Source organism: Nostoc sp. NOS(2021), from assembly GCF_017115025.1.
Taxonomy (GTDB): Bacteria; Cyanobacteriota; Cyanobacteriia; order Cyanobacteriales; family Nostocaceae; genus Nostoc.
Genome location: NZ_JABXKM010000329.1, coordinates 1 through 57,671, shown reverse-complemented (window position 1 = coordinate 57,671; position 57,671 = coordinate 1). Strand labels below are relative to the sequence as shown.

At 42.5% G+C, this 57,671-nt stretch carries 57 protein-coding genes and 1 pseudogene (1 of these 58 running past the window's edge); 25 read left to right on the top strand and 33 right to left on the bottom strand.

What is annotated here, in order from left to right; translation table 11 throughout:
- Together rlmB and HWQ41_RS32150 are read left to right on the top strand one after the other, a co-directional pair.
- Window positions 1–370 carry the 3' portion of a 23S rRNA (guanosine(2251)-2'-O)-methyltransferase RlmB gene (gene rlmB / locus HWQ41_RS32155; protein WP_292771982.1) on the top strand. Its footprint begins 707 nt before the window's first position, so only the last 370 of its 1,077 coding nucleotides appear in the window; the start codon falls outside the window, past its left edge; it ends in the stop codon at window positions 368–370.
- An 87-nt stretch (window positions 371–457) separates the two neighbouring features.
- Window positions 458–760 carry a DUF1816 domain-containing protein gene (locus tag HWQ41_RS32150; protein WP_292771980.1) on the top strand — a complete coding sequence of 101 codons (303 nt, stop codon included), beginning with the start codon at window positions 458–460 and terminating at the stop codon, window positions 758–760.
- Window positions 761–931: 171 nt separating this feature from the next.
- Here the strand turns inward: HWQ41_RS32150 and HWQ41_RS32145 are convergent, their stop codons facing one another.
- The 3 genes from HWQ41_RS32145 to truB all read right to left on the bottom strand — a co-directional run bounded on the left by HWQ41_RS32145 (window position 932) and on the right by truB (window position 3,261).
- Window positions 932–1,783, bottom strand: a complete 852-nt coding sequence (locus HWQ41_RS32145; protein WP_292771978.1) for an alpha/beta hydrolase — start codon at window positions 1,781–1,783, stop codon at window positions 932–934.
- On the bottom strand, window positions 1,780–2,172 hold the full coding sequence (locus tag HWQ41_RS32140; RefSeq protein ID WP_292771976.1) for a hypothetical protein: 393 nt from the start codon (window positions 2,170–2,172) through the stop codon (window positions 1,780–1,782). The genes HWQ41_RS32145 and HWQ41_RS32140 overlap by 4 nt, the downstream gene beginning before the upstream one ends.
- Window positions 2,173–2,379: 207 nt before the next feature.
- Window positions 2,380–3,261: a tRNA pseudouridine(55) synthase TruB gene (gene truB, locus HWQ41_RS32135; protein ID WP_292771974.1), complete on the bottom strand. Its 882-nt coding sequence runs from the start codon at window positions 3,259–3,261 to the stop codon at window positions 2,380–2,382.
- 826 nt (window positions 3,262–4,087) lie between these two features.
- Here truB and HWQ41_RS32130 point away from each other — a divergent pair.
- Entirely contained in the window at window positions 4,088–4,330 is a 243-nt protein-coding gene (locus tag HWQ41_RS32130; protein ID WP_292771972.1) for an AbrB/MazE/SpoVT family DNA-binding domain-containing protein, read from the top strand.
- On the top strand, window positions 4,324–4,767 hold the full coding sequence (locus tag HWQ41_RS32125; protein ID WP_292771970.1) for a type II toxin-antitoxin system PemK/MazF family toxin: 444 nt from the start codon (window positions 4,324–4,326) through the stop codon (window positions 4,765–4,767). The genes HWQ41_RS32130 and HWQ41_RS32125 overlap by 7 nt, the downstream gene beginning before the upstream one ends.
- A gap of 112 nt (window positions 4,768–4,879) precedes the next feature.
- Here HWQ41_RS32125 and HWQ41_RS32120 read toward each other — a convergent pair whose 3' ends face one another.
- A complete protein-coding gene (locus HWQ41_RS32120; RefSeq protein WP_292771968.1) occupies window positions 4,880–6,595 on the bottom strand; it encodes an alpha/beta hydrolase in 1,716 nt (571 codons plus the stop codon).
- Between the two features lie 521 nt (window positions 6,596–7,116).
- Window positions 7,117–8,040, bottom strand: coding sequence for a DMT family transporter (locus tag HWQ41_RS32115; RefSeq protein ID WP_292771966.1), 924 nt, complete (start codon window positions 8,038–8,040; stop codon window positions 7,117–7,119).
- A gap of 381 nt (window positions 8,041–8,421) precedes the next feature.
- Here HWQ41_RS32115 and HWQ41_RS32110 point away from each other — a divergent pair, with 381 nt between their 5' ends.
- Entirely contained in the window at window positions 8,422–10,689 is a 2,268-nt protein-coding gene (locus tag HWQ41_RS32110; protein WP_292771964.1) for a cytochrome c peroxidase, read from the top strand.
- A 329-nt stretch (window positions 10,690–11,018) separates the two neighbouring features.
- Here HWQ41_RS32110 and HWQ41_RS32105 read toward each other — a convergent pair whose 3' ends face one another.
- Complete coding sequence (locus tag HWQ41_RS32105) at window positions 11,019–12,197, bottom strand: GNAT family N-acetyltransferase (RefSeq protein ID WP_292771962.1); 1,179 nt, start codon at window positions 12,195–12,197, stop codon at window positions 11,019–11,021.
- Between the two features lie 262 nt (window positions 12,198–12,459).
- On the opposite strand from HWQ41_RS32105, the gene HWQ41_RS32100 reads away from it, so the two are divergent.
- Entirely contained in the window at window positions 12,460–13,656 is a 1,197-nt protein-coding gene (locus HWQ41_RS32100) for a phosphodiester glycosidase family protein (protein ID WP_292771960.1), read from the top strand.
- Between the two features lie 67 nt (window positions 13,657–13,723).
- Entirely contained in the window at window positions 13,724–16,234 is a 2,511-nt protein-coding gene (gene ptsP / locus HWQ41_RS32095) for a phosphoenolpyruvate--protein phosphotransferase (RefSeq protein WP_292772033.1), read from the top strand.
- 107 nt (window positions 16,235–16,341) lie between these two features.
- Here ptsP and HWQ41_RS32090 read toward each other — a convergent pair whose 3' ends face one another.
- From HWQ41_RS32090 to HWQ41_RS32040, 11 genes and pseudogenes are all read right to left on the bottom strand, one after another.
- A complete protein-coding gene (locus HWQ41_RS32090; protein WP_292771958.1) occupies window positions 16,342–16,731 on the bottom strand; it encodes a hypothetical protein in 390 nt (129 codons plus the stop codon).
- A 442-nt stretch (window positions 16,732–17,173) separates the two neighbouring features.
- A complete protein-coding gene (locus tag HWQ41_RS32085; RefSeq protein ID WP_292771956.1) occupies window positions 17,174–17,470 on the bottom strand; it encodes a hypothetical protein in 297 nt (98 codons plus the stop codon).
- A gap of 177 nt (window positions 17,471–17,647) precedes the next feature.
- The gene (locus HWQ41_RS32080; RefSeq protein ID WP_292771954.1) at window positions 17,648–19,729 is read right to left on the bottom strand and encodes a TonB-dependent receptor; all 2,082 of its coding nucleotides are present in this window, start codon (window positions 19,727–19,729) and stop codon (window positions 17,648–17,650) included.
- A gap of 237 nt (window positions 19,730–19,966) precedes the next feature.
- Window positions 19,967–21,037: a M28 family peptidase gene (locus HWQ41_RS32075; protein WP_292771952.1), complete on the bottom strand. Its 1,071-nt coding sequence runs from the start codon at window positions 21,035–21,037 to the stop codon at window positions 19,967–19,969.
- 134 nt (window positions 21,038–21,171) lie between these two features.
- Complete coding sequence (locus tag HWQ41_RS32070; RefSeq protein ID WP_292771950.1) at window positions 21,172–21,570, bottom strand: type II toxin-antitoxin system death-on-curing family toxin; 399 nt, start codon at window positions 21,568–21,570, stop codon at window positions 21,172–21,174.
- Window positions 21,571–21,956: 386 nt separating this feature from the next.
- Entirely contained in the window at window positions 21,957–23,684 is a 1,728-nt protein-coding gene (locus tag HWQ41_RS32065) for a hypothetical protein (protein WP_292772031.1), read from the bottom strand.
- Between the two features lie 76 nt (window positions 23,685–23,760).
- Window positions 23,761–23,907: pseudogene (locus HWQ41_RS32060) on the bottom strand (O-antigen polymerase); the annotation flags it as partial.
- Window positions 23,908–23,916: 9 nt separating this feature from the next.
- Complete coding sequence (locus HWQ41_RS32055) at window positions 23,917–24,297, bottom strand: hypothetical protein (protein ID WP_292771948.1); 381 nt, start codon at window positions 24,295–24,297, stop codon at window positions 23,917–23,919.
- Window positions 24,298–24,312: 15 nt separating this feature from the next.
- Window positions 24,313–25,674: a S8 family serine peptidase gene (locus HWQ41_RS32050; RefSeq protein ID WP_292771946.1), complete on the bottom strand. Its 1,362-nt coding sequence runs from the start codon at window positions 25,672–25,674 to the stop codon at window positions 24,313–24,315.
- Window positions 25,675–25,680: 6 nt separating this feature from the next.
- Window positions 25,681–26,514 carry a hypothetical protein gene (locus tag HWQ41_RS32045; protein ID WP_292771944.1) on the bottom strand — a complete coding sequence of 278 codons (834 nt, stop codon included), beginning with the start codon at window positions 26,512–26,514 and terminating at the stop codon, window positions 25,681–25,683.
- Window positions 26,465–27,964 (bottom strand): NACHT domain-containing protein, encoded by a 1,500-nt coding sequence (locus HWQ41_RS32040; protein ID WP_292771942.1) that lies wholly within the window; start codon window positions 27,962–27,964, stop codon window positions 26,465–26,467. The genes HWQ41_RS32045 and HWQ41_RS32040 overlap by 50 nt, the downstream gene beginning before the upstream one ends.
- A 291-nt stretch (window positions 27,965–28,255) precedes the next feature.
- Between HWQ41_RS32040 and HWQ41_RS32035 the strand changes: the two genes are divergently transcribed.
- Window positions 28,256–29,503 carry a sulfite exporter TauE/SafE family protein gene (locus tag HWQ41_RS32035; RefSeq protein ID WP_292771940.1) on the top strand — a complete coding sequence of 416 codons (1,248 nt, stop codon included), beginning with the start codon at window positions 28,256–28,258 and terminating at the stop codon, window positions 29,501–29,503.
- Between the two features lie 67 nt (window positions 29,504–29,570).
- On the top strand, window positions 29,571–30,155 hold the full coding sequence (locus tag HWQ41_RS32030; protein WP_292771938.1) for a hypothetical protein: 585 nt from the start codon (window positions 29,571–29,573) through the stop codon (window positions 30,153–30,155).
- Between the two features lie 410 nt (window positions 30,156–30,565).
- Here HWQ41_RS32030 and galE read toward each other — a convergent pair whose 3' ends face one another.
- Window positions 30,566–31,564, bottom strand: a complete 999-nt coding sequence (gene galE / locus HWQ41_RS32025; RefSeq protein ID WP_292771936.1) for a UDP-glucose 4-epimerase GalE — start codon at window positions 31,562–31,564, stop codon at window positions 30,566–30,568.
- 284 nt (window positions 31,565–31,848) lie between these two features.
- Here galE and HWQ41_RS32020 point away from each other — a divergent pair, with 284 nt between their 5' ends.
- The 4 genes from HWQ41_RS32020 to HWQ41_RS32005 all read left to right on the top strand — a co-directional run bounded on the left by HWQ41_RS32020 (window position 31,849) and on the right by HWQ41_RS32005 (window position 36,181).
- Window positions 31,849–32,031, top strand: a complete 183-nt coding sequence (locus tag HWQ41_RS32020; RefSeq protein WP_292771934.1) for a hypothetical protein — start codon at window positions 31,849–31,851, stop codon at window positions 32,029–32,031.
- Between the two features lie 3 nt (window positions 32,032–32,034).
- Window positions 32,035–32,688 carry a hypothetical protein gene (locus HWQ41_RS32015; RefSeq protein ID WP_292771932.1) on the top strand — a complete coding sequence of 218 codons (654 nt, stop codon included), beginning with the start codon at window positions 32,035–32,037 and terminating at the stop codon, window positions 32,686–32,688.
- A gap of 349 nt (window positions 32,689–33,037) precedes the next feature.
- Window positions 33,038–34,789 carry an ABC transporter ATP-binding protein gene (locus HWQ41_RS32010; protein ID WP_292771930.1) on the top strand — a complete coding sequence of 584 codons (1,752 nt, stop codon included), beginning with the start codon at window positions 33,038–33,040 and terminating at the stop codon, window positions 34,787–34,789.
- An 87-nt stretch (window positions 34,790–34,876) separates the two neighbouring features.
- Complete coding sequence (locus tag HWQ41_RS32005; protein ID WP_292771928.1) at window positions 34,877–36,181, top strand: ATP-binding protein; 1,305 nt, start codon at window positions 34,877–34,879, stop codon at window positions 36,179–36,181.
- Between the two features lie 56 nt (window positions 36,182–36,237).
- On the opposite strand, the gene HWQ41_RS32000 is transcribed toward HWQ41_RS32005, so the two are convergent.
- Both HWQ41_RS32000 and HWQ41_RS31995 read right to left on the bottom strand, forming a co-directional pair.
- Complete coding sequence (locus HWQ41_RS32000) at window positions 36,238–36,363, bottom strand: endonuclease (RefSeq protein ID WP_292771926.1); 126 nt, start codon at window positions 36,361–36,363, stop codon at window positions 36,238–36,240.
- 91 nt (window positions 36,364–36,454) lie between these two features.
- A complete protein-coding gene (locus tag HWQ41_RS31995; RefSeq protein ID WP_292771924.1) occupies window positions 36,455–37,693 on the bottom strand; it encodes an endonuclease/exonuclease/phosphatase family protein in 1,239 nt (412 codons plus the stop codon).
- 415 nt (window positions 37,694–38,108) lie between these two features.
- On the opposite strand from HWQ41_RS31995, the gene HWQ41_RS31990 reads away from it, so the two are divergent.
- Window positions 38,109–38,807, top strand: a complete 699-nt coding sequence (locus HWQ41_RS31990; protein WP_292771922.1) for a HupE/UreJ family protein — start codon at window positions 38,109–38,111, stop codon at window positions 38,805–38,807.
- A gap of 145 nt (window positions 38,808–38,952) precedes the next feature.
- Window positions 38,953–39,339 carry a DUF2358 domain-containing protein gene (locus HWQ41_RS31985; protein ID WP_292771920.1) on the top strand — a complete coding sequence of 129 codons (387 nt, stop codon included), beginning with the start codon at window positions 38,953–38,955 and terminating at the stop codon, window positions 39,337–39,339.
- 166 nt (window positions 39,340–39,505) lie between these two features.
- Here the strand turns inward: HWQ41_RS31985 and HWQ41_RS31980 are convergent, their stop codons facing one another.
- On the bottom strand, window positions 39,506–39,913 hold the full coding sequence (locus HWQ41_RS31980; RefSeq protein ID WP_292771918.1) for a hypothetical protein: 408 nt from the start codon (window positions 39,911–39,913) through the stop codon (window positions 39,506–39,508).
- A gap of 420 nt (window positions 39,914–40,333) precedes the next feature.
- Here HWQ41_RS31980 and HWQ41_RS31975 point away from each other — a divergent pair, with 420 nt between their 5' ends.
- The gene (locus HWQ41_RS31975) at window positions 40,334–40,729 is read left to right on the top strand and encodes a hypothetical protein (protein WP_292771916.1); all 396 of its coding nucleotides are present in this window, start codon (window positions 40,334–40,336) and stop codon (window positions 40,727–40,729) included.
- Window positions 40,730–41,057: 328 nt separating this feature from the next.
- On the top strand, window positions 41,058–41,810 hold the full coding sequence (locus HWQ41_RS31970) for a hypothetical protein (protein WP_292771914.1): 753 nt from the start codon (window positions 41,058–41,060) through the stop codon (window positions 41,808–41,810).
- A 123-nt stretch (window positions 41,811–41,933) separates the two neighbouring features.
- On the opposite strand, the gene HWQ41_RS31965 is transcribed toward HWQ41_RS31970, so the two are convergent.
- The 7 genes from HWQ41_RS31965 to HWQ41_RS31935 form a co-directional block, all read right to left on the bottom strand.
- Window positions 41,934–43,208 (bottom strand): ribulose bisphosphate carboxylase small subunit, encoded by a 1,275-nt coding sequence (locus tag HWQ41_RS31965; protein WP_292771912.1) that lies wholly within the window; start codon window positions 43,206–43,208, stop codon window positions 41,934–41,936.
- Window positions 43,209–43,303: 95 nt separating this feature from the next.
- Window positions 43,304–43,684 (bottom strand): type II toxin-antitoxin system VapC family toxin, encoded by a 381-nt coding sequence (locus tag HWQ41_RS31960; RefSeq protein ID WP_292771910.1) that lies wholly within the window; start codon window positions 43,682–43,684, stop codon window positions 43,304–43,306.
- Window positions 43,681–43,908 carry a type II toxin-antitoxin system Phd/YefM family antitoxin gene (locus HWQ41_RS31955; RefSeq protein ID WP_292771908.1) on the bottom strand — a complete coding sequence of 76 codons (228 nt, stop codon included), beginning with the start codon at window positions 43,906–43,908 and terminating at the stop codon, window positions 43,681–43,683. The genes HWQ41_RS31960 and HWQ41_RS31955 overlap by 4 nt, the downstream gene beginning before the upstream one ends.
- 61 nt (window positions 43,909–43,969) lie before the next feature.
- Window positions 43,970–44,596 (bottom strand): GDSL-type esterase/lipase family protein, encoded by a 627-nt coding sequence (locus HWQ41_RS31950; protein WP_292771906.1) that lies wholly within the window; start codon window positions 44,594–44,596, stop codon window positions 43,970–43,972.
- 179 nt (window positions 44,597–44,775) lie between these two features.
- Window positions 44,776–45,105: a ribulose bisphosphate carboxylase small subunit gene (locus HWQ41_RS31945; RefSeq protein ID WP_292771904.1), complete on the bottom strand. Its 330-nt coding sequence runs from the start codon at window positions 45,103–45,105 to the stop codon at window positions 44,776–44,778.
- Between the two features lie 46 nt (window positions 45,106–45,151).
- Window positions 45,152–45,559 carry a chaperonin family protein RbcX gene (locus HWQ41_RS31940; RefSeq protein ID WP_292771902.1) on the bottom strand — a complete coding sequence of 136 codons (408 nt, stop codon included), beginning with the start codon at window positions 45,557–45,559 and terminating at the stop codon, window positions 45,152–45,154.
- A gap of 102 nt (window positions 45,560–45,661) precedes the next feature.
- Window positions 45,662–47,092, bottom strand: coding sequence for a form I ribulose bisphosphate carboxylase large subunit (locus HWQ41_RS31935; protein WP_292771899.1), 1,431 nt, complete (start codon window positions 47,090–47,092; stop codon window positions 45,662–45,664).
- Window positions 47,093–47,820: 728 nt separating this feature from the next.
- On the opposite strand from HWQ41_RS31935, the gene HWQ41_RS31930 reads away from it, so the two are divergent.
- The 3 genes from HWQ41_RS31930 (at window position 47,821) to HWQ41_RS31920 (ending at window position 50,751) form a co-directional block, all read left to right on the top strand.
- Window positions 47,821–48,927: a two-component regulator propeller domain-containing protein gene (locus HWQ41_RS31930; protein WP_292771897.1), complete on the top strand. Its 1,107-nt coding sequence runs from the start codon at window positions 47,821–47,823 to the stop codon at window positions 48,925–48,927.
- Window positions 48,928–49,056: 129 nt separating this feature from the next.
- Window positions 49,057–49,827, top strand: coding sequence for a 3-methyl-2-oxobutanoate hydroxymethyltransferase (gene panB / locus HWQ41_RS31925; protein WP_292771895.1), 771 nt, complete (start codon window positions 49,057–49,059; stop codon window positions 49,825–49,827).
- A 123-nt stretch (window positions 49,828–49,950) separates the two neighbouring features.
- Window positions 49,951–50,751, top strand: a complete 801-nt coding sequence (locus HWQ41_RS31920; protein WP_292771893.1) for a Uma2 family endonuclease — start codon at window positions 49,951–49,953, stop codon at window positions 50,749–50,751.
- A 3-nt stretch (window positions 50,752–50,754) separates the two neighbouring features.
- On the opposite strand, the gene HWQ41_RS31915 is transcribed toward HWQ41_RS31920, so the two are convergent.
- Window positions 50,755–51,000, bottom strand: a complete 246-nt coding sequence (locus HWQ41_RS31915) for a hypothetical protein (RefSeq protein ID WP_292771891.1) — start codon at window positions 50,998–51,000, stop codon at window positions 50,755–50,757.
- A 304-nt stretch (window positions 51,001–51,304) separates the two neighbouring features.
- Between HWQ41_RS31915 and HWQ41_RS31910 the strand changes: the two genes are divergently transcribed.
- The 4 genes from HWQ41_RS31910 (at window position 51,305) to HWQ41_RS31895 (ending at window position 54,535) form a co-directional block, all read left to right on the top strand.
- Window positions 51,305–52,063 carry a Uma2 family endonuclease gene (locus tag HWQ41_RS31910; RefSeq protein WP_292771889.1) on the top strand — a complete coding sequence of 253 codons (759 nt, stop codon included), beginning with the start codon at window positions 51,305–51,307 and terminating at the stop codon, window positions 52,061–52,063.
- A 105-nt stretch (window positions 52,064–52,168) separates the two neighbouring features.
- Entirely contained in the window at window positions 52,169–53,485 is a 1,317-nt protein-coding gene (gene trmFO / locus HWQ41_RS31905) for an FADH(2)-oxidizing methylenetetrahydrofolate--tRNA-(uracil(54)-C(5))-methyltransferase TrmFO (protein WP_292771887.1), read from the top strand.
- Between the two features lie 118 nt (window positions 53,486–53,603).
- Complete coding sequence (locus HWQ41_RS31900; protein WP_292771885.1) at window positions 53,604–54,005, top strand: fasciclin domain-containing protein; 402 nt, start codon at window positions 53,604–53,606, stop codon at window positions 54,003–54,005.
- A gap of 200 nt (window positions 54,006–54,205) precedes the next feature.
- Window positions 54,206–54,535, top strand: a complete 330-nt coding sequence (locus HWQ41_RS31895; RefSeq protein ID WP_292771883.1) for a hypothetical protein — start codon at window positions 54,206–54,208, stop codon at window positions 54,533–54,535.
- A 40-nt stretch (window positions 54,536–54,575) separates the two neighbouring features.
- Here the strand turns inward: HWQ41_RS31895 and HWQ41_RS31890 are convergent, their stop codons facing one another.
- Complete coding sequence (locus tag HWQ41_RS31890; RefSeq protein WP_292771881.1) at window positions 54,576–55,124, bottom strand: GNAT family protein; 549 nt, start codon at window positions 55,122–55,124, stop codon at window positions 54,576–54,578.
- Window positions 55,121–56,476, bottom strand: coding sequence for a UDP-N-acetylmuramoyl-tripeptide--D-alanyl-D-alanine ligase (gene murF, locus HWQ41_RS31885; RefSeq protein WP_292771879.1), 1,356 nt, complete (start codon window positions 56,474–56,476; stop codon window positions 55,121–55,123). Before murF ends, HWQ41_RS31890 begins: the two co-directional genes overlap by 4 nt.
- Window positions 56,477–56,518: 42 nt before the next feature.
- On the opposite strand from murF, the gene HWQ41_RS31880 reads away from it, so the two are divergent.
- Entirely contained in the window at window positions 56,519–56,647 is a 129-nt protein-coding gene (locus HWQ41_RS31880; protein WP_292771877.1) for a hypothetical protein, read from the top strand.
- A gap of 39 nt (window positions 56,648–56,686) precedes the next feature.
- Here HWQ41_RS31880 and HWQ41_RS31875 read toward each other — a convergent pair whose 3' ends face one another.
- Together HWQ41_RS31875 and HWQ41_RS31870 are read right to left on the bottom strand one after the other, a co-directional pair.
- Window positions 56,687–57,133, bottom strand: coding sequence for a tellurite resistance TerB family protein (locus HWQ41_RS31875; RefSeq protein ID WP_292771875.1), 447 nt, complete (start codon window positions 57,131–57,133; stop codon window positions 56,687–56,689).
- A gap of 178 nt (window positions 57,134–57,311) precedes the next feature.
- Window positions 57,312–57,449 (bottom strand): hypothetical protein, encoded by a 138-nt coding sequence (locus tag HWQ41_RS31870; RefSeq protein WP_292771873.1) that lies wholly within the window; start codon window positions 57,447–57,449, stop codon window positions 57,312–57,314.
- Between the last annotated feature and the right edge of the window lie 222 nt (window positions 57,450–57,671).

Genomic DNA, 57,671 nt, shown 5'->3' with positions numbered 1-57,671 from the left:
TGTGATGAAAGTGGCAGCAGGCGCTTTAGAAAATTTTGCTGTAGCTAGAGTTGTCAACCTTGGCCGCGCTTTAGAAGAATTGAAAGAAGCTGGCTTTTGGATTTACGGCGCTGCTGCAAGTGGGAGCGAACCCGTGCATACAATCAATTTCACTGGCCCAATCGTTTTGGTAATCGGCTCAGAAGGTGAAGGTCTGGGTATGTTAACTCAACGCTCCTGTGATTTTTTAGTATCGATTCCTCTACAAGGTAAGACTCCCAGCCTGAATGCCTCGGTAGCAGCGGGTATGGCGCTTTATGAAATTTATCGCCAGCGATCGCTAAATACGCTGCACTTGGATAAATTACAAAAATTTTCTTTGAAAAAATAACAGTAACAGAGTATAAAGAAATGTAAAAGATAATAAAGCACAATATCGTTTAACACCCTGTAGCACGTTTATAAATCGGCGAAAACCATGAAAACCATTTGGCATAACCTCAAGGAAGTGTTGATTAACACATTCGACTACATCGGCTTGGCTTGGTGGGTAGAGATTGTGACGCAGAATCCCCGATGCACGTACTACTTCGGGCCATTTCTGAGTTCTTCTGATGCCAGATTGTCAAGCATTGGATATATAGAAGATTTGGAAGTTGAAGGAGCTACGGGAATTGCTGTGCATATCAAGCGCTGCAAACCTAATACCTTAACAATCGCTGAAGACTTGGGGGAAAGATTTGACCGCAAAGTACAGCCTATCTTTGGCGGTCAAATTTAAGTTAGGCCAGAGTCAAGATAATTCGTAATTCGTAATTCGTCATGACGCTCTCTACCAGACGCTCTTGCTAGCTTGCTTCTGGGCAGGAGTACGCGGACTAGCTACCGCTACGCTAACGTAATTTCGAGTTCTAATTACGAATTATTTGTTCAAGAGTCAAAATTCCTTGGACTATTGACTACCAATTACCTGCGGATGTTCTTCCAGCCAATGGTCAATATCATTCAGCACCAACTGGGGAACTTCCCACGGGAAAAGATGGGCGGTGTTGGGATAACACTGCCACTGAGAATTTTGGAGGTGTCGAGCAGTTTCTAAGCTAGAATCAGATGTGATGTGGCGGTCTTGTTCACCAGCAAGTACTAAACTAGGACATTGTATTTGTTGCAAATCTACAAGTCTGTTGTATCCCGATTGAATTGCACTATAGAGGGCGCGAGTAGCAGCAGGAGAGGTTTGCAAATAAGCTGGTACTGCTTCGGTGGCGATATAGTTGTAAGTGGTAGATGTATGTTGTTGGATTAGGTAGCGGAAAAGCGATCGCTTGCCAAAAGTTTCAATATTCCATTGCCAACTCGGTTTTATATAGTTTAGTAGGCCAGCAACGCCAGTATATAAATTATCCTGCCAAGTGATAGGAGGATGACTGCCACGGGGTTTTGCGGCTGTCGCCACCAAAATCAGCCCTGTAATGCGCTCTGGCAAACGTAATGCCAATTCCATTGCCAGAATGCCCCCAAGTGACCATCCCAATACTAGGCACTTTTCAATCTGAAAGCGGTCTAGCAGCGCTTCTAAATCAGTCAAATGGTCATTCATAGCAAAATTATTATTGCAGCGACTTTTGCCGTATCCACGTAAATCAGGGGCAAAAGTTTTGTAGCGTTTTGATAAATGATTGGTAAAGACAGAAAGACTACGACCAGTACCAGGATGACCATGTAAGCCCAGAATGGGAAATCCTTGACCTTGGATGTAGACATTTAGAGGTGTAGCAGTAGTATGACTATGGCGATCGCTCATGACTCGCCGTTCTCCTGTCTGCCGAACAAATGTTCTAAAATGCGTTGGCTTTCAGTTCTCAATCCTCTAATTTCAGTTCTAATTTCTCTGAGTTCGGTTACAATCCCTTCAAAGTTACGCTGAGTTGCTTCATGGTTTAGCTGATGTATCTCAACTACCTGCACCAAGGAATTTACGGTTGAGCGTAGTTCAGCCATCGCGACTCTATCAGCTTCTCTAGCTGCTGCGTTCGCTTCTATGGTGGCTGCGTTAGCGACTCTATCAGCTTCTCTAGCTGCTGCGTTCGCTTCTATAGCTACCGCGTTCGCTTCTATAGCTACCGTATTCGCTTCAGCCCTTTGTGCTGTCCGCTCTAAGATTGCTTCAATCCGGTCTAACCTTTCTGTCATAGTAGTTCGATCATCTTATTCCTGTAATTGTCTCATACAGCTAACGGCGAAAGATTCTTTGTTAGGACTTACGCAAAACTACACGCGGTAGGGGCAATTCATGAATTGTCCCTACTGGAAAATCGGGGTTTTGGCTATTGTTTGCGTAAGTCCTATTTGTGAGTAAAGCCAATATAACTACTAGCTAATTCTGCTTTGAGGGTTAAACTAAATTGGTTCATAAACCATTTGGGGAATCAACACTTCGTCTTGTAATTGCCCAATACCTAAAAAGCGAGTCTCTTGATCATAAACTCGCACTATTTCAGAAACATCGAAAGTTAGAGAAATTCGCTGACCTTGACACCATTTTTGAGCAGATGTTGCTGGTAAAGTAACAGACGACAAATGTTGTAAAGCGGCATCAGATACAAAAGGTTGAAATGTCTCGGCTTGGAGTTTAGTTTCTAAGTCTGTCAAAGTGAGACTATCTGTTAAATCGAAACCACTGCTTTGGGTGCGAATCAAAGCCGCAAGAGTGCCACCAGTTTCTAAGATTGCACCTAAGTCACGAGCGATCGCTCTAATATATGTACCAGAACCACAGGCGATCGCAACATCCAATTCGGGAAAATCTCCTTCTCTCCAGTCCAAAATATCTATCTGAAAAACTTCCACTGTTCGCACTGGAACTTCCACCGTTTTCCCTTGGCGTGCTAAGTCATAGAGACGCTTACCATTCACTTGGATTGCACTGTAACTAGGTGGTATTTGCTCAATCTTGCCTTCAAATTGTGCTAATGCAGTTTTCACTTCTGCCAAATTCAATCCAGCACAAGGTTGAGAAGTGATGATTTCACCTTGTAAATCATCGGTTGTAGTACGCACACCCAGCCGAATGGTGGCTTTGTAAGCTTTGTTTTCTGGTAGATACTGCAATAATCTTGTGGCTTTACCAAGTGCGATCGGTAACACCCCTGTAGCTGCTGGATCTAAGGTTCCTGCGTGTCCCACACGTTTGAGGCGCAACAATTTTCGCACCCGTGCTACGCAGTCGTGGGAAGTCCAGTCAAATGGTTTGTTTAAGTTGAGAAAACCTTGAAATAACACAAAATCAATCGTTACAGCTTCTAAATTCTCTAAAAGTGATTATATCGTTAGGCTGGGAATTACGCTCGTAAGTGTGATAATTTAGCAATTTTTGGGAATTATATAAATAATTTCTCCCGTAATTCTATTACAGGAAAAATCAGTTAATTCAAAATCTACTAATTCTCATCGTAGTTATGATATACCCTATCCTGGTTATTCGCTGATATTGAAGACAATTATTAAATGTACGCGGTTTAAATTAAAAACCGACCAGCGAATCTGTAACTGGTTATTCATAACTTTTTTATTATAAATTTAAAATAAATCTCACCTAATCTGTTTGCAAAGTAATCTTTTCCAAGCAGAATATATTTACAACTACAACTAGAATATTAGATGAATAAAATAATAAAAGAAAATTGTAACCTAAGTTTATACCAGTCATTATCACGCTATCTTGGGAATATACAGCGTATTTCAGGTAAATGAAGTACACGGGTAGGGGCACAACATGTTGTGCCCCTACGATTATCTGTACCTCACTAAGTTGCAATCTGCTGTATTTATGGATGTTTACTAGGTCTTCAACGACAACTGAGAGAAAAACTAAACGCATAGGGCAAGTTCTTCATCCGACATTTACCAAGAGTCCACCCTGTATACTAAGTGTTACTACTTCCCTGCACTCTACTCTCCAGTGGTTGTTTGTAGCTTTTTTGTAAATCACTTACAAATTATGGTATCTTCAAAGTAGATACGCAAAATAGTGCTAAGTAGGCGCGTTAAGCTCCGAAAGTTTTATGTTTGGGCGTGTAATTCTCTAAGAAAGCATTTTGAGGTAGCTATGACCACAGTTGTTGCTAAGTGGGGAAACAGTTTAGCTATTCGACTTCCGAAAGCTTTAGCTGAACAAGTTAATATCAAAGAAGGAACAAACATAACTTTCAGTGTTTCAGGCAATAGTATTGTAATCACGCCGCCGCAGCGAAAAAAATATACGCTTGATGAATTATTGGAAGGTATGACTCCAGATAATTTTCATTCTGAAATAGATACTGGATCTGCTATGGGGAATGAAGTTTGGTAGTTAAACCATACGTTCCAGATAGGGGTGATATTGTCAAGTTAGACTGCGGAACAGCAAAGCAAATTACGGCTGATTCTATCCGACGTGTATTAGCCTTGAGAACATCAGGAATGTCATTTGAAGATATTTCTGAAACACTTAATGCTGAACTAAAACCTCAAGGGCGTGAGCAGATGGGCTATCGTCCTTTTTTAGTTATGTCGCCATTGCAATACAATCGAATGGCTTCCATAGTTCTAATTTGTCCAATTACTAATCAAAAAAAAGGTCTTAACTTTGAAGTTTCGCTTCCTGACGGAATGATAACCAGTGGCGTGGTGCTAGCTGATCAGATCAAATCACTGGATTGGAAAGCTAGGAAAGTTTTGTTTGTAGAGAAAGTTGAACAGGAGCTAATTGAAGAAGTCCAAGCAAAAATTGAGACTCTAATTTTATAAAGACGCAAATAAATTTGTACAGACGTAATTAATCAAGCCTGTTCAAGTCAAATAAAAATCATCACATGCAGCAATGCAACACCAATATCCAACATCCAAAATCCGAAGCTGACTATGGTGTTGGGGACTTTTTTTTTGCGGGTTTGGCTCCTTTTATATCCAGCAATTGAGCTAATTCGGTTGTATTCAATGACTTGACAAGACTCAAACCAAGCGACTTACTAGAAATGCTTTGTGTGTAGTCGGCGTTGAGGTAAGAAATGTATTGCGGCCTTCCTGCAACATAGGTTTGGAAGAAAGGTAAACTCAAAACATTCATGTAACGACGCGCTTGGGAAGCATCGCCAATCATATCGGCAGGTAATGCTACTTGCTGATTTGCAGGGTTGCCATTGCCAATGGTGGAAAAGTGGGTGCCACCTACAAGCATGACGAGATACTTTTGTGAATTTGACAACCAGGAAAAAGGTAGAATTTGCTCGGATAAAGCTGGTGCAACTGTATCATCACTACTACTGACGATCATCACTGGAGTTTTAATTTGACTTAAGCCAGCTTTGCCGAAAATAGAACTAGTAATGGGATTAACTGCGATCGCAGCTTTCACTCTCTCATCCCGCAAGTTATAATCCTTACCAGACTTGCTGTTGCTTAATTCTAAGGCGCGACACTGGAGCAGTAAAGACATGTTCCAGGTATTTTGCAGCGCTGCTGGTTGACAGTCTTGTTTTAGCTGGTCAAAGTTGATTTTAGCACCTGCCAAAGCCAAGGCTGTGTAGCCTCCCAAAGATTGACCAAATACTCCAACTTGTTGCAGATTTAACCGACCTTTAAACGTTGAATCAGATTGATTATCTTTTTCCAATTGATTCAGTATATATGTTACATCCAAAGGTCGGTCTTTAAATTCACCTGGTTCTGCTATTTCACTGGCGTGTCCATTCAACAGAGAATGTAATTGTTTAGCATCACTACCAGGATGATTGGGAACGACGACAGCAAATCCGTAAGAAGCTAGGTGAGTGGCTAAATATTGAAAGTTGCTGCTGTCTAAACCCAAGCCGTGAGAAATCACAATTACGGGTGCAGCATTCTGGAGATTGGGAATATAAACATCAGTTAATAAAAGCCGATTGCGCGTTGAGTCAAAAAACTTTAGGGTGTATTTTTGCGACTTCAACTTTCCCGGAACCTGTAAATCGGGCAATTGTGATAAATTGGGTTGTTTGATGGTAGCAGCTTCTATCTGAGACTGTTGGGAAACTACTGCGATCGCACGATGGGTTTGGTTAACAAGTTTCTCCAATTCCGTAGCTATTTCCAAAGTCTCTGCTACATCAAGGCGAATGCTGCTGGTGGGATATTTACGCAACACATTCAAAAGTGTCAAGCCTCCCGATTCACCAGAAGCTAAAATTAGCGCCGAACGCAAAGCACCAAATCCTGATTCTGGCTGAGGAGATTTGGCTATAATCGCTTGCGCCAATCGATGCAGCAAAAATTCACCTTGCGGTGTGTAGAGAAGTTGCGAAACTACTACCGGACTAACTTTCACACGATTGAGTAAAATCCGCCGTAATTCTTGAAGCTGTTGAAAAGGCAGATATTGCTGATACGCTGCCAAATCGTCGTCAATTACACCTGTCTTGGCGTAGTTTTCTAAAGTTGTGACTGAAATGGAAAGCTCTAAAGCTGAATAAGATGCATAAATCCGCTCTGCTGCCAAGACAGAATTACTAATTCCAAATGTTGGCAGTAGTGTTGAAAGAACCAGCAACAGAAAATTTTTTCTCAGGGTGCTGGCCCAATTACCAAACAAACTATTCATCGCTCAACTGTTTCGGTGGTCTGGTTTGATCAGGTGTTGGCTTTGGTAGTTATTCGGACACCCTGCTTGGTTTACTTAAAGTTATTAGCCTCAATTTTATCAAAACAGAATTTAGGAGTCAGGAGTTATAATTCAGGATGAATTATGTATGACTGGCTGATGTAGCTTACTTAACTTTAGGGGTGTAAATGGGTTTTAAATTCCCACCAAATCATAGATTTGGTAGTCAATAAAAAAGTAGTGGTTTCCAATCCCCCAGTAATTGATTCTGACTCCTGAATTCTGATTTTTGAATTCTTCTTCAAGGATTTTCTTGGCTATCAGGTAAACAATTAAATCCTACAGAGTCACACAGATGGGTAAACTATCCATCTTACAAGAGGCTGACTCCAGTAGTTTGCCTTCACTATTAAATGATAACAAATAAAAAATACTCTGCCTCAGTATTGATGTTGTAGCTTTGAATAGGGCACGAATTTACTAAATGAAAAACCCCGTAAAAATCCTGAAAATCATTTTTATTAATCAGTTTTTCCCAAGGCGATCGCTACTGAACCTGTGACTACTAAACCCGCTCCTAATATTGCGATGAAAGTGAAGTGTTCTGGTGGTGTCCAATCAGGTGCAATAACTGATACAACTCCGACTGATATTAATGTCACAATGGGAGCTAAAGCTAATACTGCACTCACTCGTGATGCTTCCCAATGTTCTAATGATTCGGCGAAAGCACCGTAAGCGATTAAAGTATTCAAAGCACAAAAAAACAACATTCCTAAATGAAAAGTATCAAGTATAAAAAGTGATTTTATTCTGGCTATAGGAGTGAATAATAAAGCACAACCCCCGTAAATAATCAGCATAATGCTAGGGGAAGATAAAGATTGCAATAACTGCTTTTGTGCCAAAGCATAAATAGCCCATGCTGCTGCTCCTAGCATAATCAAAACACTACCTAGTATATATGTGCCATGCGCTGTAATTAAATTCGTAAGTTGTTCACGAAAAAATAAAAGATAACCACAAGTCATTACACTTACACCAATCCATTGATACAGCCGATAACGTTCTTTAAAAATCACTAACCCTCCTAAACCTAATAAAAGGGTAGCTAATTGAATGAGAACTTCGGCGTTAGCAGGCGATGTTAGTGCTAAACCTTGCATAAAGAAAAAGTAATTAATCCCTAAGAAGAGTGTAGCGATCGCTAATAACTTCCAAGCAGCAGAACGCAATTGTTCTAACTTTGGTAATTTACCGCGTATTCCTAAATACACAGCAAGCAGTAAAAAAGATACCAAAAACCGAAACCAAATGACTGTATAGACATCAAGTACTTGCAGAGTTACCGTCAGAGCAATAGGTAAAATTCCCCACAATAAAACCGTCAATAGCGATAACGCTAGCCCTAAGCGCCACCGACCAGAACTTTGATGTAGTGACATTCAAATATCCTACTCAAAGTAGGGCTGATCATAAACTAAAACATATCTAATTTGCATATCTAAATTTGGCGTTGCTGAATTATGGGATGATTTCGCCCAATTGGGAACGAATTTTCAATGGTTTCAACCACCAATTCATCCCGCATTTATGCAACGCCCTAAATTTTATCAAACTCTTGTGGAGTCAGCATCTTAACAGTCTAGTTAATGCAAGTTAAATGTAGAATAGCTTACCTACCCTACTGAATTTATTTGTAGTCCTATGGCGTTTTTTGTTCACATAAAGTTAGTAAACTGCGTAATTACTTTACATGAATAATAAATTTAAAACTTGCTCGTAAATGTATAATTTGTTCCGATGTTATTTTATCACAAAAAACTATGGGGATTATACCCATAATAAGCTTAGTAGTCTTTATTACTGGCTTATCAGTTTACTTGCTACTGACCTCAAAAGGTCGATTTTTGCTCAAATCTTTGGTGACAAAAATAAAGCGCCAAGGGTGGAGATTCAGAGATGGCCAGCTTAACTCCCAGAGATCAAGATTTTCAAAGACTATAACAATTGCTGCCATTATTCTGGTAGCAGTAATAGCTGGAAATAGTGTATCGGCGCAGGTTACGGGGTCGCCTCCAGTTTCGCTCAAGAGCGTATCGGTTCCAGAGCCTGACAATCTTGGAGACTTCGTAAAAGACAAAGTAGCTGCAATCAAGTTAGGTAAAACTCTTTTTTGGGATATACAGGTTGGGAGCGACGGACTGACCTCCTGTGCTAGTTGTCACTTCCATGCTGGAGCCGACAATAGATCCAAAAATCAGATCAATCCTGGGCTTTTGCGGGTCAACGCCGATGGTACAGCGAATCCAGATACAGTTTTTGATGTGGGTGGCGCACCAAACTACCAGCTCAAGCCGTCAGATTTTCCTTTTCACAAGCTGTCGAACTCCAATGATCCTAAGACTGTTGTGTCTGACCGTAACGATATTAGCTCATCTCAAGGAGCCTTCAATACGAAGTTTGTTGGTGTCACACCTGGTAGTGGGCAAGACCAAGTAACAAACGAGCCAGATCCAGTGTTTAATGTGGGAGGTACGAATGTGCGCCGCGTCCAGCCGCGCAACACGCCAACTGTAATTAATGCAGCATTCAACTTCCGCAACTTCTGGAACGGAAAGGCACAAAACATATTTAATGGGGTGAATCCCTTTGGTTTAAGAGATCCTAACGCCTCTGTGGTGAAAGCAAACAACCCAAATCAGCTCCAATTTGTCAAAATCAGCCTGAATAATTCGTCTTTGGCTTCTCAGGCGCTCGGCCCGCCACTCAGTTCCACAGAGTTGTCCGCTGATGGTCGCACTTTTCAACAAATTGGTGATAAGTTCGGGCAAGTTAACAACGGAAAATCTGTCAGCAATCTGATACCAGATATTTCGCTCGGACCACTACTCAGTTCCGTTGAACAAATTGGTGATAATCTCGCGCAAATTGGCAACACAAAATCTCTCAGCGGACTGCTGCAAAATATTGCGTCACTTAGCGGTACAAAGCTCCCCCGAATACTGGCGCAAAAGTTATCTAGCCTCAGACCGCTAGGCAAACAGGTTGTGGATCCACAAGACAGCGTTTTAGGTGCAAACAGTAGATGGCCTCAACCCGGACTGAAGGATAAAACCTACGAACAGCTGGTTCAAGATGCCTTCAAGCCGGTGTGGTGGAAGTCTAATCAACTCATCCAAGTTGATGCTCAAGGTAGACGGACTTTTGTCAACAACGTTGATAACTCTTCCCAAACCAATGAGTACACGCTGTTGGAGTATAACTTCTCGCTATTCTTTGGGCTGGCGATTCAGTTGTATGAAGCTACACTCATTGCCAACGATACGCCCTACGATCGCTTCTTGGAAGGAAACACCAGCGCCCTCACCGTGCAGCAGCAACAAGGGAAGAAACTATTCGAGGGCAAGGGGTGCATTGGTTGCCATAGTGGGTTGGAATTAACATCTGCTTCAGTGAGCAGCGTGGCTCAAAGCGGACGAATCAGACGTGGGCCGTTCGGTGCAAAACCCCCTGAAGACACTGGCTTCTTCAACATTGGTGTCAGACCTGCCACGGACGATCCCGGTTTGGGTGGTAATGACGGTTTATCTGCTAACGGCCAAGGTAATCCACTCTCCGAGGCCCGGTTGGCTCAACTGGGGACATTTAAGAATCTCCTGGGCCAAGACCCCCCTATCCTGACTCCACCGTTGAATTCAAGTGAGAGCGTAATTGCAGACGGAGCTTTCAAAGCACCTGGGCTTCGCAATGTGGAACTCACTGCCCCCTACTTTCACAACGGAGGTCAGGCGACCCTAGAGCAAGTGGTTGATTTTTACAGTCGGGGTGGTGACTTTGGAGGTCTTCCCGTGCTGAATCTCTCACCAGAGGAAAAACAGCAATTGGTCGCCTTTTTAAAAGGACTCACCGATGAGCGAGTTCTCCATGAGAAAGCACCTTTTGATCATCCGCAACTGTTCGTTCCCAATGGACATCCGGGTAACTCTACCTCTGTTATCAATGACGGCACTGGTAAAGCTACAGATAGCCTATTGGAAATTCCTGCTGTTGGTCGGTATGGTGGTAGTGGCACTCGAAATTTCCTGAACTAACTAGTAATTTTAGTTAGTAACTCAGGTGTGGGGAGCAGGGGGAGATAAGGGAGATAAATTGCTTCCTCATCCCCCTCATCCCCCTGATCATTAGACCTCTTGCAAAAGTCAAAAAATTAGCAATGTCATTCTGTTCCCGCAGGGTACGGAACGCAGTGGAGAGAAGAATCTCACAGATGTTTCGCTCCACTCAACATCACAATTTAAGCATTTATGCAAGAGGTCTATTGAGCAGCGCACCGTGAACAATTCAAGGTGCGTTAGCCTACGGCATAACACTACTTCTACTATTATCATCTTCAAGCTTACAGAGAGGAATGCCCCATTCCTTAAAAGAAATCAGCCATCCAAGGCGACGCACCTGCAAATATTTGCGTAGCTGCTAAGATAGCCGTTTCTGTCCCATGCAGTTTTCCGGCTTGTTGCAAATGGTAGGGAGTGAACAAACTTGTATACAATGGTGCCAATTCCCGGATATCTAGCTGCAACTCACCCTTTCCGCCTTTTATGACTTCACCGCGTCCATTGGCGACAGAAAGAATGAATTTACCATTATTTCCAGTTAGCAAATTATCTTCAATTTCTAAGTGCAGTTCAGCTTGGATTCCTGTTGGATAACCCCGCGCCTCCAGCGCCTTGACTACATCTATTACCCGTAACATCCAACGGTTCGTATGCCTGATCTTGGCAGTTTGCTCTGGTAGCAGCAATGTCAAGGAATCAATCACAGAACTCTTCCATCGCACCCGGTCAATTTGAGAGCGATGATTGGCAAGAAAAGACCAAAAACTTTGTGCAGCAGCAGATGTGAGAATTACCCAATCTTTGATCCGCAGAATTGCGCCATCCTCTGCTGGATGTTGGCTGAAGAGGATGTAGCCTTGGGGTTTCTCTTTGCTACCGATAAAATATGCGTAAAATGTTTCCTTCTGATCTGGTTGGATTAATCGTTGCCAGATTACTGGATGTCGGTCTAAATATCCATGCGTTAGTCTCGCCTGCTGCTGATATAGCTCATGAAAGACTTGATGATTGATAGTCACTATTGGTTCCAAAGGTAGGGGTTGCTCCCGCAGCTGGATAGTGTTAGCAGCAACTTCCCAACCACACCAGTTACCCCCTTGCTCATACCCGACTTTTCGGTACAAGCTTTGAACGGCTGGATAAAGAGCGGAGATTGCTACGCCCCTAGCATAAAGTTCTTTGAGGGTGTGCTGCACCAGAGCGATCGCAGCTCCCGAACCGCGATACTCTGGAGCAATGCCCACTGCCGCAATTCCTGTCATTGGTACACGCACACCACCCCACCACTGCCCCATATCCAGAGTTGCCAATCCACCAACTACTTGCTGCAATTTACGGATAATACGGAAATTTTCTACGCCAATGAGATTGATGTAAACTTCCTCGCTACCAAGCCCACTGATGAAACACTGCTCAAAGATACTCCCAAGCTGCTGAATATCCTGGGGATGGGCAAGAGTGCTGTATTCAAATTTAGGTGTCATCTCTTATACCATTAATAATACAAAAGCAAAACTATACTACAACTAAGGTTACTTGAAATTTGACCTTCCGAGGCTCAACTTTGACCTTCTGAGGTTCAACTTTGACCTTCTGAGGTTCAACTTTGACCTTCTGAGGCTCAACTTTGACCTTCCGAGGTTCAACTTTGACCTTCTGAGGTTCAAACTTGGACTTCAAAACCTGGGTAATATCAAAATCTAGATTATAATTCCTGAGAAATATTTTTTCCTCAACAAAATACCAATGAATATTGTCATCAATTTATTGCTTTTTTTGCTGCCAATTCTGAGTAGCTTTTGGATTGCTCAAAGTTTTGATCCTTTATCTTCTTATCAGTCTCTCCAAACTATAGACGGGGCAGCTTTATATAAAAAACAATTAACAAATGGTAACGAAGCCTATTTACAAGTTATTGACATTCGCAAAATGCACATAGACCAAATTATCGGAGAGGTAGATAATATGGGTCTAAATGAAGGGAAGTATTATCAAGGGGAAGGTGGACATTACAGCCCTTTTTTCAAAACCAAGTTGTTTTCGGAAGTAACGGACGAATATAAGAAACTTTACGCAAATAACGTTTTTTCGATAATTAATTGTTCTTTTTTTGAGCAATATCAATCTAGTAGTCAATTATCCTTTCCAATAAAACTAAATGGTGTAGTCATCAGTGGTGGTACTAGCCCTTATGGGCCAATCAAGCAACCAAAAGATAAATATTATAGTAATATTCACCTCAAGGCTTTAGTTTGGGATGAAAAGCAGGCATACATTACCAATTACAACCAGGTTAGCGGTGCACCTCTCAATCAAAAAGCAGTGAAGAATGCGATCGTCACTTACCGATACAGCGATCATCCAGCAAAAGTATTAGCTCAAAACCAAGTGAATAAGTATCAAGTCATCGGTACTCTAGACAAAGATGATGTTAAGGGTGATGAGTTGTTGTTGATTATGACGGTGAACCAAGGAACTCTGGATGAAGCAGCCGATTTATTACGTAAATTAGGAGTCAAAGGCGATATCATTACCGTTGATGGCGGCAGATCAACTTATTTATTCAATTCCCAGAATGGAAATATTATTGTTCCACAACTATCTAATCCGCAAGAAAATCCTGCTTTCCGACACCTACCTGATTATCTGGGATTCCGTAAGAAAAGCAAAAATCAGGTTGCGCCAAAAATCTTGATCAGTCAGCCAGTGAACAAAGTACTTGCAAAGAAGGATCAGCCTTATTTAATATTGTGGCGGGATAATTTTGATGGCGATGTCTCGATTAAGTTGTACGATGGAAACAAACTTATCCAAAACATTTCTTCCCGTACTGCTAGCGATGGGGTTTATGAGTGGACACCAGGTATTCCCGTAAAAGAAGGCTATTTTATTCGTATTTCTAGCTGGAAAGACCGGAATATTTTCGGGCAGTTGCAATTGTAGTGGAATGGGAAAATGAAATGGATAACTTGCTAAACGCAAACCTCTCAACAAGGTTGACAGTGTGGCAGTGGTCGGAATTGTCATCGTTTCTCACAGTAAACAACTAGCTTTGGGTGTGCGGGAACTCGCCGCGCAGATGGTTCAGGGCCAAGTTTCCATCGCTGTTGCAGCAGGTATTGAAGATCCAGAAAATCCATTGGGTACAGATCCCATTCAGGTTTATGAGGCGATCGCTTCTGTTTTCTCTGATGATGGTGTCTTGGTGTTGATGGATTTGGGTAGTGCTTTGCTGAGTGCAGAAATGGCAATAGAGTTTTTGCCAGAAGCACAGCAGCAGAAAGTGCATTTGTGTGAAGCACCTCTAGTAGAAGGTGCGATCGCTGCTGTGGTGGCGGCGGCGGCGGGTAGAGATATTCACCAAGTTATGGCGGAAGCACGCGGCGCACTGCTAGCAAAAGCAACTCAATTGGGTGTAGTTAGTAGTCCGTTGTCAGTTGTCACCCCAACAACAACCAATATAGAATCACCAAGGCGAGAAATCCGGCTGATTGTCAGCAATCGCTTAGGATTACACGCCCGTCCCGCAGCGCAGTTTGTGGCAACCGCAGCCCGGTTTCAATCCCAAATTCTGGTGCAGAATTTAACGAGAAATACTGAGCTAGTCAGGGGTGACAGTATTAACCAAGTCACAACTTTAGGGGTGCGTCAAGGACACGAACTGGTGATTACTGCTACCGGTTTTGATGCAGATGAAGCGATCGCGGCATTACAGGCATTATTCGCAAATAACTTTGGTGAAGATAATGCTGCCTTGAATTATCCACCAGCTTTTCACCATACAGTTACCCCAGCAACTCACGGCGAACTTTTGGGAATTGCAGCTTCTCCAGGAGTAGCGATCGCACCTGTTGTTCATTATCAACCCACCCACATTGCTATTACGCAATACCACGTAGAGGATGTAGAGGCAGAGTGGCAACGAGTACAGGCAGCAATCCACACCGCCCGACAAGAAATTCAAGCAGTTTTCTCACAAGCATCTCTTCAAATTGGTGACGCTGAAGCCGCCATCTTTGACGCCCAACTACTATTTTTAGAAGATCCAGTATTGTTGGAAGCGGCTAAAGAGCGCATCTTAAAACACCATCTAAATGCGGAAGCCGCTTGGCAAGCCGTAGTAGATGAAGTAGCGACTTCCTACCACACCCTTGAAGATTCTTACCTGCAAGAGCGAGTTGTCGATGTTGTGGATGTCGGGCAAAGAGTGCTGCGATTACTAGCTGGGAATGCCCCTGCTAATCTGCATCTTGAGAGACCGGCGATTTTAGTGGCGACTGATTTAACCCCCTCAGATACCGCTAGACTAGATCCGACAAAGGTATTGGGGATTTGTACTACTTCTGGGAGTGCCACTTCCCACAGTGCAATTATCGCCCGGACATTGGGTATTCCCGCAGTTTTGGGAGTGGATGCCCAGGTGTTGCGCTTGGCAAATGGTACACTTATGGCACTTGATGGTGAAAGTGGCAGAGCTTGGGTGGAACCAGAATCACATATCCTGGATTTGCTGGCAGCAAAGCAGTCAGCTTGGCAAACAGCCCAACACCAAGCACGAACTACGGCACACCAGCCAGCAATTACTCGTGATGGTCGGCAAGTTAGCATCTTCGCCAATATTGGAAGTATAAGTGATGTCCAAGTTGCTGTGGCTAGCGGTGCAGAAGGCGTGGGACTACTCCGCACTGAGTTTCTTTATCTCGACCGGACAAGCGCCCCCACTGAAGAAGAACAACTAGCAGTGTATCAGGCGATCGCCCAAGTTTTAGATCATCGTCCGCTGATTATTCGTACCTTAGATGTCGGTGGTGATAAGCCACTTCCCTATCTGAGAGTAGATTTTCCAGAAGCTAACCCTTTCTTAGGCTGGCGGGGAATTCGTTTCTGTTTAGATCATCCAGAACTCTTCAAAACTCAGTTGCGGGCAATTTTGAGAGCCAGTGTAGAACACCAAATTAAGATCATGTTGCCGATGATTGCCACTGTCAGCGAGGTACGTGCAGCTAAGGTAATTTTGGGTGAAGTGCAGGCGGAATTAAATCAAGCTGGTATTTCCTTTGATGCAGCGATGAAAGTCGGAATTATGGTCGAGGTACCGTCAGCAGTAGCGATCGCTGATCAGTTAGCCGCTGAAGTAGATTTCTTTAGTATAGGGACTAACGACCTCAGCCAGTATATCATGGCTAGCGATCGCACTAATCCCCGCGTGGCAAATTTAGTTGATGCGCTACATCCAGCAGTGTTACGAATGGTGCAGCAAACTATCCAAGCTGCCCATGCGGCGGGGATTTCGGTAGGATTATGTGGAGAATTGGCAGCAGATACTTTAGCAACACCAATTTTACTAGGTTTAGGGCTGGATGAATTGAGCGTGAATCCTCAAAGTATACCTGGAGTGAAGCAGGCGATCGCTCGATTAAGTATAGTTGAAAGTGAAGCGATCGTGGCATCAGCATTACAACAAGATTCCGCAGTTCATGTCAGAGAGCTAATCTCGACTTTGGTTATTCCCCCTACGTAATACTAATTCATAATTAATAATTCCTAATTTAAGACCACCAAGAAAGACCATTACGCGCGAGTGTTTCGCCAATAATTACGAATTACGAATTACGAATTACGAATTAGTTAAAATCTTATTCCCAGTTGCCCGTTAAAGCCACGAATAGAATTGTAACCAGCACCAACAAAAACGTTATTAGTAGCACTTACCTGAACGCCACCTGAAACTGCAACACCTTTATCTTCTGAATAAAGTCCAACTCCTACATAAGGTGAAATGACAGGCAAACTGATAAATTTCAAAACATCTACTCCTGTAGCACCATCAGGGCCAGTTCCTAGCTCAACCCCGAAATTCAAAGCTCTAGCTCCTACAGCATAAGTTATATCACCATTTTTTCCACCGACTGAAACCCAAGGTTGCGGTATCAATTGAGCCGATGCTTTATTTGGGGCAAATAAAGCTAACAAACCGATGGATGTAATTAATGTTTTAGTAATAATCGCTATTTTCACGTTGTCCTCCTACACTAACTGCAACTACCCTTGCTTCAACACTACTGTTAACTAGGGTTTGTCCATGATGGCTAATTGTGACGGATTGAAGCTCATTTGAGTGCCCGATGAGTGCTAGGATTATTTTGATAATGTAATATTAATTACAGCAGTATGCAGCCGCAATTTTTAATCGTCAGGTATATTTGCTGATTACTTTACGCTGTGTGCAACTTTCTCTCCAACCTAACCCCCAACCCCTTCCCTACTAGCGTTGGGGAGCAAGAATCAAAGTCTCTCGACCTTTCGGGGAGAGGTTTGGAGAGGGGTTTTAAGAATAAGTCGCACATTGCGTTACTTTATCAAAATGCCTAATTGCTTTATCAAAATACTTAAATGCTTTCACCAAATGGCATTTGACTTACTCATTTTGGTGTTTTCCGCAAGCAAAAGCTATGCATCCCTACTCAAAAGTGGACACATCTCGCAGCACATTAGGAATTTCCCCTTGAGAAAAAGGAAACTCCAGCAAGGTTTCTCTAAGACCCAAATACCCAGATTCAGCAAACGACAAAAGCATTCGTGAAAGCGCTAGCCAAACCTCCGGTTCGTATTCCCAATCACGATAACGCGAAGCTTGACCAGCAATTGAACGTAGCGCCCAGAAATAAGAGTTTCTCACCACCGAACCACCCTTCTTAAACTCTGGCAAATCTTCGTGGTGGATAAAAAGTATTTTATTTTCAATTCTGGCTCTCATAGCAATTTTGGATTAAAAGTAAATCTTAAGTAGGGTGCATTACGGCTTTAGCCTAACGCACCATATTGTATGGCGGTGCATCGTCTTTACCAAAAAACTGTTTAAATAATCTCAAACAATACTACTTATCCCAATAATGTAGAGATTTTGTCATTGCAAAATCTCTACATTAAATATCTAAAAATTGGCGCTTAAACCCACACGAAAAGTAAATCCAGGGCTATATATGCGATTAACTCGTTCATATTGATCACCCAGTAGATTTTCTAAATAAACTGTCAGTCCTAAATTGCTAGTTAAAGGTATACGACCGCTCAAATCTAAATTCACGAAAGAAGGTGCAAAATCTGTAGGCTTGTCACCAGGGTTAGCGAAGATGGATCTACGAGCGCCACTATTGTAAGTAACATACAAGTTAGCCTGCCAACCTGCATTTTGATAACCTACACCACTTTGAAGTACAGAATAGGGAATTAAACCTAACTGTAAACCTTTCTCTGAGCCTGTTTTTATTTGCGAATCTGTATAAGTATAGTTGAGGAAAGTTGACCAGCCAGCCGCAATTTTTAATTGCAATGCAGCCTCTAAACCATTGGTATCTACTAATCCAATGTTTGCCCATTTTCCGGCGATAACTCCCAAGCGATCGCCTATACTATTACCAAAGTAAGTAAACTGTCCAATCAGATTTTCCGAAAAATTGACATCTACTCCTGCACTCCAAGTAGAGCCAGTTTCCGGTCTTAAATCAGGATTAGGTTCCCAACCATGAACTGTATCATAAACATACAACTGATCTAACCCAGGATTGCGTTGTCCCCCTGCCCAACTTCCACGCACTGCTACTATTGGTGTGACCACATAACGTAACCCAACACTAGGGTTAAGATAATTTCCAAACTGGCTGTCAAAGCTTTGCCTTAGCCCTAAATCTATCAGAAAATTCTCGCCAATATTCAAAGTATTGACAGCAAATAAAGCTGTATTGAACAAACTCCGATCTTCAGTTTCGTTTTTGGCAATACTACTAGGATTTGTACTCAAAACATCACCGATTAAGTCGGTGTTTTTCAAATCTAAACCCCAGCGCAATTTGTTATTGGAAGTAACTTTCCACTCATGATCTACCCTGGCTGTGAGTTGTTGTGTATCTAATGCTCCTGTACGGTAAAATGCTCCTGTAGGGCCATAGGTGCTAAAATAATCTTGGTTATAACCAATTGAGGTTGTAATATTGGAGCTTTCCCCATTACCTAGCCGAGTTTTCCAAGATAAACCAACGTTTAAACCGTCGTGGTCTAATCTATCTCTTTGGAGAGGGAACCCGAAATAAATTAAGCCGCGACGACTGCTGAGTTTAGTAACATCTAAATTCAAAGAATTTTTCTGATCTAAATCTAGTCCAATGCTACCAAAGTAGGTACTTGTAGCTGTGTCTGCATTTGATAAAAACCCCTGAATATCACGATTTGCTGCACCTACGGGGACGCGATAACGGTTATCTGTAAAGAATCTTTCAAAGCTAAAGTTGTACTTGACATTAGCAGATGAACCACCATAGCTCACCTGTTGATTATTTAAACTTAATGAGCCAAATTCTGCACTAGCACTCAATTTAGGTTTGCCATAACCTTCCTTGGTGATGATATTCACCACTCCCCCAAAAGCTGAGGAACCATACAAAGCGGAGGCTGTGCCGCTATATAATTCCACTCGCTCAATGGCCTCTACAGGAATACTATTTAAATCGGTTCCACCATGATAAGTGTTAACATTATTGTTAATTGGTCTGCCATTAATCAAAAAAACAGACTGATTAATTGAGGCTCCCCGATAGTATGTACCTGTGTGAATATCTGCACCATGACCGACATCATTGATCGCAAAACCAGGCATTCTTTTCAAAATATCGGCTAAAGTTGCAGCGCCTTGCTTTTTAATTTCTTCTTGATCAATTACGTAAGTTGGAGTAGATTGAGGTAGGTTATCTGGTTCTGCGATCGCTTCAATGGTAATGTCTGGATCATCGCTCGGAGTTTGCTCTGTTTTTGGCTGAGTTTCTGGATTAACTTCACTCGGAGCAGATTGTTGAGTTAATAATTCGGCATCAGTGACGGGTAGCTCGATTTCACTCAAACTTGGAATATCTGATAATATATCGGTGTTTCTCCGCTTAATCTCAATATCCTCGGCAAAGGCAGGAAACGCGATCAGTAAACTCGGTAAAGCAACTGGTAGCAATAAAAAATACTTTTTCACGTTCTCTTTCACACCAACTAAAAACAGTCACCACGTAGTATTGTTGCTGTAATAGTAAAATCGTGTCAAAAGACACGCTGTCATATTTACGCAGATTCAGATCCCCGACTTGTTAAAGAAGTCGGGGATCTGAATCTGCGTCAAGGTGAGAATGCGGTTGAATAACCCAAAGCTCTTACAACTGACTTCAGGTGAAGAGATAAGTTAGGAATAGGGTCGCCAGTTGCGTAAGTCCTGTTACGAATTATTCACTCCGGTTGGTGGTTGAGTTTCCAAAACCTCGTTTTTCTCTAACAAGGCAGTAGTAGTATTGACCACAATCTGTGCTGATCCTGTGAAAAACGATCGCTCGATAGTCGCTGGAACATCGCTAGGTTTATGATAGTGCGGAGTACGTAAATTTGCGGTATCTGTCACCAGCACAGCACCCACACCCTGATACCAAAATGGCGCATGGTCGCTGCGTAGGGTGTCTGGTGTCAGTAAACCTTTAAAAGGAATCGGCAGTGTTAGGACTGGTGGCAGATTTGATTCCTGTTTATTCCCGGCGGTTGAGGGGAGCATCTGTGAGTTTTGAAAGGCATTCAGCAAAGGCAAATGTTCTGTATCACCGACTACTACCAAAAAGTCGCCCTTGTCGCTAGGTGGGGTAACAGGCAACCCCACAGGGTATTTTTGACACCCAGCAGTGTAACAAGCATAACCCACCATATCCATGACGATCGCTCCGCCCAAGTTTTGCAAGCGTGATGTCTTGCTCACGAAAGCCTGACTACCCAAAAGTCCTGCTTCCTCTTTGTCAAAAAAAGCTAGCTGTAACGTCCGTGGTGTGGGACGGTAACCAAGCAACCGGGCTACTTCCAGCACCACAGCTACACCACTACCGTTATCATCAGCACCAGGGGATAAGGCGACGGTATCGTAATGCGCTCCTACGAGAATTGCTTTAGCGGCTTTGTTAGTTCCTGGGCGTTCGGCAAAAATATTCACACCGTCAGAGAACTTTTCCAATTTGGGCTTCCAGCCTAATTTTTTCAGTTCAGTTGTGATATAAGTGCGAGTAAGCGATCGCTCTGTTGTTGTGTAGCGCTGAAAATTCAACTTTTGGATATGGGTTAACAGCTTGTCAGTAGACACTTGGGGCACACTGTCAACTTTTTTTAACTCTGGCTGTGGTTGGGGTGTTTCCACTGGAATGCGCTCAACAATTGCTGGTGAAGGACGCTGTTCAAAAAACGTGCTACCTCTGCTACCCACCACCGCAACTGCCATCAGCACCAACAGCATCAGCCAAATCCATTTTTTCATGTGATTTATCCTTGGCTTCCAGACTTAGGGTAGCGCGAATCCCCAGGCAGAACTTTCCAGAATTGCGAGGAAGGGTTTAATATTTTGGTTTCCTAAATTCTTAAATCAACCTGCAAAGTCACTTTGCAATCAGCTTAATTGTCTATTTTAATACAATTTTCTTTAATCCAATCTGCGATCGACTCTTGAGTTTCTTGATCAGTTGAAAGTCTTTTTATCATTAATACAACTTCTTCTTCTGGCACTTCTAAAGAATACCCGTTCAATATAAGAAAGGTAGCCATCGAAACGAAAGCTACCCTTTTATTACCATCTATAAATGCATGATTTTTTACAAATGCAAAAGTATAAGCAGCAGCTAACTCAAAAACAGTTGGTGTAGGTTCACCATAAGCAAATAAATTTTTAGGTCTATCTAAACTAGCTAAAAGCAGATTTCTATCTCTTATACCTGGAAGTCCGCCGTGTTCTGCTAGTTGTTCTTCGTGCATAGCTTTAATGACTGCCTCACTCAACCAAAAAATATCATTCACTTAGCTAGCTCACGAAGTGCATTTCTATACTTACTGCTTACTTTTTGATAAGCTTCCATAGCCTTTTTAAATTCAGACTTGTCAGGTGTGGTTTGAAGATTACGAGAATGTTTCACAACGAAAAGCACCCCATTCTTACTACGTCTAAATTTTAGACTTTGAAAAGATGGTATCAATTTGTTTCCGATCTTACGAAGTCTCAAGGTTTGCATGATCAAAAAAGCCAGTGATTATGGCTTTAATTTATTTGTCCTAAGCCCAATATACCTCATCTAATTAGGTCAGGCCACTTTAGTTGTACGTGAGTATATTTTTGATAACCTTAGCGATGATAGCACTATCTAAAATATATAAATGATGTTTTTTGTCAATGCGTAAGTTCTCTATTATTTGCTTTGACTCTGGAAGCGATACCCACCCGCCTCAACTCTGAGCTTACCTTCCTTCCATCCCAGATAAATTGGGATTTTATTACCATCAGCACTTTGGTAAACAGCAAAATACTTTTGCCAGTCGTGGTAGCGTCCATTGCGCCAAACTTTTGGTAAACCTAAACCCTGATATTGGAGTTTTACCTGACCAAAAACCCCTTGATACTCAACCACTTCCCTATTAACCTGCTTTAGGTTTAAGAGTGACTTCTTAAGTATAGACTGCTGAAACTGCTCCCAACTGCCGTAGGTTTCCTGTTCACCGACTTCTAGAGCAAATCCGGTTACTGTTTTTCCAGTACCCATCGCAGTCATAATTTGGTCATTGGGATATCTTGAGTGAATTTTCTGCGTTGCTGTTACGTTAATTCCTTCTATCTTCAAATTGATTGGTGTTAACGCCAACCATGTTTTTTCGTAACAGATGAAAGTTACACCATTGTGGGTTTCCAACTTAACAGATTTGGGCAAGAAAAATTGAAATGGCGCTTTGGGTTTATCGTTGAGCCAAATAACCAAATTGCGGTACTGAGCAATGTTATCACCACCGATAGAAGAAGTAGATATTTTAGTAGAGTCTGTTCCTGTTGACACAATAAAGTAATCAACGCCGCGTTTTTCATTAAATGCCATTAACTTAAAGCCATTCCAATCCCCGCCAGAACCTTGAGCTAATGTGCCAAGCTGGAAGGAATTACCAAAATAGAGGGTTTCGTAAAACTGAGGTGCGTTGTCTCCACCAGGTTTCCAGTTTTCGTAAGTTGGTTTAGAATTTAGCAGTTCCACAGGTTTTTGGAATTGCTTACGCGCTAAAGCCACAACAGCTAAAGGAGGACGGTAGCTGCTAGTAAATAGGTGTACTTCATCGGAGTCTGGCTTAGGATCTGCTAAGGGTGAATCACCAAAATACAACCCTAATTCATGGGTAGCGAGGGAACACCAAACACAATTCCCCTGATTATAATCGCGCTTACTTGGCCCACCAAATCCACCCCGCCAATACTTCAGCGCACCGGAAGTAAAAAACCAATCGAGTGCAGATTTAGCAAATGACTTTACCTCTTTATCTTGAGCAAAGTCATAAAGATTTACATAGGTAGTAACAGCGTGTCCCAAGTAGTTTTCCGAATCCCATTCTCCTTGTCCAATTTGGTAGAGAGTGCGAACATTGCGGTGGATGCGCTCTTTATATATTTTGCGTGTCTCTTCGTTCCCAGTTTCTTCAGCAAACAAATAGACAGCTACTTCCCGCATTGCTTTTAAATTATCAGTATTGCGGCAGTCTACCCAAGTATTGCAGTTATCGGTTGACTGTTCCCAGAATTTGCGAGGTTTGGGAAAGGTACGTGTGAGCGGGTCTTTTTGAGTCAAAATCGCCATCGCTTTCTTCATGCGCTGGCGATAGTTGGGGTCAAGATATTTGCCAAAGTAGAAGTATTTGCGGACTTGCTCTTTGAGAGTAAAACCAGAGTAAAAGTCAATTCCCAAGGTGTGAGCATTTCTTTGAGCATCAGCGTCTTCTGATTGCAGAAATGCGATCGCTTTTTCTCGATGACCTGCAAGAAAGTCAATCATTGCTCTGGGGTAGGATCTCTTCTCGTTCTCGAAGGCTGTATTCCCATAGTTTTTACCTGCGAGTTGAGTAATTGCTGCTTGGGAACGCTGCTGAAATTCTGCTGACATTTGTGGCGTCCATTCTGACTCTGGCTGAGACTGGGTGTTGCCTAGCAGAAACAATAAGCAGATGATTACAGCATGATTAAGGTGCAGTTTTTTCAAGACAATGGGATACTCCAAAGAAACTGAGTGACCACCAAGCCAGATGCGTAAATTGGGCACACTCGAACCAGGTGAAAGTAAAAGCGAGGTAGGCGATCGCTACTGCCTCAATGCTCTGGTAAGGTGATTATTTTGCTTATTTTCTGGATATTGGGTAAATAGATTGATCTTCTATTACAGCTTTAACTGCCTCAGATTCAGCCAAGGCATTGACACCAGCGACTGTAATTTCAAGTGAAATCGAACCGAACAAATCAGGATGTTCGGTCAGCGATCGCCCGTCAAAGTTTTGGATAATTCCAATAATGTTTCCTAAAGCCTGTTCTGCCGACTTCTGCACAGCTTGGATTACGGCTTGGCGCTCATTAGGCGATTGACGCTTATTTGCCAAGCTTTGAGCATCTTGAACCTGAAGTAAGACAATTACACGGACTTTTTGTTGAGGTTCAAGATTGGTTAACCGAGATGCAAACTCAGGGCTAACTTTGTTTGGATTGGGTGCATCAAGCCTATGCATCGTGCTTACCCCCAGTTATATTTGGGTGAGTATTTTTAATGCCTCAACAGGTTGAATTAATCCATTTCCCCAGCGGTTACAAGGTCGGAGTGGAGAACCATTTGGATGATAAGCAGTTTCTTTGAGTACTCTTATTATATCGGTTGCGGGTGCGGTTGGGTTTGCTGCCATTAATAGAGCAGCGACTCCTGCAACATGAGGAGTTGCCATCGAAGTACCATCCATAAAGTTGTACTCATAAGTACCGTCGGGGCCTTTGGTGGGAGGAATACATGAGTAAATTTGAGAACCAGGGGCAACAATATCAGGCTTAGTCACCAAATTATTTGGTTGTCCAGGAAAAACAAGACTCGCACCACTGCTAAAGAAGCTCACATCAACACCACTAGGCTCAATTTTTTCCACTGCACCCACGGAGAAAGCATTGTAAGCATTACCAGGAGAACTACTGTTACCGTGATTTTCGTTACCAATGGCTACCACAGGCACAATGCCATACTGTTTGAGCAAGATTTCCAGAATTTCGGCAAACAGAGGCTCATAGTAGTTCAAGCCCAGAGACATATTAATAATATCTGCCCCTTTTTCAATTGCCCAAGCAATTCCTTCCATTAAGGTTCGCAAGGTAGCATCGCCAATCAATACACCTGCAACAAACAGATTTGCTTGGGGAGCAACGCCAATAGAAATACCTTCTGTAGTTTGACCACCTGCGATCGTTCCACAAACATGAGTGCCATGTTGCCCACAGTCAAAGGGTGGCTCTGACTTGATACGTCGTCCCAGTGGATCGATAACAATAAAATCTTTGACACGATCTTTGAGGGCTGAATGAGCAGCATAAACCCCTGTGTCAAGGACTGCAACATTAATATCTTGTCCTTTGGTTTTTTGCCACAGTTGAGGGATTTCAAGTTGTTTTAAGCCCCAAGTCAGATTATCTTGGTTTTCCTGCTCAATCAGTGCTGAATATTCAACTTTTTGAGGTCGGATGAGGTGAATTTTTTGATTGGGGAGAACAGCGACAACACCAGGTTGTGCGGCTAAAGTTTTAAGGGTTTTGCGAGTAACTTCGATAGTGGCTACAGGCAGTGTACCAGTACCGATAGAGGAGGTTTTTAGCGGTTGCTTTGTGTAACCCAAATCACGGCTAGCTTCTTGGTAGTTAGCGATAACCTTTTGTTCAACTGCTTTTTGAAGTTGTGCCTGTTCTTTTACTTCATCTAATCGTCGTTTTAGTTCTCGTAAGCGACCACGTAAGGGTAAACCTTCAATTGGCGGTGCTTGGTAGATAACAATTGCATCTCGCTTATCATTTTCGCTAGTGTCGGCAAGAAATTGCTCAAAGGCAGGGGATATTTTTGACTCAGTACTCAAGGTAATTTACCTCTTTCTAGGTTTAGATTTGTTAGTTTGGGTTTTAATGGATGCAGACTTACGCGATGTTTTTTCTTCAGGTTTCACGCCTTCAAGTAAATTTGCCCAATTGTTTAAGGCTTTTATGGCTCTCCCACGAGTTTCTATTGGTTCTTTTTCCACCTTGACCCTCTTAAGATGGGTGGCCAATTTTCTTGCCAAGAATACCAACTCCTGCTTTGTTTTCAGATTTTGATAAGTCAGTACTTCAGTTAGTTCTCCTGATAAAAGGTCTGCAACTGAACTTAAAGTGAACGATGAAAAACTTTTTGAATTAGAAAATACATTCATAACTATGAGAAAAACTGCCTCAAACCCATCTGCAATTTGCCTGTTTGAAAAATCACAAGTTGATAACCCCAGTAAAGCAATTTCTGCCTGAAAATAGTAAACTACACTATTTTTGAAAGTGGGACCAATTGAAGTGTATAAATCCGTAATTTTTGCTATCTCAGCTAATATTTCATCAGATGCCAACCTATGCAGAAGGTAAATTATTTCTGAGATTTGGAGTGGAGTCATACTCCGCCATGCTTGTAATGTTTGCAACAAAAGATTTACATTTACTATTGTTGGATATCTATTTAAGAATGCGTAAGATTCACTTAGACCAATGTTGCTTCTAATGCAACCAACCAGTGCATTGGCAATAGGCGCAACTTCCTCCTGTGGAAATCGACTTAATGGTTCTATTACAAAGGAACCTGATGGCGCGATCGCGACTCGTTCTAATACTCGCCGACGCAAATCTTTATCTTGGGCTAGCTCTGAACCTCCTGAGAGATAGGCTTCTGTCAGCACCGCAGATAGAGACTCTGTATTGACCTTGAAAATTCTCAACAATCCGGTTGCCATCTCCTTCACCTTCACGTCGTGCCTCAGCTTCAGACTCATTCCTAGCTAAACGTATAGCAGTACACCAGTGACGGGTATACTCTTGGATTTGAGATTCATTAAAGTCCAACAAATTACACTCGATGAATTTCTGCTGGTCAAATAGACCAGGCGGATAGCCTACAGGACGAGACGAAATCAGATAGTGACATTTTGGATATCTTTTTAACAAATCAAATAACCAGGGAATCAGGCACTTATCCCACAGTTCTGGTTCTGTTTCATCCAAACCATCCAGCATAAACAAGACACGACCCGCTTGCATCTGTCGCTCAATCCAACCATCCGGCATCAAATCAGCCCGGTCTTTACTGGCAGTTGCCTTTTCAATTAAAGCTGCCCCTCTAGGTAGATTCTGCAAATCGAGTTGCCGCACCCGTAGCAGTAGTGGAATTGCTTGCTGATCCCCCAAGATAAACTTTTCTTCAACTGAAGCTAGTTTGACTTGCAACCACTCGAAAAAAGTAGATTTTCCTGCACCCGGCAAACCAACGATTACATTACGATCTGAACATTTCACCTGCTCAAGGGCAGTAGGTGGTAATTTCTCCTCTGGTTCTTCTCCTTTTGTTCTTTGCTGGAGCATTTCATCATAGTTATTGCGCTCTCCATAGAGCCGACGTGCTGCTGCTAAACTCATCAAAGATACTGAAGCATCAGCCTCCGCATCATCTGCTTCTTGAGAAAGTTTTCGCACCACTACACGAGGCATGACAAATAACTCACGCAAGTCCACATCTAAATTGGTGGTCATTCGCACTGTTCCCGCTTCAACCCGATGGAAACGTTGCAGCAGATAGTCACGGTACTGAAGTTCATAACTCTCATCTGCTCCAGCTTGCCCTGACTTACCCTGAGCATCAATTTGGTTACTGATTTCATTGAGTTTGTTGACTACTCTCCCAGGTAACTCAAAGGTGCTGGAGAACTTAAGCTTTTGCCACTCTGCCATGACAGGCCCAACTAGCATTAACACCTGCACTACGGTGTAAAGTGCTAAACGATAGACAGGCCCATATGTCTGCTGAACTGTCTGCGGACAAGGCAGACGACTTAGCACATTTTCAACAATTTCCTCAGTGGTGACGTTAGGATTGGCAATGTTCTCCAATTCTAGTAACTCACCTATTGCCGCAAAGCCTCTCAAAATGTCCTCAACAGTTGCTTCACTCAATTTTTGATTCAGAAAAAAACGAGTTAAAGACGACGATGCTGCATCTGCCGCAGCCTCGACCTGACGAATGACAGGCTTCAGCCTTCTTTGCTCAGATATTCGTCCACGGAAAGGCTTAGAGAATATGAGATCAAAAAGCGTAGCATAAAAGTCTAAAACCTGATCATCGACTGAGGATGGCATACTGAGTTTTTAGTTTATCTTGCTAAGTTGCCCAAAGAACATTGTGGCATGGAGCCAAAGTTAAGACGTTATATGAAGAGGAAATTATGCAACTACCCTTGCCACTTCCCTAGAGTGAACATCAAGTTTGACAGTTCGTCTTTTGACAGCGATCGCAACTTAACTTACACTGCCGCACTAGAGGAGTGCTGAGTACTGAGCAAAGAAAAAGAGAAAACAATTTCTTCTTAATTCTTCAAAATCTTTATTCTGACACTCAGGATTCATGACTCAGAACTCAGGACTTTTTTTATGGTAGATTTGTTGCTGATCGCAATCCTGGGGTTCCTGGGGAGTTTTGGGCATTGCTTTGGGATGTGTGGCCCCCTAACGGTGGCGTTTTCCCTGTCTCATCAGCCGAAACAGACATCACCTTTAGAAAAGCCCGACACTTGGCAACAGCAATTAAAATTTCATATCCTGCTAAACCTGGGGCGGATGTTGAGCTATGCTCTAGTCGGTGCTGGCATTGGGGCGCTGGGTTCGGTATTGCTGCAAGGTGGACAGCTAGCGGGTGTTGGCAGCGACTTACGGCGTTGGATGGCAATTCTAACTGGTGTAATGCTGATTTGGTTTGGCTTAGGACAAGTAAAACCCGATTTGCTGCCGCGCATTCCCGTGTTACATCCCCTATTACAAGGTAGTTTACACGATCGCCTCAGCACCGGAATGGTTAAGCTTTCCTTAAAAGCCAAATGGTGGACACCAATGCTTTTAGGGATGACTTGGGGTTTAATGCCCTGTGGTTTCCTGTATGCTGCCCAAATTAAAGCTGCTGAAACTGGCAATTTATGGATGGGTGGGGCAACTATGCTGGCTTTTGGCTTGGGAACTCTCCCCACGATGTTAGGTGTAGGCGTTTCCACATCATTGGTAAGTAAAGACAAGCGCAGTCAGTTATTTCGATTAGGCGGTTGGGTGACACTGATCATTGGCGCGATCACCTTGTTGCGGACTGGTGACACAATGGTAGATTACACCGGACACGCCGCGTTAATCTGCTTAATTTTGGCGTTAATTGCGCGTCCCATTAGTGGCTTGTGGGCATCACCACTGCGTTACCGCCGGGGCTTGGGAGTGGGATCTTTTGTGCTTTCTGTGGTTCACACCGCCCACATGATGGAACACTCATTGCAATGGAATTTTGCCGCCTTTGATTTTATGCCGCCAGAATTTCAGTGGGGTATGGCTGCGGGTGCTGTAGCATTGGTATTAATGTCCCCCGCCGCTTTTACTAGTTGGGAATCTTTGCAGAAATCTTTGGGCAAGCGTTGGCGACAGATTCATCTATTGGGTGTGCCAGCCTTGCTCTTGAGTGCTATTCATGCTGTGTTGATTGGTTCCCATTACCTGGGTTCCTTACAATCAACTTGGGGAAATAAATTAGCGGCAGTACTTATGGGAATTGTTACCCTCGGTGTCTTGCTAGTACGTTCGCGCTTTTTTTGGTCAAAGTTAGCCGTAGAAAAGTTTTATGTTCCCCCAACCAAATCGCGGTAAATCATCCTTGTTTTTTGACTCCATCTCAACAAGTCAAGAACAGAGACATTACCTAAACAAAGGAAGAATGAAGTATTTATTATTCCTGAGTTCCTTAGTTATATCAATAACTAATCTTTACCCTGTTGCTGCTCATCAGGTTGAGGTAGCCGCAGATGTCGGTGCCACCCTCCACATTGAACCAAATGATAATCCCAGTGCTGGAGAACCTTCTCAAGCCTGGTTTGCACTTACCCGCAGAGGTGGAAAGGTGATTCCTCTGTCACAGTGTAATTGTCAGTTGGCTGTTTATGCCAAACCCTATGCAGCCGGAGAGCCACCACTCCTAGAACCAGCGTTAGAACCTGTGGCAGCTGAACGCTATCAAGGTGTCCCAGGTGCGGAAGTTGTTTTTCCCAAGCCAGGTATTTATGAGTTGCAACTAAATGGTAAACCAGTTTCTGGGGCAAGATTCAAACCGTTTAAGTTCAAATTTGAAGTTACTGTGGCAGGTGCCTCTACAGATGGTACACGAAATCTGCGAGATGTCAATGGTGATTTAGTGGAGGGTGAATCTCAGAAATTACCACTTTGGGCGATCGCCCTGCCAATCCTCGGATTTATTGGCATCTTAGTTGTCGTCCTGCAAAGTATGAGGAGGAGTGGGGAGTAGTTAGGAGTTATGAGTGAGGAGTTGAGAGTTATGAATTCAAGACTTAACTATTTTAGATTTTGAATTTGGGATTTTGGATTCAAAGAAAAATCTAAAATTTCCCAACTCCTAACTCCTAACTCCCAACTCCTAACTCCTAACTCCCAACTCCCAACTCCCAACTCCCAACTCCCAACTCCCAACTCCCAACTCCTAACTCCTAACTCCTAACTCCTAACTCCTAACTTTTATCGTAAATCAAAGGGTTTAAGACCCCTAGCTCTACAGGTAGCGTCAGTTTCAGTCGGGGTTTAAATCCCCGTCTGAAAATGTCTAAAATGTTTGAATTTTGTTAGCGTAGCGTTAGCGAGTCTGCGTTCGCTTTTAGCGTCTCGTAGAGAGCGTCATTTTGAATTTTGAATTTTGAATTGTTACTTATGTCGCTGTTGATGCCACTGCCACGCATGAGCGACAATATCTTTGATGAATGGGTACTGAGGTTGCCAGCGTAAGATTGTTCTGGCTTTTTCGCTAGTGCCAATGAGAATTGGGGGATCGCCAGGACGGCGATCGCGTTCATCTACTGGTATCGAAAGTCCTGTTACCTGTTCGGCAGCTGCAATTACTTCTCTGACAGAGAAACCGCTGCCATTACCTAAATTGAAAACTTCGCTATCGCTACCTTTTAATAAATATTCCAATCCCAAAATATGGGCATCTGCTAAGTCGTTAACGTGAATATAATCGCGAATACAAGTACCATCGGGCGTGGGGTAATCGGTGCCGAAAATTGAGATGGATTCTCGTTTGCCTAAAGCTGTCATCAGCACCAAGGGAATCAAATGGGTTTCTGGGTTATGATCCTCGCCAAGCAAGCCACTGGGATTAGCACCAGCAGCATTAAAATAGCGGAAACACACTGATTGCAAACCGTAAGCAACATCAAAATCAGCGAGAATCCGCTCTACCATTAGTTTTGTAGCGCCATAGGGATTAATCGGATTTTGGGGATGGGTTTCTGGAATGGGTATAAATTCCGGTACACCGTAGGTGGCACAGGTAGAAGAAAAGACAAATTTCTTCACAGATGCCGTCAGCATCGCTTCTAACAGGGTGAAAGTACCAAGGACGTTATTGCGGTAATATTTGGCCGGGTCAGTTACCGATTCTCCTACGTAGGCATAGGCAGAAAAGTGCATCACAGCGGCAATATCGTGGGTTTTAAATAGGTGATCGAGCAAGGCGCGATCGCCTGTATCCCCTACGATCAGTTCTACCTGTAAAACCCTTTCTACCAGGTCACGATGTCCATAGACCAGATTATCAAGTATGACAACGTTATAACCCGCTTGCTTCAAAGCAAGCACCGTATGAGAACCAATATATCCAGCTCCCCCCGTTACCAAAATGGTAGGCTTTCCAGGCGACATAGTTTTTCCTTTTGAGTGGATTACTCAATTAATTTAGTTTACCGGTGCCACATTACTCTTCTGGAAAATTATAAATAATAGACGCAGTGTCAAAAAATTGCACTAAAATCACTACGACGGTAGTCTTTGGGTGTGAGGTTTAAGGTATTTTAAGTCAAACAGTGCGATTACAATTTGACAATAAAATAAATCCATTTCCCGAAACCTCTAGGTTGACCCTTACGGGTGACGCTCCTAGCGTCGCTAACGCTAAGAAGTCGCTAGTTGTTTTATGCAGGGAAACCATGTACAGCAATTCCTCTTGGGGAGCCACTGCGTTGCTTTGGGTTCCCTTGGTTGTACTCCTAGATCGAAGCAAGCTAGCAAGAGCGTCTTTGACAGGAGAAGCAGGTGGCGTGGAAACCCCTATAAAGGTGGACTGCCTCACCACCACACTGGCTCACCGCACCAGAAAATTTGAGAGTTAATCTATGTTTCTATTGCTAAGTCGGGTACTGCTGTGGCTGCTGATTGGCACTATCGTATATTCTCTGTTCCAGCGATTTTATCCCTCTGGAACTTTCGTAGGGCGATTGATCTTAGTGGTTATCTTGGTAATCATAGCCCTATCATTTGTTAACCCCAATGAACCAGCTGTAGCGTCGTTGTCGAGGATGTTGTCTTTTCCACTCAAGCCTTTAGGAGCCTCTGTTTTACTGATGATTTTTGCATCTCAGAGAATTAAAGGAGGCGGGATAGAGAAACCAGGAGGATACTTAATCGGTTGGGCACTGACGATTTTGCTGTTGGCAAGTACGCCAGCAGTCGCTTATTTACTTTATCGGGCACCTCTAGCAATGACAGGTGAAACTTATGTAGCAACTGCTGCACCAACATCTGGGACACTGGTGGCATTAGGGCAACCAACCACCACAGCAAACATCTCAGATGCGACGGGCGATCGCATTCTTTCTTATAATTTGAGAGTGCCTCCCTACCTATTACAAGGAAGTCCTCAAGATATTCGCACACGCGGTTTACGACTTGAAGACTTTGTACCAAATGCGGAAACGTTGCAATTTACAACCAGAACTTGGGAAACTTATCTCTTTGAAATTTACAGGTTCTTGCGTGTTCAGCGGTAATAAAGACAAACAAGAGGGGTAAAGGGCAAAGGGCAAAGGGTAAAGGGTTGAATTAGGTCGCCCACCATACCTGCATCGCTTTTTACCGTTCGAGTGACTTGTACTGAGTTATGTCGTTGGCGCAGCCTCTCGTAGAGAAGTAGCGCTCACGCCGAAGCCTTAGACATAACATAAGGATTATTTCGCTTAACTTCGGGCGTTAGCGTAGCGGCACAAAGTACGGTTTTTACCCTTCCCGATTCTCCCTTCCCCATTCCCCTTTTTTATTTCACAAGCAATATTCCCTCTACATAGCTGCCTTGTTGAACTAGCAGTTAATCTAGGATGATAAAGTTGCAAAATTGCTTTAATGGCAAAATCTCGACGAATCGCTAAACTCAGTGCTTACTTACGACCCCATTGGCGGGAGGCGTCCTTAGGGATTCTCGCTTTGTTGTCTGTCAATGCACTGGGCGTTTATATCCCTTGGTTGATTCGTGCTGGTGTTGACAAACTCTCAACAACCTTCAGATGGAACCAAATACTACATTACGTAGTAATCATTGTCTTGCTCAGTTCGGCGATGTGGCTAATGCGGATGGCATCCCGCATTTGGCTATTTGGGGTGGGGCGTCAGGTGGAATTTGACCTGAAACAACGGATTTTTGAACACTTACTCAAGCTGGAGCCGGCTTATTTTGCCAGTAATACTGCTGGCGATTTGATTAATCGGGCTACCAGTGATGTGGACAATATCAAGCGGTTATTGGGTTTTGCAGTTTTGAGTTTGGCAAATACGGTGTTTGCCTACGCCCTGACACTGCCAGTAATGCTGGCGATTAGTGTGGATCTCACACTAGCCGCCCTGGCAGTGTACCCTTTTATGCTCTTGTTAGTGAGTCTGTTTAGCGATCGCTTACGCAAACAACAAGCAGCAGTCCAAGAGCAACTCTCTGACATCAGCGAACTCATCCAAGAGGATATCAGTGGCATTGCCTTAATTAAAATCTATGCCCAAGAAGCAAACGAGCGTCGAGCTTTTGCTAAGAAAAATCACCAGCTATTGACTGCTAACCTGGAACTAGCAAAAATCCGCAATACACTGTTTCCGCTAATTGGTGGGCTAGCCAATGTCAGTTCACTGGTAATCATCTGGCTAGGGGCGGCGCGGATGTCTTCTGGGACGCTTGCGGTTGGCGACTTTTTAGCACTGTTAATTTATGTAGAGCGTCTAGTTTTCCCCACAGCCCTTTTAGGATTCACAATTACTGCCTACCAACGGGGTGAAGTTAGTATCGATAGGCTTGAATCTATTCTCTCTGTCACACCGAAAATTCAAGATGCAGCCGATGCCATACATCTATCAGTGGCTGAACTTAAAGGGGAACTGACAGCTAAAAATCTTACCTACAATTACCCTGGTTCCACTACTCCAGCTTTAGCAAATGTTAACTTTACCATTGCTCCAGGAGAAACCGTGGCTATTGTTGGGGCAATTGGTTCGGGAAAATCTACTTTGGCGAATGCTTTGCCGCGCTTGTTGGATATTGAATCAGGACAATTGTTTTTAGATGGGCTGGATATTACTAAGATCGCTTTGGCAGATTTACGAGGTGCGATCGCCTATGTTCCTCAAGATAGTTTTCTATTTAGCACTACAATCAAAAATAATATCCGCTACGGTGATCCAATTAGCGAACAACAGCAGGTACAATCTGTCGCTCAACTTGCCCAAATTGAATCTGAAATTAACAATTTTCCCCAGCAATATGAAACTATTGTTGGTGAACGCGGTATAAATCTTTCTGGCGGTCAACGACAACGTACTGCCTTGGCTAGGGCGATGCTGGTCAATGCTCCAGTGTTAATTTTGGATGATGCCCTCTCTAGTGTGGATAATCAAACAGCCACGCAAATCCTCAAAAATCTCTCCGGTGGGACTGAACGCAAAACAGTAATTTTTATTACCCATCAATTATCGGCGGCAGCGGCGGCTGACCGAATTTTTGTGATGGAAAAGGGAAAAATTGTTCAGAGAGGCAATCACTTAGAACTGTTGCAACAACAGGGTTTATACAGAACTTTGTGGAGTCAGCATCAAGTTGAGGAATTACTGCACTAGTACAACATTTAAGATTAAGGACAATTTCCGATGCAGCGTGTATAATTTGTCATTCAATATTTGACAAATTACCTCGTTTGATGATATATGCTGGAATTTTTGCAAAATTTTTTTACTGATAGCTCATTTATTCCACATGGACATTGTTATCTCTGGAAGCCGAGTTTAGTGTGGTTAAACATCATCTCAGATTCTCTGATTGCTTTGGTGTATTATTCTATTCCCATCATCCTTATTTACTTTGTCCACAAGCGAAAAGATTTCCCCTTCAAATGGATACTTTTATTATTTGGAGCTTTTATCGTCTCTTGTGGTACAACCCATGTAATGGATGTATGGACGCTTTGGCATCCAACTTACTGGCTGTCCACTTTCATCAAAGTTATTACGGCTATTATTTCACTATATACAGCGATCGCACTGTTACCCATCATTCCCCAGGCTCTGGCTTTGCCAAGTCCGGCACAACTAGAAGCAGCTAACTGCCAACTCAGACTGACCTTAAAGGAACTTGAAAATACGCAAACTCAACTGATTCAAACAGAAAAAATGTCTTCATTGGGGCAATTAGTTGCGGGTATTGCCCATGAAATTAATAATCCTGTCAATTTTATTGACGGTAATATCGTTATTGTCAATGAATATAGTAGAAATTTTTTCAATTTGATTACGCTTTATCAGGAATGCGATTGCCATTTAGTATCAGAAGTTCAAACTTTTATTAAGGAAATTGACCTTGATTTCATTAAAGAAGACTTCCCGAAAATCTTATCTTCCATGAAAACCGGAGCCGAGCGCATTTCCAACCTAGTCTTATCCTTACGTAACTTCTCGCGGCTAGATGAAGTAGGCAAAAAAGCAGCTGATCTCCATGAAGGTCTTGATAGCACTCTCTTAATTTTGCAAAATCGCTTGGAAGCCGAAGGAAATCATCCAGATATTCAAGTGATAAAAGAATACGGCAACTTGCCTAAAGTCGAGTGCTATCCTGGACAACTCAATCAAGTATTTATGAATATCCTGAATAATTCTATTGATACTTTGAAAGAATCAATAATTGGTTGTCATCTGTTAGTGGTCAATGCCAAAACAACTAGCAACCAACAACTGACAAATAACAATCCCCAAATTCGCATTTGCACTGAGGTTTTAGATAGCAATCAAGTGATAATTCGGATTGCTGATAATGGCTGTGGTATGACAGAAGAAGTAAAGCAAAAAGTTTTTGATCCATTTTTTACAACTAAACCTGTTGGTTCAGGTACAGGTCTAGGGATGTCGATTAGCTACCAAATTATCAACAAACATGGTGGTCAACTCAAGTGTATTTCTGCACCGCTTCAAGGCACAGAGTTCATCATCCAGATTCCGATTCGGATAAAGTCTGTTTGATGGTAATTTGGTCTACCCATTAAGACATAAAATAACCATTTTCAAAGACTACCGTTTTAAGAATTACAGTATGCCCGTTCTGCTAATGTGACATCTAGCACGAATGGATTGTCATTACCTTGAAATTTAGCGATCGCATGACTGCGTTCTATTTCAGTAATATCTGGGGGGTCTTTGGCCAAACATGTTCGGTATTCAGTCCTAATTTATCAGCTTCCTGACTAGGATCGCCATTGCCAATTAAACGAATTGGGTAACTAGCATAAATGTCTGTCACAATACCTGCTTGATTGTCAATAATCCCAAACATTTGATCTCTTGCCGATCATAATTTAAAGTTTTTCTCGGCGTATACTCCTTAGCTAGTTCTTTAACTAGAGCGACTTTCGATAATTGAGGCAATATAATCGCCGAATCACTTGCGGGAGTGGGTTGGACAACAGGAGGAATCGTGTCAGAGGTAGACTGGTTAGCAGGTAATCTAAACGCTGCAATTACCGGATCATGATCGCTGACAGGCTTACTAAAGCCAACATTGACATGCACAATGTCAATTTCAGGTTGAGCAACACGGGAAAGATTTTCACTGACCAACAAATGGTCAATAAGTTCAGGATTTCCCCGGAATTTAAAACTAAACTGATCACTAAGAGGTAAACGATCGCTCAGATTCTCAAGAATATTACCTTTCAAAGTCTTCAAAGGTAGGGAATCTGGTAAATCGTTTAAATCACCCAATACAATTACTTTGGCTTGCGGGTCAACTTGTAGTAGTTGGGCTACGAATTCATTAACGATTTCGGCTTGGTTAACTCGTTTAGCATCGCTGGGAGAACCTCCAAGCTTGGAAATAAAGTGATTAGCAATGATAAACACTTTTTGATCATTAAATATAAATTCTGCTGCTAGTGGTTTACGGCTTTGATCGAAAGCATTATTCGTGGGGTCAATCCGACCAGGGTTGAGGGAGAGATCAAGACCATTTGAACCTTGAGTAATAGCCACAGCATCTAATGAACCGCCTTTTCTGGGCAGTTTGGCTAGAGTTATCCGGCTGGGTTGAAACAATAAACCGACACGAATATTGCCTCCAGGTTCTCCACCATCTTGATCGTCGCTGGGTGCAATATCAACAAAGTCGTATGCTGGACTACCAATATTTTCAAGCGCAGCAATCAGTTTTTGGTAAGTCTGGTTTGCATTAACAACGTTATCATTGATTGGCCCGTTGTTATCCTGAATTTCAATTAAACTGATGACATCTGGTGCCTTCAAATTATTGCCAATAATTTTGGCAATATTATCAAAGCGTCGATCTTTCGGGTCTAAATTCTCGACATTAAAAGTTGCAACAGTCAATACATCCTGTGAATTTTTTAGCGGTGTTGTTTCACGTTCCGCAACTAAAGGGAAAGGAGTTGGCAATTGGGCTATTGGACTAGCTTGCAGTGGACTAATCCATGTAAAGAAGATGAGAGCAATACTAAGTAGTAGCAATTTGATGAATTTCATTCTCTCTTCCAATGAACCTATTTTTTAGATTAGTCTTTTTCCTAATAGAGTTCAGTTAAGATAAGTTTTAAGTTGGGTAAAGGGGAACATTCCACTTTGTTAGAAATACCAGCTTGAAGAAGAATTTAGAAGTCAGAACAAGAAGGTGGGAGATTTGGACGCGCCACTAATTGTATCCTTTTGGGTAAGCAAGCTACACATTTGTGTCACATGATCGCAGCCGATCCTAGAGAAGTGAACACCACTAAATCTTTTCTGCGGAACACTGCACTTCGTGGGCTTTTCCACATAACCTGAATTGTCAGAGCTTTACATAACTTGATGAAGCTAGTATAATCTGGCGTAATTACCACGTTAGTTTGTTTGGGTATGTGGGTAGTATAAATTACCGAAAAAACTAATTTGGCAGATGCTAATGTTCAAAACTAAATTATCAGAATCCCGTGCATCAGGAGAATTTTATACATCAAAGCTAATGCATCGGCATATTGGAGCGATCGCAGCTCTAATTTTAATTAGCTTACTGAGTTCATTGAGTGGAACACCAGATGATCATACTATCTCTAACTGCTGGGAAGGCTTTCTTTGGGGCTTGGCAGATCCAGTAATTAGCTTGAATTGTTTAGTTGGTATTGTTGCTATTGGCTTACTCTCATCTGTGTTTGTTCGTGGGGCTGTCATCGCTGGATGTTTTGTCTTAGCAGCAGTCTTGGGCATTGTAATTCATTTATTCCAGCTAAATTTCCCAGGCACAGAAGTAGCGTTTGCTGAAAGCGTTGGCACAGCGATCGCCATTTCTACTATCCTTTTTGGTACTATGCTGATGATGCCAAATCAACCAAACTTTATGGTACTTGCTTTGGTGGGCATCAGTGCTGGTTTATTTCAGGGTTACGCTGATGCTGAATCTATTATTGGGGTAGGAATTATGCCACTAGTTGCCTATATACTAGGCATTACCTTAACTCTGTTTGTGGTTGCCATGAGTGCCAGAGAAATTGGTAGTGCGATGGGTATGGGAGAAATTAACCGAATTTTACCCTTGAAAATGAGCATTGCTGGCTTCGCTTTCTGTGCGATCGGCATCGTGTTTTTGAGCAATTTAATAATTTAAATCAAATATTTCAATCTGGTGGAATACATTCATTTGTGGGGGCGTACACTTAGCTGTGCTACCCCACTACGTGTTCAGGGTAAATGCAACTTTATCACAGAAAGTTGTCCGGCAAACAGCACAGCGTTTTCATGAATAAGCTGATATGGATATTATTGAAATTCTCAAAGAAGACTATCAAAGATTCCCAGTAAATCAAACTTACAGCATTTACGCTCCAGACGTTTATTTTCAAGACCCACTGAATAAATTTCGTGGTGTTAAACGTTACAAAGAAATGATTAATTTTATCCAAACTTGGTTTTTAGATCCGAAGATGGACTTACATAATATTCAACGGTTAAAAGACACAATAAAAACTGAGTGGACACTTAGTTGGAATACTCCTCTCCCCTGGAAGCCACGGATCTCTATTCCTGGTTGGAGTGAATTAGGTATTAACTCTGATGGTTTGATTGTTTCCCATGTGGATTATTGGAATTGTTCACGCTTAGACGTGGTGAAGCAGCATTTCTTTGCTGCAAAAATGTAAACAATTAAGGTTTGCTTTAATTCCCTCCTTAAAAAAGAGAGCTAAGGAGGATTAAGCTTTAACTCAAGCGACATTCATCATCAGAGACTTTCAAATAAAAAAATATCGAATTATTTATTGTGGGGTGGGCATCTTGCCGCCTTTGGTTACTGGGCGGGCAAGATGCCTACCCCACAAGATTGAATAATTTATTTCTTAGAAATCCCTCAACATCGCGACATTCCTCATCAACATCGCGACATTCCTCATCAACATCACGACATTCCTCATCAACATCGCGACATTCCTCATCAACATCGCGATATTCCTCATCAACATCGCGACATTCCTCATCAACATCGCGACATTCCTCATCAACATCGCGACATTCGTCACTAACGTTAGGGACTGACAAATAAAAAAATATCCCAAAACTGACGCAAAAATCCTCTCTATTTTTCTTCTCTCTGTGTTCTCTGCGTCTGGAGTGGTTCGTTTCTTTGGATAATTTATTTCTTGAAAGTCCCTTAAAGCAATCCTCCAAAAAACCAGGTGCAATATCTGAATTAATCGGACTTAGACAAAAAACACCCAAAAAAGAGCCTCAAATCTATATACAGAGAGACTTTAACATCCTTTTGCTTAGTATCTTGATATATCTGGGTTGCAGCTATTTTTGAGCATTTGGTGTATTTACCTTATCTTGCATGGGTTTGAGGCTTGTTTCTCCATCAAAAATGTTTAAGTCCCGTTAAGAGAAATTACCCAGATTTATGTATTAGTTTTTTAATAAATAAAATTATTCACGAATTTTACTGAACCAGAAAACAGCTTTACTAAGTCAAACTAGCTTTAGAGCATTGATTCAGTAATCAAAAACCTAACCCTCCAGTTCCCTTCCTTGGTAGGAAAGGGAGAGCCAAACTCTCCTCTGAGCTTTGGAGAGGAGTTGGGGGAGAGATTCTTCCAGAATTGCTGAATTGGTGTTCTAGAACCCTCTCTAACGAATATATTTATGTCTCGTCAAAAACGTACATCTCGTGTTTTAGAAAAAGCTGAATTGAGATCCGCTGGACTGAAAGCAATTGATTCAAATATGGATTTCGGTGATAATTGCGGTTTGAAAAATCTAACTCAATCAATTGAGCAGTTACGTACTATGCTTGATGCTTATAACATCGCTCTAGCTATGATTGACTCTTCCAAAACTAAAATTGATGAGATGGAAAAAACCTTGAGTAATCTTACAGATAAAATAGTGAGGGGCGTTGCTTTTAAGTATGGCAAAAACAGCAGTGAATATGAGCTAGCGGGTGGTATTCGTGATAGCGAACGTGTCCGCAAAAGCAGGTTAAGCCGTCTGAAAGCTAGTGCCGAAGAACTATCAGAAGAGAATGCTAAAACCGTCTAGTACAGCACGGCGAGAGACAGAAAGCAGAGATAAAGGAAGCTTCTGGCAAAGGACATGGAGAATAAACAAACGCTACTTGTTCATTAAAACTATTTTTTTGAATACTGCAATCGCAATTTAATCTATTCACTGATATTTTTGATAAGGAAGGTTTATGTACAGTTAATATCATGCATATTATCTTATGTATTTTCTCGGCTAGTCTCATTTTTCGTAATATTCAGAATGCTGCAATCTGCGAGTTTAAACAATTTTGCTTGTCTAAATTCTGATTAAAGTTTATAGCAATACGAAATTTTTCCTTAGAGTTTATCGGCAGATTTATACCATGATTTCTTCTCAACAATTGCAGAAGTATTTGGCAAGTTTCTCTTTATCTGTAGTATTAGTAGCTGATTTAGCAATCACACAAAAAGCTCCTCCAGCTTTTGCCCAAACCATAAATTCATCTATCGGTAATGCTGTGACATTCAGTTGCAATGATAGTGAAGCGACAATCAAAGCTAAAAATGGCCCGAAAGTAAAGAACGTAAATACAACTATTTACATTGGTTATCAGCAAGTCTCATCTAATAACAAAAACCCTGTGACTATCCGTTTTAATAATGGTATCAAAACATGGTGTCGTACTGATTACGAAACAACAAATGACGATGGTACAGGTTATGGATTGTTTTGGGATGGGCGCAATGTTTTATATGGCGTTTACTCCTCTAGTGGTAGTCAGACTGGTAATGACTTTCGCCGCTTTGCAACTGGGCGTTGGTTGTCTAGCTATGGTAGCGGAGGCGGGCCAAAAGTCGCAGTTATAGCCCGGATTAATCCAGCCAATGGCGAGGTTAACTATGCCACATTTTTATCTGCTAAAAAAGCGGATAATGGACAAACTAATTCTTTAGTTGTCAACAAGTTATCATGGAATGGCACAAATTTGACTGTGCAAGCAACCTCATGGTGGACTCCCCGTCGCGCTAATACAAATTCCATGACTTGCTCTGGTTCATCACCTTATCAATACACAGCAGTATTCACTGGCGATTTAACAAAGGTTAACTCGGCTTCAGCAGTTACTTGTAGTTAAAGGGTTAGGATTCAGCTATCAAATTGAGGAAGCATATTTTTTCCAGTTGTTTGAGAATTGACAAAAGCGATCGCTCTTGGTATTTGTAGTGCGTAGCGATCGCTCTTTCTGATTTATCTACACCTAATTTATCCCATGCGGACGATGAATAATCGTCTCCACTACCCGCCGCTTGGCCTTTGGATCAATACCTACCAAGCGCACATACTCACCGCTATATTCTGTCAGAGTTGATTCCAAATTTGAGATTGCATCAGACTCGCTATCAATGTGGCTATGAACACAACTTTGCCAAGAACCTGTGCGAAAACGGCGCTCATCTACGTGTTCAATGCTAATTTTGTAACCTTGAGATAAGAGTTCCCGAATTTGTCCTTGTGTCTCTAAAGTCAAATGTGGACTCGATATTTCCTCTTTCGAGAATCCATTAGTTTTTGCTTTTTGAGTTGCGTCCTTTGACGGCTGACTAATTGGTGTTACAGCAGCAGGTGGTGCAAATTGATCAGAATTTCTACCTCGATTGAGTCGGTTGTAATCATCAACCAAATGGGAATTTTCCACCCGTTTTTGTTCACCAACCAGGAAGTTACCAGACTCAATTAAGTGAGACAGCCTGAAATCTGGCTTTTTAAATTCTGGTGGCCCTTCAACGCTGTTCACCACACTCAACGATACCCGCTCAAAACCTACTTGATGGATGTAGTTGCGGATTTGTTCGTCATAAATGCGCGATCGCAAAGCGCTAAAAAAGTCAATAGACTGATTGACAAAAGTATCAACTAGCTGTTCAACTTCCTTCTGTGACAGTCCATCCGCTTCAAAAATCCCCTTGACAATTCCCACCTTATCATCTCGGTTTGGTTCCCAGTAGAACTTCTCCATCCGTCCATCCCGAATTAACGGTGCATAGAGGGTAGAAAAATCATTACCTGTGACAATAATCGGCACACGACGTAAAGGCGTAGAATCATAGCTTCCAGGCAACTGCACATCTGTGGGATTATCAGCAATATTCATCAGTGTGGCATTGACCAACTGCGTATTTACAGTATATTGAGTGCCTTCATCAAAGCGTCCAGCCCCCGCATCCAAATCGTTAATCATCAGTACACACATTTTGCCGCGTACTTTGATCAGTTCCGCAGTTTCCCGATAGCGCAGCCGAATCAACCGCGCTGGATCTCCTGCATCTGGACTTTCCAATTCGCCGCCAGATACGTTAGTCACCTCGATACCCATTTTCTCGAAGACTAATTGACATTGAAATGTTTTGCCTTCTCCTTTGCGTCCGTGAATACCCAAAATCACGGGAACTCGCACACCAGGAAGCTTGAGAAAGTTTTTGGTAATGTGGACAGCCAGTTTATCCAGAAAGCGGGGAGCGATGTAATAACCCATAAAATTATCTTTGCCTAGCAGTGCTTAAAGTAATGTTAAGTTTTTTTGGTGATTAGTGTTTATTTATCTATCTTTTGGTAGAAAAGGAGCGCTATCTACCATATACGTCTAATTGGATAGGCATCAAAAATTTTATCAGCACTCAATATAGGGAGATTTTCAACTACCGACTGTGCAATTAAAATTCGGTCGAATGGGTCACGGTGATGTAAAGGTAGTGTGGCAACAACAGTAATATGGTCTATGGTGATTGGCAGGAATTCAATGCTGTTCCTAATTATTTGCTGTTGGATAAACTGGTCAAAAGTCATACCAAAACTGAGTTTACCAATTCTAGACTTGATTGCCATTTCCCAAACGCTAGCAATACTGAGTAGATTATCGTTATTTTCAATTTGCGATTTCAAACTAACGCTGATTTTTGAATCACCCATCACAAACCAAATAAAAGTATGAGTGTCTAGTAGTTGCCTCATTCCATATATTCCTTAAAATCTTCGAGTGGTGCATCAAAATCATCAGATATTGTTACAAGTCCTTTGGCACTACCATACTTAGGACGGTGTTTAACTGGCGATACAGGAGTTAACTTCACCAAAGGTTGATTATCTTTGATGATAATAATCTCCTCACCACTGAGTGCTGCTTCAATCAACTCAGGTAAGTTTTGAGATGCTTCAGCGAGAGTAATTTGCTGCATAATTCCTACCTTTGGATAGAAAGACTAAAGTGCTACCACTATCCTAACTTTGAATTCTCGATTAAATTAAAGGAAACCAATTTAACCAAGCGTCCCAATTTTCTACAATTTGGGCAAATTCTGCGTAACCGCTTGCTTGAGGATGAACACCATCATTAGCTTTTGCCTCATTTATCCAGATGTTTGATTTTTCTAATATCGGAAAAACATCTAAATAAGGTACATTTAATTCATTACAAATCAAAGCATACTGTTTAGATAAATCGGTATTTCTCTGCCTCCTTTGAGGGTTTTCTTGTTCTGCATATGGCGCAAAACCAACCATCAACACAGGGTATAACTTTTGAGCTTCACTTAAAATTTCACGGGTATTTTTGATAGAATCTGCCAAATCCACGCGAGTTTTACCATTTTCTACTGTTGTGTCATTCAAACCAAAGGAAAATATAACTCTGCCATCATATTCTTTGGGTAAGCGAAGTGAAACTTCCTGTAACCAACGCTTTGCTATATCAGTACTCGTATCTCGCCTAATCCCTAAATTATAGTAAGTAATGTCATAGCCTTTTTTATTAGCATTAGTGCATATTCTCCCTGTCCAACCAAGACATTCTGGGTCGCCAGTACCATTAACAAAAGAGTCACCAATAAAGCAAATTCTTACTTCCGGGAGATGCTGTAATTTCATTTATTACCTTCTTAAAAAACGCAGAGAATAACTTCGCGCCCCTACCCTGCGGGAAGGCGAAGCGCCTATGCGTTTTCCTTTGCGTGCCTCTGCGTTTCAAAACAAATCTAGCAAATAGGAGAGGCAGATAATTCTACCTCTCCTATGGAAATAAACTAATTACTTAAAGCTTTCTAACCTTAGTATTTGTTGGGTTTGTGAACAAGAAAGCTGAGAATTTGGCACTGCTTGATGTTGTCAAAACCCACAACCCGAATATAGCTGGTGTTGAATTGAGAACGGCATCCTTGAACTTCGCTCAATACTTCTTGAGTCGATCTAGCACCAAACAAAGGCAACTTCCACATTGTCCAATAGAATTCTTTCGGGTCAGAAGTTTCGTTAAACTCGATCGCTGGAATGTAACCTTGATTCAAAATGTACTGGATCTGCTTGGAAATTTGAGCATCAGACAGAGGGGGCAGATAAGAAAGGGTTTCGTAACGACGCTCTTTTGGTAAAGTTTGCATAGCTTTTGATAATGGGTTGTGATTTTTTACTACTAGGTTGACCGAACTAATTGGATAAGTTATCCAAATTCGGATCTGAACTTGCTTGCTGTTCTGGTTGCAGACTGGGGTTTGATGTGTCTATTCGGGTGATGCGTTCTAAATGCTGGCGACGCTGTTCCATGTTGGCTTGCTGAATGCCAGTACGAACCATTTCCGGTAAAAAATCGATGACTTCTTCCGCAATGTGTTCCCTAACAGTCATGATTCGCAAAGCCAAATCTGGTTTTTCTTGCAACAGTTGCTCAATGTATGATTCACCATTCTGAATTTTGCCAGACGAAAAGTTATGCAACCAAAGTTCTAATGGAGGATTCGTTTCGCCTAGCTGTGCCAACACTGTCCTTAGAGCCTGATAAGTCAGATAACTTTGGAGAGTCTTGGCTGTGTCCTTCGCAATTTGCTTAAGATTCATGCTTGACCCCAGCCGTCAACAGTTATGAGTTAAGAAGTTATGAGTTATGAGTTATGAATTAATGTAACTCTTAACTCCTAACTTCTAACTCCTAACTTTTGATCAGACGGTATCCATAGCTTCAAACTCGAACTTGATTTCTTTCCACAGTTCGCAAGCAACAGCCAATTCAGGAGACCACTTAGCGGCTTCGCGGATAATGTCGTTACCTTCACGAGCCAAGTTGCGGCCTTCATTACGAGCTTGGACGCAAGCTTCTAAAGCTACGCGGTTAGCTGTAGCACCAGGAGCATTACCCCAAGGATGACCGAGAGTACCACCACCAAATTGCAGCACGGAGTCATCACCAAAGATTTCTACGAGTGCAGGCATGTGCCAAATGTGGATACCACCGGAAGCAACTGCCATTACACCGGGAAGAGAAGCCCAGTCTTGGGTAAAGTAGATACCGCGAGACTTGTCTTGTTCAATGTAGTTTTCACGCAACAAGTCAACGAAGCCCATTGTGATCCCGCGTTCACCTTCCAGTTTACCAACCACTGTTCCGGTGTGGATGTGGTCTCCGCCTGACATCCGTAGTGCCTTAGCCAATACACGGAAGTGGATACCGTGGTTCTTTTGACGGTCGATAACGGCGTGCATAGCGCGGTGAATGTGCAGCAATATACCGTTGTCACGACACCAACGAGCCAATGTGGTGTTGGCGGTGAAGCCGGCAGTGAGGTAATCGTGCATGATGATGGGCTGTTTGAGTTCTTTCGCGAACTCAGCCCGCTTCAGCATTTCTTCACAAGTGGGGGCGGTGACGTTTAGGTAGTGACCTTTGATTTCACCGGTTTCAGCTTGAGCTTTGGTAATAGCTTCAGATACGAACAAGAAGCGATCGCGCCATCTTTGGAATGGAGCAGAGTTGATGTTTTCGTCGTCTTTGGTGAAGTCCAAACCACCGCGCAAGCACTCGTATACAGCGCGTCCGTAGTTTTTAGCTGAAAGACCTAATTTGGGCTTAATTGTACAACCCAACAAAGGACGACCGTATTTGTTTAACTTGTCACGCTCAACTTGAATACCGTGGGGAGGCCCTTGGAAAGTCTTGAGGTAAGCTACAGGAATCCGTAAGTCTTCCAGACGTAGCGCCCGCAAAGCTTTAAAACCAAATACGTTGCCCACAATGGAGGTCAACATATTAGTTACAGAGCCTTCTTCAAACAAATCCAAAGGATAGGCAATGTAGGCAATGAATTGGTTGTCATCACCAGGAACTGGTTCGATGTCATAGCAACGACCTTTGTAGCGATCGAGGTCGGTGAGCAAGTCTGTCCACACAGTTGTCCAAGTACCAGTCGAAGACTCAGCCGCAACAGCCGCAGCTGCTTCTTCGGGGGGAACTCCGGGCTGGGGTGTAACGCGGAATGCCGCTAAAATGTCTGTATCTTTAGGTGTGTAATCGGGTGTGTAATAAGTTAGTCTGTAATCTTGAACCCCGGCTTTATACCCAGTTTTGCTCTGAGTGTTAGTTTTAGCGTAAGACATATTTTATCCTTCCCAGAAGTCACTCTTTTTACTTAATCAAATCACATTCTTGGCAACTTTCCCTCACCCCGCTTCTCCCCCCTTCAGCGGGAAGAAGATCAGGAAAATTTTTTTTCAGGGTTGCTTTTGGTAGAGGGTAGAGTTTTTGGTGGCGGACACTTTGGCAGTGGTGGTAATCCTCCTCACCAGTGTTCTCACCTTCTAGGGGTACACGACCTAGCGCTTCTACTGTTCCCTGCTATATAGAACTTGACCAAACTTATTTAAAGCTAGCCATTCAACTAAAGTTTCCTTTAGAGGGTCTGCTTCTTGCTTCATCCAAGCGAGTCGGCTCCAACAGTCCCCAAGCATAAATTTGGGAGTAGCCCTCCCTACTTATACCGAAAGAAAAAAGAATTGCACACCACGTAATTTGTAGCTTGTCTCACAATATATCAAGAATTTGATAAGTTATTCTTTGAAAGTTTTTAACTTATCTATTTAATTTTGTTATCACATAAAGATTTAAACATTTTGTTACAATCACTTTACAAAATGTCATCAATAACTGTAGAGAAGCTTTTGGGAAGTGGGGGAGTTAGGGGTTAAGAGTTAGGAGTTAGGAGTTACAAGAATTCTTTGCCCAATGCCCAATGCCGATTAAATTTGAGAAAAATTGCCTATGACGTTTAAAAAATCCTAGCTAGGGGAACACTGAAATTAACCCAAAGCCAGTTTAGGTAGCGGCTATGGGTACTGTCTCCAGAGGAAATGTCACCGTGGTATTGTTTTACAAGCGTACTAGTTTATTAATTACTTCTATTTTGCTGGGGTTGATAGCTGTGCCAAGTATGGGATGGGCACAAAAAACCCCTGACATTAATTCATCTGATGTAACCCCTGCTTACCCACCTTCCCCACCGCCACCGCGAGTGGAATCCTTGCCCGATCAGCGGGGAGTGCAAGAACATTCGCCAGAAACTGATTATCGTGTCGGTAACTTACTGGGAGATGTTACAGGCAATCTTTGGGTAGGTTCTGGGCGAGGACTATCGCGGATTGATCCTAAAACCGGCAAGATTATTTCTCGTGTTAGCTTACCAAGTGTTGTCATTGGTGCTTTAGCCCAAGACAAAGTAGGACGTTTGTGGGTGGGAAGTTATGAAGGACTGATCCGAGTAGACCCCCGCACTAACGAAATCACCGCGCAGAATTTATTTTTGCCTTCTAAACGGGTGTTGTCTCTGTTACTTGACAAGCGGGGTTATTTGTGGGCTGGAACCGATAATGGTTTAGCCCTAATTAGTCCCGACCAAGGCTTGATTATGACAACATTAAAAAATCTGCCTGGTGTCAGTGCCAACACCCTGACTTTAGATGCTGAAGGTCAACTGTGGGTTGGCACCCTTGACGGATTGGTGCGGGTAAATACTGCTAGTGCTGCGATTATGAAGCGGATAGCCGATTTACCAGGGACGACTGTACAAGCTTTAGCTATTAGTCCAGAAGGATTAATTTGGGCGGGAATGCCGAATAATTTGCTAGTTATTAACCCAAAAACTGGTGCAGTCTTGCGGTCTGTGACTCGCCTGCGTGGGCGTAACGTGACAGTGGTACGTTTTGCTAAAGATGGTAGCGTCTGGGTTGGAACTAATAATGGTTTGTTACGATTAAATCCAAATACAGGAGCTGTGTTAGATGCAGAAGTTGCTGGACTTCCTTCTAGTCGGGTTCTTGCCCTTGCACCTGACATTGGCAATAAATTATGGATTGGCACTAGTGAAGGTCTAGCTTGGTTAATGCCCAAAATGGCTAGTGCAAAACCCCACATTGCTTTCAGTCACGCCGTTAAATGATTAGTTAAGAGTTAGGAGTTAGGAGTTAGGAATTATAAGTTAAAGAATTTTTAAATTCAAAACTCCTGACTCCTGACTCCTGACTCCTTACTCCTCACTCCTCACTCAGCACTACTCAGCACTCAAAAAATGGCAATCACTACCCAGCAATTAATTCAATGGAAACAACAGGGACGTTCAATTGTGGCGTTGACCGCCTGGGATTATGCGATCGCTCAACTCCTCGATGCAGCTGGTGTAGACTTAATCCTCGTGGGTGACTCTATGGCAGTAGTTCTAGGGTATGAAACAACACTGCCCATAACTTTGGATGAGATGATATACCACGCCAAATCTGTGCGTCGAGGAGTTAAACGCGCATTAGTGGTTGTAGATTTACCATTTTTGACCTATCAAGAAAGTCTCCAGCAAGCGATGCACTCAGCTGGGCGGGTACTGAAGGAAACAGGCGCTCAAGCGGTAAAATTAGAAGGTGGCTATCCAGCGATCGCAGAAACTGTGACTCGTTTAGTAGAAGCCGGAATTCCGGTAATGGGTCATGTGGGTTTGACACCGCAATCAATACATCAACTTGGTTTACGACAACAGGGAAAAAGCCAGGAAACGGGAGAAAGAATTTTAAATGAAGCGATCGCTCTCGAACAAGCTGGTGTATTTTCTTTAGTGTTAGAGCATATCCCCGCAGATTTAGCAATGCAGATTACACAAAAACTGAGCATTCCGACAATTGGTATCGGTGCAGGAATTCACTGCGATGGACAGGTTTTAGTTACTTCAGATGTCATCGGACTTACAGAGAAGCATCCACCATTTGCCAAAGTTTATACAAACTTGCGGGAGACGATTACTAAAGCTGTGCAAGATTATGCCCTAGAAGTGCGCGATCGGAAATTTCCATAATAAATAAAGGGACTGGGAACTAGGAACTGGGAAAAACTCTTTCCCTATTCTTTATTCCCTATTCTTTATTCCCTATTCTTTATTCCCTATTCCCTATTCCCTATTCCCTATTCCCTAATTTCTATGACTACTACACCTGAAATACTGCCAACTACCTTACCAGACCATACTCAGTTACCTGAGTCTGACGGCACATTTGTGTTCGCGGAGCGTGCCGGAGGCAAAAATTTCCAAGAACATCCCCAAAGCATTTTACTCACAGATTCGATTCAACCAATATTACAAAAGCGTCATCCAGAAGGTAATTATTGCATTGGTCAAGATTCTGGCATTTATTGGCGGATAACTGACCCGCCACAAAGAGGTGCAGAAGCACCAGACTGGTTTTATGTGCCTAATGTGCCACCACTTTTAAAGGGTCAAACACGACGTTCTTATGTATTATGGCAAGAAATTATCCCACCTTTGATTGTATTGGAGTTTGTATCGGGTGATGGTTCAGAAGAACGTGACAAAACTTCTTGGACGGGAAAATTTTGGGTTTACGAGCAAGCAATTCGACCTGCCTTTTATGGCATTTACGAAGTGCGTCGCAGTCGCGTAGAAGTGTATCACCTAATAGAAGACCACTATGAACTAGTCATAGAAAACGAACGAGGACATTACCCCATCAACGCTCTTGGTGTAGAGTTAGGTATTTGGCAAGGTCGCTATCAAAATCTGGAATTACCTTGGTTGCGTTGGTGGGATGATCTGGGAAATTTATTACTCTCTGGTGAAGAAAGAGCAGATTTGGAGAGACAGCAAAAAGAACAAGCTCAACAACAGTTACAGCAGGCGGAGTTATTGTTAGACCAGGAACGTCAACGGGGTGAACGCTTGGCGCAAAGACTGAGAGACATGGGTGTGAATCCTGACGAATAAGCTTTAACTTTGAGAATCTTGCTTTCTTTTATTTGCTTGCTCAATGCGCTGCTTAATTGCTTCTTCTGCTATGCGAATATTTTCTTCTATTGGTGTACCGTCTGTTGTCACCATTGGCCCATACCATGTTGCTTCCGAGTCTGGAGTGCGGCGGCTATACAATACACGCAAAGGCTCTACATCGTCCCGGTGTGCAAGCGCGTAAGCTATCAGTTCCTTGTTTGTCATTGTCTCAAAGTTCGGTCGCATCTAAAAACCTCCAATCTCCATTAGGGGGTACGATGATTTGAAGTTCCTCGTTCACAAAAATAAACACAACTCTGGTTTGGTCGTCAAAACGGAATAACTCAACATTCCGATAGGTATTGGACAACATTTGGCAGACTCGCACACAAGCTTGTGCTTGTTCATTGGTTGGGTTGATTGTCTGTTCCTCAATTGTGACATCGCTAAAATTTTATCGCCGACTTACTTATAGGTAAAATCAATATGAATGCGATCGCGATCTCAACTAGAAATCTCAGCTAAAAACCCCATACTTGGAGGTGCAGCAATGGTACAACAAGTCACACCAGAAACCACCATCGAAGTCATCTACCCAGAAAGCGACGGACAGCCAATGGCGGATAATACAGAACAATTTGCATGGATTGTCAAAATTAAAGAAAATTTAGAAATCTTATTTGCATCGCCAGCTGATGTATTTATCGCCGGAGATTTGTTTTGGTATCCAGTTCAAGGAAACCCTAATATTAAACAAGCGCCCGATACGATGGTAGTCTTTGGCAGACCAAAAGGAAAACGGAGTTCCTATTTACAGTGGAATGAAGATAATATACCACCACAGGTAGTATTTGAAATTCTATCGCCAGGTAACACCCTCAAAGAAATGGCCAAAAAATTGCAGTTTTACCAGCGTTACGGCGTGGAAGAATATTATATTTATGATCCTGATAAGAACGATTTAAATGGCTTGCTCAGTTCTGGGGATAGTTTTGAAGTTATCGAAGAGATGAATGGCTGGGTAAGTCCGCGTTTGGGAATCCGTTTTCAACTAACAGCGGATACCCTGGAAATTGTTTCTCCCACCGGACAAAAGTTTTTAAGCCCCTTAGAAATTGACCAGTTACGGGAACAAGAACGCCAACGTGCAGAACGGGAACGTCAAGCAAAGGAAGCAGCTTTACAAGAATTAGAAGCGGCTTCACAAGAAAAGGAAGCGGCTTTACAAGAATTAGAAAAAGAGCGCGATCGCTATCAAGAATTGTTAGCTAAACTCAAACAAAAGGGAATTGACACAGATAATTTGTAATTGCTGCTGTTGATGGTGCGTTATGCTGAAAACGCCCTAGTTGTTGATACGTCCTAGCGCTGATGCTGATGGATACTTATAATATAGGTAACTAAAAATTTAACTATGGAACAACAACCGATACAAGTAATTGGAGGTGGACTAGCTGGGACAGAAGCAGCTTGGCAAATAGCCCAAGCTGGAGTGCCTGTAATTCTGCATGAAATGCGTCCAAAGCGCTTCAGTCCTGCTCATCATACAGAACATTTGGCAGAATTAGTGTGTAGTAATTCCTTTGGGGCAATGGCAAGCGATCGCGCAGCTGGATTATTGCACGAAGAGTTACGCCAACTGGGTTCGATCGTCATTTCTAAAGCTGATGAACACGCCGTACCTGCGGGTGGGGCGCTAGCCGTCGATAGGGGACAATTTGGCCAAGACTTAACTCAAACTTTAGCACATCATCCTTTAATTGAATTTCGCAGAGGTGAAGTGTCTGCGATTCCAGAAGGAATTGTGGTTTTGGCGACTGGGCCTTTAACCAGCCCCGACTTAGCCGAAGATTTGCGCCGCTTTACCGGGATGGAATACCTCAGCTTTTTTGATGCGGCTAGTCCGATTATTGTCGGAGAATCGATTAACCGTGACGTTGCTTTTATGGCATCACGTTATGACAAAGGTGAAGCCGCTTATCTCAACTGCCCAATGAATAAAGAGCAGTACTTGCAGTTTCGAGAAGAACTTTGTAAAGCTGAACAAACAGAACTCAAGGGTTTTGAACGGGAAACGGCGAAATTTTTTGAAGCTTGTTTACCCATAGAAGAACTCGCACAGCGCGGGGAAGATACCATGCGCTATGGCCCACTAAAGCCAGTGGGATTGTCAGATACTCGCACAGGGGAACGTCCTTATGCTGTAGTGCAGTTGCGCCAAGAAGATAAAGCCGGTCAACTGTGGAATATGGTAGGATTTCAAACTAACCTGCGTTGGGGTGAGCAAAAGCGAATATTTCAGCTAATCCCAAGTTTGGAAAAGGCGGAGTTTGTGCGGCTGGGAGTGATGCACCGCAACACTTTTATTAATGCTCCCCAGTTAATGCATCCGACTCTGCAATTTAAAGAGCGTCCGACATTGTTAGCAGCTGGACAGTTGATTGGTACTGAAGGCTACACTGCTGCGGCTGCGGGTGGTTGCTTGGCGGGAATTAATGCAGCGCGGCTAGCTTTGGGTAAAGAACCTTTGATTTTACCACCTACAACAATGATGGGTGCGTTATTGGAATTTATTAGTTCCGCTTCGCCGAAGCATTTCCAACCAATGCCGCCCAACTTTGGGATTTTTCCCGAACTGGGTGCGAAAATCAAAAGTAAGCAGGAGCGTTATGGACGTTACCGCGATCGCTCTTTAACTGATCTAACAAACTGGAAAGCTAATCATAATTAATTGGCATTGGGCATTGGGCATTGGGCATTGGGCATTGCTTATTAATTATTCTCCTCTGCCACTCATTAAATAGGTTTATTATCCTTTAAAATCTTTTGCAGAGATTTAGGTAAGATATATGGCTGATATTGTTGATATTGCAGTTAGTGCTGAGTCTTTCAAAACACTGGTGGCGGCTGTACAAGCTGCTGGTTTAGTAGAAACATTAAAAAGTCCTGGCCCGTTCACTGTCTTTGCACCAAATGACGATGCTTTTGCCAAGTTACCAGCAGGAACTATCCAAACTCTGTTACAGAATATTCCCCAGCTGACGCGGATTTTAAAGTATCATGTCGTTCCAGGAAAGCTGCTACAAGCTGATTTGGCACAACTCGGTACGGTTAATTCTGTGGAAGGTTCACCCATTAAAATTGATTCTTCTGATGGTTTTGAAGTTAAAAATGCCACAGTTTTAGCAGCAGATATTGAAGCTGATAATGGTGTGGTACACATTATCGATACGGTAATTTTACCAGGCTAATTCAGCTAGGGTGGGTGTTTTCCACCCTACTTATCCAAAATTTTTATAATTAACTAACTATTGGTAGTATCAAAACGCAACTAAATAGTTTAATTTATGTTATATTTGCAAAGTGATTACTCACTCATATATTAATATAAATTTCGTTATTATAAAATAAATTAAATTCTGAAAAATCTAACATCTATCCCAAGAAATTAATGCTCGATTTTAACACCTTAGCTGACTTCTCTCGTGGCAACTGCATAAGTATTTGTGCATTTCTCGTACCAGCGAATTTGCTTGTCACAATTTTAACGATCAGCCTGGTAGCGTTACGTCGCCCATCACATCAAGTGTGGCAATCTGCTGGAATTGCCAGCTTTTTCGCTTCTGTAATGATACTGCACGTATATACTTGGTTCCTGATTGGCGTGGTGATGGCTCCTACTTATATCTTGCTGTGGCTAGCAATCACCTGTTTAGTAACTAATTTGGCTGCAATTCTTTTTCAAAGACGCTACAGTAACAGCCCTAGTCTTTCCAACTGAAGTCTATCGAGCGTCTATTGGTGAGATTTTCTGAAAATCATCATTTAACGCCTCTCCATTCATGCTCAAGGATGGCATATAGCCAAGAGTCTCGCCATTCTCCCTTAATCCAATGGTGTTCTCGCAAATATCCTTCTTGCTGCATTCCGATTTTTTGCATAACTCGTTCTGAGGCAATGTTTTCTGGGTGACAAGTGGCAAAAATGCGATGTAAGCCTAACTCCTGAAAACCAAATGATACAATTGCTTTTACGGCTTCAGTTGCGTATCCTTGTCCCCAAAATTCCTTAGTGAAAGAGTATCCAATAGAGCCTGTTTTGTTGTCAGTATCGTTAACAGATATGCGACAGATACCAATTAATTGCTTTTGGGGTTGTAAAGTCACTGCCAAGGCAAAATGCTGACGGGGTTCTTCGCCTTGCAATGAAATCTCTCTTTGCAAAAAATTCTTGGTATCTTCTTCACTATTAGGGCCAAAGGTCAAATAACGCACAACTTCACGATCGCTAGCGTATTTATGAACCGCTTGCCAATCGGATTCTACAAAGTCTCGCAGTCTGAGACGTTGGGTTTCTAGCGGTAGATTCATTTGGGAAATTCTGCACGTAACTGATTGACTACCTGATCTAGTCCCACCGAATGGGCGGCTTTGAATAATAAACGATCGCCTGCTTGCACAAATGTCTTCAACCTAGCCACTAAATCAGCATGAGTTGCAAAGCACTCCGATGGGATACCTTCGGCACTAAGGGCGATCGCTTCGGCATCTTGTCCATCTACCAAAACCAACAAGCCGTCTAAATTCAACTTTCGCACTGTTTCTCCCACTCGCTGGTGCAACTGCTGCGATCGCTCTCCCAATTCTTTCATTGCACCCAATACGGCAATCTTCCGCTTTCCGGGTGTGTCTGCCAATAATTGCAATGCTGCGATCATCGCTTCTGGTGCAGCATTATAAGTTTCATCTAAGATTACCACATCATTGGGTAAAGTAAATCGCTGCGATCGCCCTGTGGGCATATCCACCACCACACCTGCTTTCAGGCTTGCCCAATCAATTCCCAACACCTTTGCCACCGCTAAAGCTGCCAAGAAATTAGCCGCATTGTGACGACCAGGCAACGGCAGAGGTAGTTGGATTCCTGCGACTTCCACAGTCTCGTTATCAATTAACTGCCCTTGAATATCCCCACCAGAAAAGCCGTAAGTCAAAACTTCTCCGTGCCAAACTGAAGCCGCCGTGGTAATTAATAGGGGATGATCGTGGTTGAGAATTGCCACACTATCAGCAGACATTTCGGCTAATAACTCACATTTTGCCTGAGCGATCGCTTCTTCGGAACCCAGTAACTCAATATGCGCCGTCCCCACATTGGTAATCACTCCAATTGTCGGACGCGCTATTTGCGTCAGTTCGGCAATTTGTCCTCTACCCCGCATCGCCATTTCAATCACGGCGTAGTCATCTTCTGCGCCAAGTTCTAGGAGAGTTTTCGGGACACCGATTTCATTATTATAATTTTCATAAGTTTTGTGAACTCGTCCCTTTGTTCCTAAAACTGCGGCGATCAATTCTTTGGTTGTAGTTTTACCCACCGAACCTGTGACGCCAATTACAGGAATGTTAAAGCGATCGCGCCACCATCTGCCAATTTTTTGATATGCCTTGAGGGTGTCTTTTACCTGTAATATCGGAAATCCAGGATTTTCGTATTCAAAATCTACAATTGCAGCTATTGCACCCTTTGCGATCGCAGTTGGCACAAATTCATGTCCATCAAACTTATCGCCCCGTAAAGCTACAAATACTTCACCCGGCTTCAGGGTACGGCTATCTGTTTGGATACCGCTACTTACTTGTGTTAAAGCAGCTTCAGATAAGTTTACAGTCCGGGCCAAAACAACTTCAACCAGTTGGGTTAGGGTGGCAGAACAAGGCATAAGTAATTTACAATTTAAAGTTCAAAATTATAAAATCGGATTATGACACAATACTGCATTGAACAACAAGATTTGCGACTTCTCAAAAAAGTCAGAAATCTCAGCCTAGTCACAATAACACCAAAAATAGTGCCAAAGGAGTTAGGCTTCTTTGGCACGCTTGGTTTATAAGCTATTTGTATAGTTTAATTAGAGATATGTTTTATCGCCCTATGCCCGATTTTTAATCAAGATTACTTGCACAATTTGTATTGCTATCTCACTAGAAACACCTAAAGCTTGATACAAATCATTTAAGAAGTTTTTTTCTTCTTCAGCGACAATGCCTTCAGCTAGGACTAAATCGGTGGCTACTGCAAAGGCTGCTTCCCGCAAGTCTTGAGATAGAGAATCTTTTGCTGCATTAAATAAAGCATTAAAACCATCACCCTGGAGAATGCCCAAGATTTTGTCAAACAGCCTGTTCATCATCTCATGGGGATAACTTTTAAAAAGTTTCATCCGGGATAGCACAGAAGTGATAGAATTTGCTTGCTCAACAGAAAGGTAACCGTCTGAGGCTGTTGCCGTCAAGATAATGACAGCAAAAGCTTCCGCTGGATTGAGTGCTGCTTGGGTTTGGCTTTCTGTGCCCAACACAGCGTCGAATAGACCCATTGTAGTAACTCCTTGCTTAGGGTCTCAATAGCGTTACAGTTACCTGTGTGTTTGGTGGATTTACAGGTAAGACTGCAACGCTGTGAGACTTTCATGCTTTAGTGTTCCCAGGATTTCTTCACGGCGAACACTTGCACCCAATGGTTTTTGGCAAGAACTACACTGCCAATCTGTAAACTTAAGGTTCTCCTGTCTTTTCTATCGTTTCAATTACCGCCAAACCTATGCCAGAAGCTGCTATTAACAGTACTGCTGATATCAAATAGGCGTTGGTCAGCATTCGTAGGGCTTCATCGAAAAAAATATAGGTGGTCATTGCTTCACCTTGAGAAATTTGTGCTGCTAGTACTTTTTATTTCTCCACACCCTGATAGGTGTATTTCGCTGAGAAACTGCTAGCAATTGCATCTTAACAAAACTTTAGCTCTTTCAGAACCCCACTCAAACTTTTTCTTTCTGAAGATTTGATGAACTTTACAAAAAAGGGCATTGGGCATTGGGCATTGGGCATTGGGCATTGGGCATTGGGCATTGGGCA

Excerpts from the sequence above, each read along its gene's own strand:
- HWQ41_RS31940 (WP_292771902.1), bottom strand. The coding sequence starts at position 45,559 with ATGAATCTTAAGCAAATTGCGAAGGACACAGCCAAGACTCTCCAAAGT.
- panB (WP_292771895.1), top strand. The coding sequence starts at position 49,057 with ATGGCAATCACTACCCAGCAATTAATTCAATGGAAACAACAGGGACGT.
- HWQ41_RS31970 (WP_292771914.1), top strand. The coding sequence starts at position 41,058 with ATGATTTCTTCTCAACAATTGCAGAAGTATTTGGCAAGTTTCTCTTTA.
- HWQ41_RS32005 (WP_292771928.1), top strand. The coding sequence starts at position 34,877 with ATGCTGGAATTTTTGCAAAATTTTTTTACTGATAGCTCATTTATTCCA.
- HWQ41_RS31875 (WP_292771875.1), bottom strand. The coding sequence starts at position 57,133 with ATGGGTCTATTCGACGCTGTGTTGGGCACAGAAAGCCAAACCCAAGCA.
- HWQ41_RS31890 (WP_292771881.1), bottom strand. The coding sequence starts at position 55,124 with ATGAATCTACCGCTAGAAACCCAACGTCTCAGACTGCGAGACTTTGTA.
- HWQ41_RS31965 (WP_292771912.1), bottom strand. The coding sequence starts at position 43,208 with ATGGGTTATTACATCGCTCCCCGCTTTCTGGATAAACTGGCTGTCCAC.
- HWQ41_RS32150 (WP_292771980.1), top strand. The coding sequence starts at position 458 with ATGAAAACCATTTGGCATAACCTCAAGGAAGTGTTGATTAACACATTC.
- HWQ41_RS31960 (WP_292771910.1), bottom strand. The coding sequence starts at position 43,684 with ATGAGGCAACTACTAGACACTCATACTTTTATTTGGTTTGTGATGGGT.
- HWQ41_RS32040 (WP_292771942.1), bottom strand. The coding sequence starts at position 27,964 with ATGCCATCCTCAGTCGATGATCAGGTTTTAGACTTTTATGCTACGCTT.
- HWQ41_RS31870 (WP_292771873.1), bottom strand. The coding sequence starts at position 57,449 with ATGACCACCTATATTTTTTTCGATGAAGCCCTACGAATGCTGACCAAC.
- HWQ41_RS32140 (WP_292771976.1), bottom strand. The coding sequence starts at position 2,172 with ATGACAGAAAGGTTAGACCGGATTGAAGCAATCTTAGAGCGGACAGCA.
- HWQ41_RS32055 (WP_292771948.1), bottom strand. The coding sequence starts at position 24,297 with ATGCATAGGCTTGATGCACCCAATCCAAACAAAGTTAGCCCTGAGTTT.
- murF (WP_292771879.1), bottom strand. The coding sequence starts at position 56,476 with ATGCCTTGTTCTGCCACCCTAACCCAACTGGTTGAAGTTGTTTTGGCC.
- HWQ41_RS31990 (WP_292771922.1), top strand. The coding sequence starts at position 38,109 with ATGTTCAAAACTAAATTATCAGAATCCCGTGCATCAGGAGAATTTTAT.
- HWQ41_RS32065 (WP_292772031.1), bottom strand. The coding sequence starts at position 23,684 with ATGTCAGCAGAATTTCAGCAGCGTTCCCAAGCAGCAATTACTCAACTC.
- HWQ41_RS31880 (WP_292771877.1), top strand. The coding sequence starts at position 56,519 with ATGACACAATACTGCATTGAACAACAAGATTTGCGACTTCTCAAAAAA.
- HWQ41_RS32015 (WP_292771932.1), top strand. The coding sequence starts at position 32,035 with ATGTTTCTATTGCTAAGTCGGGTACTGCTGTGGCTGCTGATTGGCACT.
- trmFO (WP_292771887.1), top strand. The coding sequence starts at position 52,169 with ATGGAACAACAACCGATACAAGTAATTGGAGGTGGACTAGCTGGGACA.
- HWQ41_RS31895 (WP_292771883.1), top strand. The coding sequence starts at position 54,206 with ATGCTCGATTTTAACACCTTAGCTGACTTCTCTCGTGGCAACTGCATA.
- HWQ41_RS32020 (WP_292771934.1), top strand. The coding sequence starts at position 31,849 with ATGTACAGCAATTCCTCTTGGGGAGCCACTGCGTTGCTTTGGGTTCCC.
- HWQ41_RS32110 (WP_292771964.1), top strand. The coding sequence starts at position 8,422 with ATGGGGATTATACCCATAATAAGCTTAGTAGTCTTTATTACTGGCTTA.
- galE (WP_292771936.1), bottom strand. The coding sequence starts at position 31,564 with ATGTCGCCTGGAAAGCCTACCATTTTGGTAACGGGGGGAGCTGGATAT.
- HWQ41_RS31900 (WP_292771885.1), top strand. The coding sequence starts at position 53,604 with ATGGCTGATATTGTTGATATTGCAGTTAGTGCTGAGTCTTTCAAAACA.
- HWQ41_RS31930 (WP_292771897.1), top strand. The coding sequence starts at position 47,821 with ATGGGTACTGTCTCCAGAGGAAATGTCACCGTGGTATTGTTTTACAAG.
- HWQ41_RS31995 (WP_292771924.1), bottom strand. The coding sequence starts at position 37,693 with ATGAAATTCATCAAATTGCTACTACTTAGTATTGCTCTCATCTTCTTT.
- HWQ41_RS32010 (WP_292771930.1), top strand. The coding sequence starts at position 33,038 with ATGGCAAAATCTCGACGAATCGCTAAACTCAGTGCTTACTTACGACCC.
- HWQ41_RS31985 (WP_292771920.1), top strand. The coding sequence starts at position 38,953 with ATGGATATTATTGAAATTCTCAAAGAAGACTATCAAAGATTCCCAGTA.
- HWQ41_RS31950 (WP_292771906.1), bottom strand. The coding sequence starts at position 44,596 with ATGAAATTACAGCATCTCCCGGAAGTAAGAATTTGCTTTATTGGTGAC.
- HWQ41_RS31975 (WP_292771916.1), top strand. The coding sequence starts at position 40,334 with ATGTCTCGTCAAAAACGTACATCTCGTGTTTTAGAAAAAGCTGAATTG.
- HWQ41_RS32100 (WP_292771960.1), top strand. The coding sequence starts at position 12,460 with ATGAATATTGTCATCAATTTATTGCTTTTTTTGCTGCCAATTCTGAGT.
- HWQ41_RS32085 (WP_292771956.1), bottom strand. The coding sequence starts at position 17,470 with ATGAGAGCCAGAATTGAAAATAAAATACTTTTTATCCACCACGAAGAT.
- HWQ41_RS31945 (WP_292771904.1), bottom strand. The coding sequence starts at position 45,105 with ATGCAAACTTTACCAAAAGAGCGTCGTTACGAAACCCTTTCTTATCTG.
- HWQ41_RS31935 (WP_292771899.1), bottom strand. The coding sequence starts at position 47,092 with ATGTCTTACGCTAAAACTAACACTCAGAGCAAAACTGGGTATAAAGCC.
- HWQ41_RS32075 (WP_292771952.1), bottom strand. The coding sequence starts at position 21,037 with ATGAAAAAATGGATTTGGCTGATGCTGTTGGTGCTGATGGCAGTTGCG.
- HWQ41_RS32145 (WP_292771978.1), bottom strand. The coding sequence starts at position 1,783 with ATGAGCGATCGCCATAGTCATACTACTGCTACACCTCTAAATGTCTAC.
- HWQ41_RS32035 (WP_292771940.1), top strand. The coding sequence starts at position 28,256 with ATGGTAGATTTGTTGCTGATCGCAATCCTGGGGTTCCTGGGGAGTTTT.
- HWQ41_RS32120 (WP_292771968.1), bottom strand. The coding sequence starts at position 6,595 with ATGAATAGTTTGTTTGGTAATTGGGCCAGCACCCTGAGAAAAAATTTT.
- HWQ41_RS31915 (WP_292771891.1), bottom strand. The coding sequence starts at position 51,000 with ATGCGACCGAACTTTGAGACAATGACAAACAAGGAACTGATAGCTTAC.
- HWQ41_RS31910 (WP_292771889.1), top strand. The coding sequence starts at position 51,305 with ATGGTACAACAAGTCACACCAGAAACCACCATCGAAGTCATCTACCCA.
- HWQ41_RS32130 (WP_292771972.1), top strand. The coding sequence starts at position 4,088 with ATGACCACAGTTGTTGCTAAGTGGGGAAACAGTTTAGCTATTCGACTT.
- HWQ41_RS31920 (WP_292771893.1), top strand. The coding sequence starts at position 49,951 with ATGACTACTACACCTGAAATACTGCCAACTACCTTACCAGACCATACT.
- HWQ41_RS32115 (WP_292771966.1), bottom strand. The coding sequence starts at position 8,040 with ATGTCACTACATCAAAGTTCTGGTCGGTGGCGCTTAGGGCTAGCGTTA.
- HWQ41_RS32030 (WP_292771938.1), top strand. The coding sequence starts at position 29,571 with ATGAAGTATTTATTATTCCTGAGTTCCTTAGTTATATCAATAACTAAT.
- HWQ41_RS32105 (WP_292771962.1), bottom strand. The coding sequence starts at position 12,197 with ATGACACCTAAATTTGAATACAGCACTCTTGCCCATCCCCAGGATATT.
- HWQ41_RS31955 (WP_292771908.1), bottom strand. The coding sequence starts at position 43,908 with ATGCAGCAAATTACTCTCGCTGAAGCATCTCAAAACTTACCTGAGTTG.